Annotated in this window: 45 protein-coding genes (1 of these 45 running past the window's edge); 34 read left to right on the top strand and 11 right to left on the bottom strand. The window is 72.6% G+C overall.

Annotated elements, in window-relative coordinates:
• Positions 1-34 carry the 3' portion of a restriction endonuclease gene (locus P3T35_RS34170; protein ID WP_101380374.1) on the top strand. The gene continues 1583 nt to the left of window position 1, outside the view, so 34 of the gene's 1617 nt are visible here — the last part of the coding sequence; the start codon falls outside the window, past its left edge; its stop codon occupies positions 32-34.
• Positions 35-103: 69 nt separating this feature from the next.
• Here P3T35_RS34170 and P3T35_RS34165 read toward each other — a convergent pair whose 3' ends face one another.
• From P3T35_RS34165 to gabT, 3 genes are all read right to left on the bottom strand, one after another.
• Positions 104-766 (bottom strand): MarR family transcriptional regulator, encoded by a 663-nt coding sequence (locus P3T35_RS34165; protein WP_218976675.1) that lies wholly within the window; start codon positions 764-766, stop codon positions 104-106.
• A gap of 149 nt (positions 767-915) precedes the next feature.
• Positions 916-1770: a phosphatase PAP2 family protein gene (locus P3T35_RS34160; protein WP_180356446.1), complete on the bottom strand. Its 855-nt coding sequence runs from the start codon at positions 1768-1770 to the stop codon at positions 916-918.
• A gap of 218 nt (positions 1771-1988) precedes the next feature.
• Complete coding sequence (gabT, locus tag P3T35_RS34155; protein ID WP_101380372.1) at positions 1989-3329, bottom strand: 4-aminobutyrate--2-oxoglutarate transaminase; 1341 nt, start codon at positions 3327-3329, stop codon at positions 1989-1991.
• Positions 3330-3687: 358 nt separating this feature from the next.
• On the opposite strand from gabT, the gene P3T35_RS34150 reads away from it, so the two are divergent.
• The 10 genes from P3T35_RS34150 to P3T35_RS34105 all read left to right on the top strand — a co-directional run bounded on the left by P3T35_RS34150 (position 3688) and on the right by P3T35_RS34105 (position 16325).
• Positions 3688-5676: an ATP-binding protein gene (locus tag P3T35_RS34150; protein WP_143676798.1), complete on the top strand. Its 1989-nt coding sequence runs from the start codon at positions 3688-3690 to the stop codon at positions 5674-5676.
• A 150-nt stretch (positions 5677-5826) separates the two neighbouring features.
• Entirely contained in the window at positions 5827-7443 is a 1617-nt protein-coding gene (locus tag P3T35_RS34145) for a PucR family transcriptional regulator (RefSeq protein ID WP_101380370.1), read from the top strand.
• Positions 7444-7547: 104 nt separating this feature from the next.
• Entirely contained in the window at positions 7548-8990 is a 1443-nt protein-coding gene (locus tag P3T35_RS34140; protein ID WP_101380369.1) for an aldehyde dehydrogenase family protein, read from the top strand.
• A gap of 317 nt (positions 8991-9307) precedes the next feature.
• Positions 9308-10279 (top strand): hypothetical protein, encoded by a 972-nt coding sequence (locus P3T35_RS34135; RefSeq protein WP_101380368.1) that lies wholly within the window; start codon positions 9308-9310, stop codon positions 10277-10279.
• A gap of 69 nt (positions 10280-10348) precedes the next feature.
• Positions 10349-10804: a hypothetical protein gene (locus P3T35_RS34130; RefSeq protein WP_101380367.1), complete on the top strand. Its 456-nt coding sequence runs from the start codon at positions 10349-10351 to the stop codon at positions 10802-10804.
• Between the two features lie 92 nt (positions 10805-10896).
• Positions 10897-12126 (top strand): 1-deoxy-D-xylulose-5-phosphate reductoisomerase, encoded by a 1230-nt coding sequence (gene dxr, locus P3T35_RS34125; protein ID WP_101385010.1) that lies wholly within the window; start codon positions 10897-10899, stop codon positions 12124-12126.
• 73 nt (positions 12127-12199) lie between these two features.
• Positions 12200-13504 carry a site-2 protease family protein gene (locus P3T35_RS34120; RefSeq protein WP_101380366.1) on the top strand — a complete coding sequence of 435 codons (1305 nt, stop codon included), beginning with the start codon at positions 12200-12202 and terminating at the stop codon, positions 13502-13504.
• 121 nt (positions 13505-13625) lie between these two features.
• Positions 13626-14786, top strand: a complete 1161-nt coding sequence (gene ispG, locus P3T35_RS34115) for a flavodoxin-dependent (E)-4-hydroxy-3-methylbut-2-enyl-diphosphate synthase (RefSeq protein WP_101380365.1) — start codon at positions 13626-13628, stop codon at positions 14784-14786.
• Positions 14787-14835: 49 nt separating this feature from the next.
• Positions 14836-15696 (top strand): GNAT family N-acetyltransferase, encoded by an 861-nt coding sequence (locus P3T35_RS34110; protein ID WP_101385009.1) that lies wholly within the window; start codon positions 14836-14838, stop codon positions 15694-15696.
• Positions 15697-15755: 59 nt separating this feature from the next.
• On the top strand, positions 15756-16325 hold the full coding sequence (locus tag P3T35_RS34105; RefSeq protein WP_101380364.1) for a GNAT family N-acetyltransferase: 570 nt from the start codon (positions 15756-15758) through the stop codon (positions 16323-16325).
• Here P3T35_RS34105 and P3T35_RS34100 read toward each other — a convergent pair.
• Together P3T35_RS34100 and P3T35_RS34095 are read right to left on the bottom strand one after the other, a co-directional pair.
• On the bottom strand, positions 16298-17221 hold the full coding sequence (locus P3T35_RS34100; protein WP_101385008.1) for an aminoglycoside phosphotransferase family protein: 924 nt from the start codon (positions 17219-17221) through the stop codon (positions 16298-16300). The two genes, P3T35_RS34105 and P3T35_RS34100, sit on opposite strands and share 28 nt — an antisense overlap.
• A gap of 221 nt (positions 17222-17442) precedes the next feature.
• Positions 17443-18492 (bottom strand): ferritin-like domain-containing protein, encoded by a 1050-nt coding sequence (locus P3T35_RS34095; protein ID WP_101380363.1) that lies wholly within the window; start codon positions 18490-18492, stop codon positions 17443-17445.
• 256 nt (positions 18493-18748) lie between these two features.
• Here P3T35_RS34095 and rimP point away from each other — a divergent pair, with 256 nt between their 5' ends.
• The 10 genes from rimP to P3T35_RS34045 all read left to right on the top strand — a co-directional run bounded on the left by rimP (position 18749) and on the right by P3T35_RS34045 (position 31146).
• Complete coding sequence (gene rimP, locus P3T35_RS34090; RefSeq protein ID WP_101380362.1) at positions 18749-19297, top strand: ribosome maturation factor RimP; 549 nt, start codon at positions 18749-18751, stop codon at positions 19295-19297.
• Between the two features lie 2 nt (positions 19298-19299).
• Positions 19300-20301, top strand: a complete 1002-nt coding sequence (nusA, locus tag P3T35_RS34085) for a transcription termination factor NusA (protein WP_101380361.1) — start codon at positions 19300-19302, stop codon at positions 20299-20301.
• Between the two features lie 80 nt (positions 20302-20381).
• The gene (locus P3T35_RS34080; protein WP_101380360.1) at positions 20382-20675 is read left to right on the top strand and encodes a YlxR family protein; all 294 of its coding nucleotides are present in this window, start codon (positions 20382-20384) and stop codon (positions 20673-20675) included.
• Positions 20676-20865: 190 nt separating this feature from the next.
• Positions 20866-23973, top strand: coding sequence for a translation initiation factor IF-2 (infB, locus tag P3T35_RS34075; RefSeq protein ID WP_101380359.1), 3108 nt, complete (start codon positions 20866-20868; stop codon positions 23971-23973).
• Positions 23974-24234: 261 nt separating this feature from the next.
• Complete coding sequence (locus P3T35_RS34070) at positions 24235-24531, top strand: DUF503 domain-containing protein (protein ID WP_101380358.1); 297 nt, start codon at positions 24235-24237, stop codon at positions 24529-24531.
• Positions 24532-24693: 162 nt separating this feature from the next.
• The gene (rbfA, locus tag P3T35_RS34065) at positions 24694-25140 is read left to right on the top strand and encodes a 30S ribosome-binding factor RbfA (RefSeq protein WP_101380357.1); all 447 of its coding nucleotides are present in this window, start codon (positions 24694-24696) and stop codon (positions 25138-25140) included.
• A gap of 2 nt (positions 25141-25142) precedes the next feature.
• On the top strand, positions 25143-26234 hold the full coding sequence (locus P3T35_RS34060) for a bifunctional oligoribonuclease/PAP phosphatase NrnA (RefSeq protein ID WP_101380356.1): 1092 nt from the start codon (positions 25143-25145) through the stop codon (positions 26232-26234).
• Positions 26235-26254: 20 nt separating this feature from the next.
• The gene (truB, locus tag P3T35_RS34055; RefSeq protein WP_101380355.1) at positions 26255-27160 is read left to right on the top strand and encodes a tRNA pseudouridine(55) synthase TruB; all 906 of its coding nucleotides are present in this window, start codon (positions 26255-26257) and stop codon (positions 27158-27160) included.
• Between the two features lie 144 nt (positions 27161-27304).
• Positions 27305-30142, top strand: coding sequence for a hypothetical protein (locus P3T35_RS34050; protein WP_101380354.1), 2838 nt, complete (start codon positions 27305-27307; stop codon positions 30140-30142).
• 65 nt (positions 30143-30207) lie between these two features.
• Complete coding sequence (locus P3T35_RS34045) at positions 30208-31146, top strand: bifunctional riboflavin kinase/FAD synthetase (protein WP_101380353.1); 939 nt, start codon at positions 30208-30210, stop codon at positions 31144-31146.
• A 69-nt stretch (positions 31147-31215) separates the two neighbouring features.
• Here P3T35_RS34045 and P3T35_RS34040 read toward each other — a convergent pair whose 3' ends face one another.
• The 4 genes from P3T35_RS34040 to eccE form a co-directional block, all read right to left on the bottom strand.
• The gene (locus P3T35_RS34040; RefSeq protein WP_180356445.1) at positions 31216-33339 is read right to left on the bottom strand and encodes an AAA family ATPase; all 2124 of its coding nucleotides are present in this window, start codon (positions 33337-33339) and stop codon (positions 31216-31218) included.
• Between the two features lie 136 nt (positions 33340-33475).
• On the bottom strand, positions 33476-34174 hold the full coding sequence (locus P3T35_RS34035) for a hypothetical protein (protein ID WP_101380351.1): 699 nt from the start codon (positions 34172-34174) through the stop codon (positions 33476-33478).
• A 38-nt stretch (positions 34175-34212) separates the two neighbouring features.
• Positions 34213-34977 (bottom strand): hypothetical protein, encoded by a 765-nt coding sequence (locus P3T35_RS34030; protein ID WP_101380350.1) that lies wholly within the window; start codon positions 34975-34977, stop codon positions 34213-34215.
• On the bottom strand, positions 34977-36374 hold the full coding sequence (eccE, locus tag P3T35_RS34025; protein ID WP_101380349.1) for a type VII secretion protein EccE: 1398 nt from the start codon (positions 36372-36374) through the stop codon (positions 34977-34979). The genes P3T35_RS34030 and eccE overlap by 1 nt, the downstream gene beginning before the upstream one ends.
• 168 nt (positions 36375-36542) lie before the next feature.
• Between eccE and eccB the strand changes: the two genes are divergently transcribed.
• The 4 genes from eccB to mycP all read left to right on the top strand — a co-directional run bounded on the left by eccB (position 36543) and on the right by mycP (position 40422).
• Positions 36543-38144, top strand: coding sequence for a type VII secretion protein EccB (eccB, locus tag P3T35_RS34020; protein WP_101380348.1), 1602 nt, complete (start codon positions 36543-36545; stop codon positions 38142-38144).
• A gap of 180 nt (positions 38145-38324) precedes the next feature.
• Positions 38325-38630, top strand: a complete 306-nt coding sequence (locus P3T35_RS34015; RefSeq protein ID WP_101380347.1) for a WXG100 family type VII secretion target — start codon at positions 38325-38327, stop codon at positions 38628-38630.
• A gap of 86 nt (positions 38631-38716) precedes the next feature.
• Positions 38717-39007 carry a WXG100 family type VII secretion target gene (locus tag P3T35_RS34010; RefSeq protein WP_101380346.1) on the top strand — a complete coding sequence of 97 codons (291 nt, stop codon included), beginning with the start codon at positions 38717-38719 and terminating at the stop codon, positions 39005-39007.
• A 134-nt stretch (positions 39008-39141) separates the two neighbouring features.
• Complete coding sequence (mycP, locus tag P3T35_RS34005) at positions 39142-40422, top strand: type VII secretion-associated serine protease mycosin (protein ID WP_280709037.1); 1281 nt, start codon at positions 39142-39144, stop codon at positions 40420-40422.
• 84 nt (positions 40423-40506) lie between these two features.
• Here the strand turns inward: mycP and P3T35_RS34000 are convergent, their stop codons facing one another.
• Both P3T35_RS34000 and eccCa read right to left on the bottom strand, forming a co-directional pair.
• Positions 40507-41913 carry an APC family permease gene (locus P3T35_RS34000; RefSeq protein WP_101380345.1) on the bottom strand — a complete coding sequence of 469 codons (1407 nt, stop codon included), beginning with the start codon at positions 41911-41913 and terminating at the stop codon, positions 40507-40509.
• 513 nt (positions 41914-42426) lie between these two features.
• Positions 42427-46371: a type VII secretion protein EccCa gene (gene eccCa, locus P3T35_RS33995; RefSeq protein ID WP_101380344.1), complete on the bottom strand. Its 3945-nt coding sequence runs from the start codon at positions 46369-46371 to the stop codon at positions 42427-42429.
• 212 nt (positions 46372-46583) lie between these two features.
• On the opposite strand from eccCa, the gene eccD reads away from it, so the two are divergent.
• The 9 genes from eccD to P3T35_RS33950 all read left to right on the top strand — a co-directional run bounded on the left by eccD (position 46584) and on the right by P3T35_RS33950 (position 57470).
• Positions 46584-48041 carry a type VII secretion integral membrane protein EccD gene (gene eccD, locus P3T35_RS33990; RefSeq protein ID WP_101380343.1) on the top strand — a complete coding sequence of 486 codons (1458 nt, stop codon included), beginning with the start codon at positions 46584-46586 and terminating at the stop codon, positions 48039-48041.
• Between the two features lie 92 nt (positions 48042-48133).
• The gene (rpsO, locus tag P3T35_RS33985; RefSeq protein WP_101380342.1) at positions 48134-48424 is read left to right on the top strand and encodes a 30S ribosomal protein S15; all 291 of its coding nucleotides are present in this window, start codon (positions 48134-48136) and stop codon (positions 48422-48424) included.
• Positions 48425-48829: 405 nt separating this feature from the next.
• Positions 48830-51043, top strand: a complete 2214-nt coding sequence (locus P3T35_RS33980; RefSeq protein WP_101380341.1) for a polyribonucleotide nucleotidyltransferase — start codon at positions 48830-48832, stop codon at positions 51041-51043.
• Positions 51044-51130: 87 nt separating this feature from the next.
• Complete coding sequence (locus tag P3T35_RS33975; RefSeq protein WP_101380340.1) at positions 51131-52480, top strand: pitrilysin family protein; 1350 nt, start codon at positions 51131-51133, stop codon at positions 52478-52480.
• A gap of 47 nt (positions 52481-52527) precedes the next feature.
• A complete protein-coding gene (gene dapB, locus P3T35_RS33970) occupies positions 52528-53274 on the top strand; it encodes a 4-hydroxy-tetrahydrodipicolinate reductase (protein WP_101380339.1) in 747 nt (248 codons plus the stop codon).
• Positions 53274-53714 carry a tetratricopeptide repeat protein gene (locus P3T35_RS33965; protein WP_101380338.1) on the top strand — a complete coding sequence of 147 codons (441 nt, stop codon included), beginning with the start codon at positions 53274-53276 and terminating at the stop codon, positions 53712-53714. The genes dapB and P3T35_RS33965 overlap by 1 nt, the downstream gene beginning before the upstream one ends.
• The gene (thyX, locus tag P3T35_RS33960; RefSeq protein WP_101380337.1) at positions 53711-54439 is read left to right on the top strand and encodes an FAD-dependent thymidylate synthase; all 729 of its coding nucleotides are present in this window, start codon (positions 53711-53713) and stop codon (positions 54437-54439) included. Before P3T35_RS33965 ends, thyX begins: the two co-directional genes overlap by 4 nt.
• Before the next feature lie 239 nt (positions 54440-54678).
• On the top strand, positions 54679-55578 hold the full coding sequence (gene dapA, locus P3T35_RS33955; RefSeq protein WP_101380336.1) for a 4-hydroxy-tetrahydrodipicolinate synthase: 900 nt from the start codon (positions 54679-54681) through the stop codon (positions 55576-55578).
• Positions 55579-55784: 206 nt separating this feature from the next.
• Positions 55785-57470: a ribonuclease J gene (locus P3T35_RS33950; RefSeq protein ID WP_101380335.1), complete on the top strand. Its 1686-nt coding sequence runs from the start codon at positions 55785-55787 to the stop codon at positions 57468-57470.
• Positions 57471-57671 lie beyond the last annotated feature (201 nt).

The following is a 57671-nucleotide window of genomic DNA, read 5'->3' as shown; positions in this document are numbered from 1 at the left end:
CCTCGGCCTGCCGCTCGCCGTCACCGGGGTGTGAAGCACCGGGAGTGCAGGCCGCGGGTGCGCCGGCCGCAGGAGTGTGGGCCGCTGGTGTGTGGGCCGGTGGTCACTCCGAGGCGGCGGCTGGGCGGCGTGCGGCCTGTGCATACGCTGCCTCGGCCCGCCGGAGGACCTTCAGCATCACGGTGACCTCATCCGGGTCGGCGCCGCTGAAGTACTCCTGCGCCACCTCCTGGCGGACTTGCGCCAGCCGCTCCACGGCGGCCCGTCCGGCCGCGGTCAGCACCAAGCCCACCGCCCGCCGGTCGGCCGGATCGGGCACCCGCTCGACCAGCCCGCCCTGCTCCAGGGCGTCCACCACGGTGGTCGCCGAGCGCGGGGCGATGTTCAACCGGTCGGCCAGCTCACTCAACCGGATCGCCCGGCCGGGAGTCTCGCACCGGTCGGCACGCTCCAGTACCCGCAGCGCCCGGCCCTGTCCCGGGGTGAGGCCGTACGGCTCCAGGCGGTGCACGGTCCGATGGCGGATCCGCTTCATCGCCCGGTTCAGCTCATCGGCCAGCTCGGCGATGTCGGTCGCCGCCGCGCTGCCGTCCGCGTCCGCGCTGCCGTCCGCCTCTGTACTGCCGGCAGCCTCCGCGCCTTCACCCGGCCCCCCGCTGCCGGCCGCGTCCGCGCTGGCGGCTGCCTCGGTAGTGCCAGCCGGCTCAGCGGTGTCAGTGGTCGCAGCGGTTCCGGGCCGGCGGGCGTCGGTGGACGGGCTGGACATGCGGGCTCCTCGGCGTTTCAGGTGCGGTCAGCGTAGTCCTCGGGGCCAGTGCCGAGCCAGCCACATGATGAGCCAGGCTCAGTTCTTCAGATCGACCAGCTCGACCAGCTCCGCCAAATCACCCAGCCCGGCCACCCCGGTCACCCCGGTCACCCCGACCCGTCAGCCCGCTCGTGCCGCGGCAGCCATCGCAGCCATCGGGCCAGGCACCAGAGCACCAGCCCGGACAGGCACCAGCCGGCCAGCACGTCCAGGAACCAGTGGTAGTCGCACCAGATCAACCCGGCACCCACTCCGGCCCAGAGCAGCGCGGCCACGGCGGTGAACGGCCACGAGCGGCGAACGGTACGGCCCAGCAGCAGCGCCGTGACCCCGAAGCTGATGGCGGCCGTGGTGGTGTGCCCGGACGGGTACCAGCCCCACTCGTGCGGCTGCAGCGGCTCGCCGAGCGGCCCGGGACGGGCGAACCAGGCCTTCGCCGGCACCACCAGCAGCGGGATCAGCACCGCGGCGCCCGCGGCCACCGCCGGCGGCAGCCACCGGTGCGGCCGACCGGTACGCCAGAGCCGCCAGGCCGCGATCACGCCCGCGCCGAGCAGCACCGGGATCGCCGGAACCGTCGAACCGAGGTCGGAGAGGAGATGGGCCAGCCCGTCCAGCACCCCGCTGTGCAGGGAGCCGCGCAGCTGAGCGGTGCCGTGCCGGACGGCGCGGTCCAGGCCGAGCAGCGGTCCGTTCACCGCCACCAGCCAGGAGACCGCCGCCAGCAGCAGACCCAGCAGCAGCGGCACGGCCGGCGCGGCGAGCAGCCGCGCGGAGACGGCGAGGAGCCGCCCCGGAGCGGGGGGGAGAGCCCCGGGGCGGCTGGGGTGATCGCCGTTCCGTGCGCCCCGGGGGGTTTGGGCCGGACGGGCGGTCGATCGGTCCTGTGTGGGCGCCGTCGCCGGCGCCTGGTTGTCATCTCGGGCCGGCACGCCGACCGTGGGATGAGGCTCGCTGTCCATCTGCCCTGACACTACGTCAACAGGATTCGGCCCGGGTGGAGCCCGACCGGGTTCGCACAGCATCTTCACCTCGGCGGAGGCAACCTCCACCGGGTGTCGAATGTCTGCGCGCCGCCGCGCCCGGCCGGTGAGGGTGGCCTGGGCGCGACGGCGCGCGGCATGCGACGCGGGATCGGACCGACGGGATCAGCCGCCCGCCGGGTCCGGACCCAGCGGGATCAGACGCCGGCGAAGGCGCTCTCGATGATGTCCAGGCCCTCGGTGAGCAGGTGCTCCGGCATCACCAGCGGCGGCAGGAAGCGCAGCACGTTGCCGTAGGTGCCGGCGGTCAGCACCACCAGGCCCTCGGCGTGGCAGGCCTTCGCCACCGCGGCGGTGACCTCCGCGTTGGGCTCCTTGGTGCCCGGCTTGACCAGCTCGATGGCGATCATCGCGCCACGGCCGCGGACCTCGCCGATCACGTCGTACTTCTCCTGCATGGCGCGGAGCCGGCCGAGCATGACCTCGCCGATCCGCTGCGCCTTGGCGTTGAGGTCGAGCTCCTTCATGGTCTCGATGGCGCCCAGCGCGGCGGCGCAGGCCACCGGGTTGCCGCCGTAGGTGCCGCCCAGGCCGCCCGCGTGCGCGGCGTCCATGATCTCGGCGCGGCCGGTCACGGCGGCCAGCGGCAGACCGCCGGCGATGCCCTTGGCGGTGGTGATCAGGTCCGGGACGATGCCCTCGTCCTCACAGGCGAACCACTGGCCGGTCCGGCAGAAGCCGGTCTGGATCTCGTCGGCGACGAAGACGATGCCGTTGGCCTTGGCGTACTCCGCGATGGCCGGCAGGAAGCCCTTGGCCGGCTCGATGAAGCCGCCCTCGCCCTGGATCGGCTCGATGATGATCGCGGCGACGTTCTCGGCGCCGATCTGCTTGTTGATCATGTCGATCGCCTGCGCGGCGGCCTCGGCGGCGCAGTTCTCCGCGCCGGTCAGCCAGCGGTACGGGTAGGCCACCGGCACCCGGTAGATCTCCGGGGCGAACGGGCCGAAGCCCTGCTTGTACGGCATGTTCTTCGCCGTCAGGCCCATGGTGAGGTTGGTCCGGCCGTGGTAGCCGTGGTCGAACACCACCACGGCGGTGCGCTTGGTGTAGGCGCGGGCGATCTTCACCGCGTTCTCCACCGCCTCGGCACCGGAGTTGAACAGCGCGGTGCGCTTGTCGTGGTCGCCCGGGGTGAGCTCGTTCAGCTGCTCGGCCACCGCCACGTAGCCCTCGTAGGGGGTGACCATGAAGCAGGTGTGGGTGAACGCGGCCAGCTGCTCGGCGGCCTTGGCGACCACGGCCTCGGCGCTGTTGCCGACGTTGACCACGGCGATACCGGCACCGAAGTCGATCAGGCTGTTGCCGTCGACGTCCTCCAGCACACCCCCGCCGGCGCGCGTGATGTAGACCGGGAGGGTAGTGCCGACCCCCGCGGCGACCGCGCTGAGCTTGCGGGCCTGCAGCTCCTGCGACTTCGGGCCGGGGATCGCGGTGACCAGACGGCGCTCCTGCGGGAGCAGCGGTGCGGCGCTCATAGAGGTATCTCCAGGGGGTCGGCTCGGATTGTCTCGGTGCTCGCAGGCTAAGGCCGCCGCCGAGCCCACGGCATGCGCCAGTGGGGAGCACTGAGCCGTCCGACTTGTCCGGCCCGGCCAGCGCCGCCGTGGCACGGCCGATCAGGCCCCGCTCCACTACATTGAGCGCGGGCGTGTCGTCTGCCGGGCGGCGCGGGTATCCAGAATGCCGGGTGCGTCGGGGCGAGGGAGCGGGGCCGCAATGGGACTGGACGGTACACAGGGCCAGCCGGGGCGACTCCTGGAACCGGCAGCCGTGCCACGGCAGGCCGGCGGGGAGGTACGGGGGCTGCGCGGGTGGCTGGCGCAGGAACGGCCGGTGGCAGCACCGGGGGTGTACCGGCTCGGCCCCCAGCCGGACACCACTGCTTATACCGAGTCGGGTGAGCCGCAGACCGCCGCATGGCCGCTGCTGGTACGGGCAGTGCTGAACCTCATAGCGGCGCTTCTGGTGTACCGGTACGGCAACACACCAGTGCTCTATCTGCTGAAGTACACCGTCTGGCCCAGCAATCCGACGGAGGCTCAGGTCGCGTTCGGAGAGTACGGCGTCCGCATCGTGGTAGCGGTGTTCGCGGTGGTCGTGTTTGGGCGCATGGGGCGCTGGCGGGAGGTGTACAGGCGCTTCCTGACACCCACCGAACTGCGGCGCCGGGCTGAACTGGTCCGGTCCCGGGCAGTCACCAGGGAGGACGGCGCGCCTCAGCCTGAGAAGGTCGAGTCGGTACTGGAAGCCACGATGGACCCCTGGGCCGCCCTGCGCACTCCCGCGCTGGCGGGGTCGCTCGCGTTGCTGGACGCGGATACGCAGGCCAACCGGGTGAGTGATGTCGACTATGTGCGGATCCACCGGGTGCACCAGGAGGTCGCGGCGGAGGCGGCGTTGCTGGCGCGGTTCGCGGAGCAGGTGGCGGCGCGGGGGGCGGGGGCCTGTGTGCACCCGTCGGAGCAGCGTGACGTGCCGCAGCCGCGGGTGGTGGAGCACGATCTGCTGGTGGGTCAGGTCCGGTTGGGCCTCGCGCAGGACGTGGTGAAGAACCCGGCCGCGCACCGGGGGGCCGCCTTCGCGCTGGACCGGGAGCTGCTGGCCACCTCGCTGCTGGCGGTCGGGCCGGCCGGGACGGGGAAGACGGCGCGGCTGGCGCGGCCGGTGGCGGAGGCGCTCTGCCTGCAGGCGCTGACCAGGTCGGCGTGTGCGGTGGTGGTCGGCGCGGCCGAGGCGGACCTGGGGCCGGACTCCGGGTACGACGTGGTGATCGCGCCGGGCGATCCGTCGTCGCCGTACGGGTTGGACCTGTACGGCGGGGCGAACGACCCGGACGGCGCGGCGGCCCGGTTGGCGGACGCGCTGCTGCCGGACGAGTTGTCGGCCCGCACCGAGAGCGCCCGGATCGCGTTGCAGCAGGTGGTCGGGCCGTTCCAGGCGGGGTACGGCCGCTATCCGGGACCGCGGGAGCTGCGTGCGCTGCTCGGCGGTGAGGAGGCGGCCTGGGCGGAGCTGGAGGAGCGGTTGCGGGCGGCCGACCGCTGGACGGCGCACGAGTCGGACGTCCAGCACCGCCGGGGCCGGCTGGGGCGGCTGGACGATCCGGGGTCGCTGCTGGCCGATCGGCTGGCGCTGCTGGACCGGCCGGCCTTCGCGGGCTGCTTCGACGGTTCGGCGGCGGACCGGCCGGCCTTCGCGATGCGGGCGCTGGAGCATCCGCTGCGGGTGCGGGTGAAGCTGCCGGAGCGCAGCCACCCGGAGGCGGCCCGGATCCTCTCCCGGCTGGTGGTCGGGCAGTTCCTGCAGGCCGCGGCGGCGCGTTCGGACCGTTCGCTCTTCGCCGGCCTGGTGGTGGACGACGCGGCGGCGGCGCTGGACAACGCTGCGGTGCAGGGGTTGCGCCGGCTGCCGGGGGCGAACGCGGGGGCGGTGCTGCTGCTGCGCAGCCTGGTGGACCTGCCGGAGGCGCTGCGGGTGCCGCTGTTCGGGGCGGTGGGCTGCCGGATGGCATTCCCGGGGATAGCGCCGTGGGACGGCAAGCTGTTCTCGGAGGCCTGGGGGACGGTGCTGGTGCGGGAGCGGGCGGTGACGCTGGCGCCGGACACCTCGGGCGGGATGCTGCGCAAGACCGGCCGGCTGCTGCGCAAGGTGCTGGCCGGGACCACGGCGCAGACCGAGAGCGTGACCACCCGGGAGGTGGAGCGGCAGCGCTGGTCGCCGTCGGACCTGGCGCACGCGCTGCCGACCGGCCATGCGGTGGTGTCGCTGACCGCGGTGACGGGGGAGCAGGTGCCGCCGCTCCTGGTCGATCTGAGGAACTGACGCAGGGTAACCGGCAAACGGGCATTCGGTTAGTTACGCTCCGGTGGATTAGGTCTCACGGCTTGTCCGAAGCGTCCATAATGAAGACGAAAGCCCCCACTGTTCGCTCGGCTGCAACGAGGCCGCCGGGTCGGTCCCACCGAAGGTGCCATGCCCCCCACACTCGCCTCCGTCGTGCGCAACTCCTCGCTCCATCTCACGGTCCTCGCCGGAGCGGACCACCTGGAGCGACCGGTCCGCTGGGTGCACACCAGTGAGCTGGACGACCCCACCCCGTTCCTGGAGGGTGGTGAGCTGCTGCTGACCACCGGGATCAAGCTGGGCACCAGCACCAAGAGCCTGCAGGCCTATGTGCACCGGCTGGCCGACGCGGGGGTGGTGGGCCTGGGCCTGGGGGTCGGCCTGTCGCACACCGAGGTGCCGCAGCCGCTGGTGGAGGCGGCCGCGCAGCGCGGGCTGCCGCTGCTGCGGGTGCCGGAGCCGACCCCGTTCATCGCGATCAGCAAGGCGGTCTCGGCGGCGCTGGCGGCCGAGCAGTACGAGGTGGTGACCACCAGTTTCGAGGCCCAGGAGGAGCTGACCCGGGCCGCGCTGGGCCAGAACGGCACAGCGGCCGTGGTGCGTCGGCTGGCGGCCCGGCTGGGCGGCTGGGCGGCGCTCTACGACAGCTCGGGCGCGCTCTCCGTGGTGGCCCCCGACTGGGCCGCCCGCCGCGCCGCCCGGCTGGCCACCGAGGTGGACCGGCTGCGTCGCCGCCCGGCGCCGGCCAGTGCCGCGCTGCAGGGCCGGGCGCCCGGCTTCGACACCGCGGACGAGGACTTCGTGGTGGTCCAGTCGCTGGGCGCCGACCGGCGGGCCCGCGGCTTCCTGGCGGTCGGCACCGAGGACCGGATCACCCCCACCGAGCGCTATGTGCTGAACGCGGCCGTCGCGCTGCTCACCCTCACCCTGGAGCGTTCGCGCGAGCTGCGGCACGCCGAGGAGCGGATGGGCGCCGCGCTGCTGCGGCTGGTGCTGGCGGGCCAGGTGGGCACCGCCCGCCAGGTGGCCACCGGGCTGTTCGGCGGCCTGCCGGAGGGCACGATACGCATCCTGGTGGCCGGCGCCACCCCGGCCGGTGAGCGGGACGACGCCGGGGTGCCGGTGCACGACCTGACGGAGCTGGCCGAGCGCGCCGAGCAGGCCGGCGGGCGGGCGGGCGAGAAGCTGCTGGTGGCCCGCGAGCCCGCGCGGGACGTCAAGGAGGGCACCCCGCACGGCGAGCGCCTGGTGCTGCTCGCGGTGGACGGCGGCGCGGTGCACCGGGCCTGCCTGGGCGCGGTCGAGGAGCACGAGGGCCTGGCGATCGGGGTGTCCGCGGCGGCCCCGGTGGAGGACGCCGGCAGCGCCTACGCACAGGCCGAGCGGGCCCTGGCGGTGGCGCTGCGCGGTGGCCGCCGGTCGGTGGGGCACGAGGAGGTCGGCGCCGGGTCGCTGCTGCCGCTGCTGGGCGAGGACGCGGTGGCCGCGTTCGCCGAGGGCCTGCTGCGTCCGCTGCGCGAGCACGACCGCACGGCCCGCGGCGATCTGGTGGCGAGCCTGCGGGCCTGGCTCTCCCGGCACGGCCAGTGGGACGCGGCGGCGGCCGACCTCGGGGTGCACCGGCACACCCTGCGCTACCGGATGCGCCGGGTGGAGGAGCTGCTGGGCCGTTCGCTGGACGACACCGATGTGCGGATGGAGCTCTGGCTGGCGCTGCGCTCCGGCGAGGAGTCGGCCACTCTGTAAGGCCTGCGGTGGCGCACTGCGCCACCTTGGCCAATCCGTTTCACCCGGTCGGCCCCCTACCTTTGTCCGGGTAATCCACCGACGATGAGAGGGCCGGTAGCACCGTGACCACGACCCACGCATTCTGGCTGGCCGGGCGTCAGGCGACCGGCGAGTCCAGCTTCGAGGTCCGCCACCCCTGGGACGACAGCCTGGTCGGCACGGTCAGCGTGCCCACCGACGCCCAGGTGGACGAGGCCGTGGCGGCCGCAGAGGCAGCCCTGCCGGTCTTCGCCGCCACCCCCGCGCACGTCCGCGCCACCGCCCTCGACCATGTCGCCCGCCGCCTGGTGGAGCGCACCGAGGAGATCGCCCGGCTGATCACGGCCGAGAACGGCAAGCCGGTCAAGTGGGCCCGCGGCGAGGTCGGCCGGGCCGCCTCGGTGTTCCGCTGGGCCGCCGAGGAGGCCCGCCGGACCAACGGCGAGACCATGCGCCTGGACACCGACCCGGGCGGCGTGGGCCGGTTCGCCGTGGTGCGCCGTTTCCCGCGCGGCGTGGTGCTGGGCATCGCCCCGTTCAACTTCCCGCTGAACCTGGTGGCGCACAAGGTCGCCCCGGCGATCGCGGTGGGCGCCCCGATCATCCTGAAGCCGGCCCCGGCCACCCCGCTGTCCGCGCTGGTGCTGGGCGAGATCCTGGCCGAGACCGAGCTGCCGGCGGGCTCCTGGAGCGTGCTGCCGGTCGAGAACGCCAAGATGCCCGCGCTGGTCCAGGACGACCGCCTGCCGGTGATCTCCTTCACCGGTTCGGACAAGGTCGGCTACCAGATCATGGACTCGGTGCCGCGCAAGCACGTCACCCTGGAGCTCGGCGGCAACGCGGCGGCCGTGGTGCTGGCCGACTACTCCAGCGAGGCCGACCTGGAGTGGGCCGCCACCCGGATCGCGATGTTCGCCAACTACCAGGGCGGTCAGTCCTGCATCTCGGTGCAGCGGGTGATCGCCGACGCCGCCGTCTACGACGCGCTGGTCGAGAAGGTGGTCGCCAAGGTGCAGGCCCAGGTCACCGGCGACCCGTCGGACGACGCCACCGACGTCGGCCCGCTGGTCGACGAGAATGCCGCCAAGCGGGTCGCCGACTGGGTCGGGGACGCCGTGGCCAAGGGCGCCAAGGTGCTCGCCGGCGGCACCCGGGAGGGCGCCAGCTACGCGCCGACCGTGCTCGCCGACCTGCCGGCCGACGCGATCCTGGCCACCGCCGAGGTGTTCGGCCCGGTGCTCTCGCTGCACCGGGTGGACTCCACCGAGGAGGCCTTCGCGGCGGTCAACGACTCCAAGTTCGGCCTGCAGGCCGGTGTCTTCACGCATGACGTGCAGACCGCGTTCCGGGCCCACCGGGAGCTGCAGGTGGGCGGTGTGGTGATCGGTGACGCGCCGTCCTACCGCGCCGACCAGATGCCCTACGGCGGCGTCAAGGACTCCGGTGTCGGCCGCGAGGGTGTGAAGTACGCGATGGACGACTTCACCTACGAGCGGGTGCTGGTGCTGACCGGCCTCGACCTCTGATCCTGGCCGCACCGACCGGCCGTCACTACTGACGCAGAGTCACCGAATCCCGTCGCCGTACTCCGGCGGCGGGGTTCGTTGTTTCCCCGTGTTGCCAGCAAGTTCCAAGATTTCGCTACCTGTTGGTTCTATTGACCGGTCCAGGACAGCTGATTACGCTCAGCGGCGGCTCGGCAGTAACTGAGCCTTCCCCCACAAGTACTCAGGTTCGGCGCCACTCCCACAGGCGCGGCCGCCCCATGCCCGCCCGCACCTCCCCGCGGGCGCCGGCCGCTCCAGAGGGTCCCCATCGACCACCCTCATCGAAGGGCACCACCGTGTTGCGTTCGATCAAGCACTCCGCCGGCGTGGCCGTCGCGCTCACCGCCGCCGCCCTGCTCGTCGCCGCTCCCGCCAACGCCCAGGCTCCGGAGACCGCGGGCCACGCGTTGCACACCAACTCCCACGCCACCACCGCCAGCGGCGGCAACCTCGCCTACGGCGGTGGCAACGTCGTCACCAGCCCGACCGTCTATGTCGTCTACTGGGGCTCTCAGTGGGGCTCCAGCAGCATCACCAACGACCCCGCCGGTGAGGCCGCGCTCCAGCTGAGCTTCTTCCAGCACGCCTACGGCGCCGGCGACACCTGGTCCAACTCGCAGACGCAGTACTGCCAGGGCGTGGCCACCGGCACCACCCAGTGCGGCGGCTCCGGCACCCACGTCGGCCACCCGGCGTCCAACCCGGTCGGCGGCACCTGGCTGGACAGCGGCGTCACCGCCCCCAAGGCCCCGAGCAGCACCCAGATCGCCACCGAGGCGCAGCGGGCCGCCGCGCACTTCGGCGTCTCCGGTGACAACGTGCAGATCATCGTCGACGCCCCGACCGGCGTGGTGCCGAAGGGCTTCAAGACCTCCTACTGCGCCTGGCACGACCACACCACGGTGAACGGCGCCGACCTGCCCTACACCAACATGCCGTACGTCGCGGACGCCGGCTCCGGCTGCGGTGCCAACTTCGTGGCGACCGGCTCCAGCGGGGTCAGCGGCACCAGCGAGGGCGTCACCATCGTCGGCGGCCACGAGTACGCCGAGACCCTCACCGACCCGGCGCCCAGCAGCGGTTGGACGGACAGCACCGGCTCCGAGACCGGCGACAAGTGCGCCTGGGTCTCCAGCGGCCAGGGCGCGTCGTCGATCGCCGACCTGAACGGCGTGAACTACGCCGTGCAGTCGCTGTGGAGCAACAACTTCGGCAACGGCGCGGGTGGCTGCGTGACCTCCTACACCAGTGCCACCAACCAGAACTGACGGATCGTCAGCGGCGGCCCCGGCCGACTCGGCCGGGGCCGCCGCCCCGGATGGAAGGCCGCCCCCGAGGTGCGACGCCCGCTGCTCCTGCTCCCGCTGCTCCTGCTGCCGCTGACCGGCTGCGCCGGCTCCTCCCCGAAGCCGGCCGCCGCCAAGCCGGCGACCCCCGCGCCGGCCGCCACGGCACCGGCGGCCGCGGGGTCCGCGACGGCCTCGCCCGCCTGCCAGGCCCCGCCCGACGCCGTCCTGCCGCACACCGACGGCAGCCTGGCCGAGACCGACCACGGCACCTACTGCCTGGCCCCCGGCGGCCGCCTCACCGTCTTCCTGACCACCGCCGGCCCGACCGGCTGGTCCTCGGTGCACAGCTCCGCCCCGGCGGTGCTGGCCGCCGCCCAGGACCCGGTCACCGCGCCGATCGGCGTCACCGCCGGGCTGTTCGCCGGCGCCACCCCCGGCACGGCCGAGCTGACCAGCCAGGACGGCAGCGGACACAGCTGGCGGGTCACGATCGTCGTCCGCTGACACCCCTCGCGGACCCGGCGTAAGGCCTGGAAGTAAGCCCCGGCTCGGCATCCGGGCCCGGCGGGCGGGCCGGGCAGGCCACAATGGTCCCCATGAACTCGCTCGCCCATCCGCAGCTGCGCTTCACTCCGACCGTCGACGACCCGTCAGGTCCGCGGGAGCTGGTGATCCTCGGATCCACCGGCTCGATCGGCACCCAGGCCATCGACATCGTGCTCCGCAACCCGGACCGGTTCCGGGTGGTCGCGCTCTCGGCCGCGGGTGGACAGGTGGAGCTGCTCGCCGAGCAGGCCTTCCAGCTGGGGGTGCACACCGTGGCGGTGGCCCGCCCCGAGGCCGAGGCACCGCTGCGGGCCGCGCTGGTCGGGCGCGCCGCCGGGCGCCCGCTGCCCGCCGTGCTGGCCGGTCCGGACGCCGCCACCGAGCTGGCCCGGCTGCCCTGCCACTCGGTGCTGAACGGCATCACCGGCTCGATCGGCCTGGCGCCCACGCTGGCCGCGCTGCGGGCCGGCCGGGTGCTGGTGCTGGCCAACAAGGAGTCGCTGATCGTCGGCGGCCCGCTGGTGAAGGCGTTGGCCGCGCCCGGCCAGATCGTGCCGGTCGACTCCGAGCACACCGCGCTGTTCCAGGCGCTGACCGCCGGCACCCCGCGCGAGGTGCGGCGGCTGGTGGTGACGGCCAGCGGCGGCCCGTTCCGCGGCCGCACCCGGGAGCAGCTGGCCGGCATCACCCCGAAGGACGCGCTGGCGCACCCCACCTGGGCGATGGGCCCGGTGATCACGATCAACTCGGCGACCCTGGTGAACAAGGGCCTGGAGGTGATCGAGGCCCATCTGCTCTACGACATCCCGTTCGACCGGATCGACGTGGTGGTCCACCCGCAGTCGGTGGTCCACTCGATGGTCGAGTACACGGACGGCTCCACGTTGGCCCAGGCCAGCCCGCCGGACATGCGGATGCCGATCTCGCTCGGCCTGGGCTGGCCCGACCGGGTCCCGGACGCGGCCCCGGGCTGCGACTGGACCAAGGCCGCCACCTGGGAGTTCTTCCCGCTGGACGACGAGGCCTTCCCGGCGGTGGCGCTGGCCCGCGAGGTGGGTACGCTCGGCGGCACCGCGCCGGCCGTCTTCAACGCCGCCAACGAGGAGTGCGTGGCCGCGTTCCTGGACGGGCGGCTGGCCTTCACCGGCATCGTGGACACGGTCGCCAAGGTGGTCGCAGAGCACGGCACTCCGGTCCGGGGAACTTCTCTGACCATGGAAGACGTCCTCGATGCGGAGGGCTGGGCCCGGGCCAGGGCCCGCGAGCTGGCCGCCGGCTGACCAGGGCGGTGGTACCAGGCGCGGCACCAAGGACGAAGATGGCCAGTGGGAGCGACATGACGGAGGACCAGCGGTGACTACGGCGATGACGGTGCTCGGCATCGTGGTCTTTTTCTTCGGGCTGCTGTTCTCCATCGCCTGGCACGAGCTGGGCCACCTCTCCACGGCCAAGCTCTTCAAGATCCGGGTGCCGCAGTACATGGTCGGTTTCGGCCCGACCGTCTGGTCCCGCAAGAAGGGCGAGACCGAGTACGGCGTCAAGGCGATCCCGCTGGGCGGCTACATCCGCATGATCGGGATGTTCCCGCCCGGCGAGGACGGCCGGATCACCAAGCGCAGCAGCTCGCCCTGGCGCTCGATGATCGAGGACGCCCGGGAGGCCTCCTACGAGGAGCTGCTGCCCGGCGACGAGGACCGGCTGTTCTACACCCGCAAGCCGTGGAAGCGGGTCATCGTCATGTTCGCCGGGCCGTTCATGAACCTGATCCTGGCGTTCGTGCTCTTCCTGGTCAGCATGATGGGCTTCGGCGCGGTGATGAACCTGCCGACCGTCGACTCCGTCGTCCCCTGCGTGCTCCCGGTCAGCCAGGCCAAGGAGACCTGCAAGCCGGACTCGCTGCCGTCCCCGGCCGGGGCCGCCGGGCTGAAGTCGGGTGACACCATCGTCTCCTTCGGCGGCCACCCGATCAGCACCTACAAGCAGTTGTCGGGGGACATCCGGGACTCCGCGGAGAAGACCGTGCCGATCGTGGTCAGGCGCGGTGGTCAGCAGCTGACCCTGAGCGCCACGATCCAGAAGAACACCCTCGCCAAGCTGGACCAGAACGGCGACCCGATCCCGGGCACCGAGACGGTGACCGGTTTCCTCGGCATCGCCCCCACCTCCGGGGTGGTCCGGCTCGGCTTCGGCGACAGCGTCAGCCGGATGACCGACATGGCCGACACCGGTCTGCACTCGCTGATCGCGCTGCCCGGCAAGATCCCGGCGCTGTGGGACTCGGTGGTCAAGGGCACCCCGCGGCAGGCGGACTCGCCGGTGGGCATGGTCGGCGCGGCCCGGGTCGGCGGCCAGGTCTTCGCCCTGCACCTGCCGGCCTCGCAGCGGATCGCGTTCATGATCAACCTGCTGGCCGGGATCAACCTGTCGCTCTTCCTGTTCAACATGCTGCCGCTGCTGCCGCTGGACGGCGGGCACGTGGCCGGTGCGGTGTGGGAGTCGATCCGGCGGCGGGCCGCGGCGCTCTTCAAGCGTCCGGACCCCGGGCCGTTCGATGTGGCCAAGCTGATGCCGCTGGCCTACGTGGTGGCCAGCATCTTCATCGGCTTCACCCTGCTGGTGCTGATCGCCGATGTGATCAACCCGGTCAAGATCAGCTAGCCCGACCGGTCAGGGGGCGTGCAAACGGGGCCTCGCGGGTGCCGTACCGTTGGACGCCGGGTGTGCGATTCCTGCGCACCCGGCGTCGCCCGTCACCTCTACATCGGGGAAACCTGCGCACATGACCGCGATCTCGCTCGGCATTCCGTCTCTGCCGCTCAAGCCGCTCGCCACTCGCCGGGTGTCCCGGCAGATCATGGTGGGCAATGTGCCGGTGGGTGGTGACGCGCCGGTGTCGGTGCAGTCGATGACCACCACGCTGACCGCCGACGTCAATGCGACGCTGCAGCAGATCGCGCAGCTGACCGCGTCGGGCTGCCAGATCGTGCGGGTGGCGGTGCCGTCGCAGGACGACGCGGACGCGCTGCCGATGATCGCGAAGAAGTCGCAGATCCCGGTGATCGCGGACATCCACTTCCAGCCGAAGTACGTGTTCGCCGCGATCGAGGCGGGGTGCGCGGCGGTCCGGGTGAATCCGGGCAACATCAAGGCGTTCGACGACAAGGTCGGTGAGATCGCGAAGGCGGCGTCCGAGGCGGGGGTGCCGATCCGGATCGGGGTGAACGCGGGTTCGCTGGACAAGCGGCTGCTGGAGAAGTACGGCAAGGCCACCCCGGAGGCGCTGGTGGAGTCGGCGCTGTGGGAGTGCTCGCTGTTCGAGGAGCACGGGTTCCGGGACATCAAGATCTCGGTGAAGCACAACGACCCGGTGGTGATGATCAACGCGTACCGCCAGTTGGCCGCGGCGTGCGACTATCCGCTGCACCTGGGCGTGACCGAGGCCGGCCCGGCGTTCCAGGGGACGATCAAGTCGGCGGTGGCGTTCGGCGCGCTGCTGGCGGAGGGGATCGGGGACACCATCCGGGTCTCGCTCTCCGCGCCGCCGGCCGAGGAGGTCAAGGTCGGCATCCAGATCCTGGAGTCGCTGAACCTGCGTCAGCGCGGTCTGGAGATCGTCTCCTGCCCGTCCTGCGGCCGCGCCCAGGTGGACGTCTACAAGCTGGCGGAGGAGGTCACCGCCGGGCTGGAGGGCATGGAGGTGCCGCTCCGGGTCGCCGTGATGGGCTGTGTGGTGAACGGTCCGGGTGAGGCCCGGGAAGCGGACCTGGGTGTGGCGTCGGGCAACGGCAAGGGCCAGATCTTCGTCAAGGGCGAGGTCATCAAGACCGTGCCGGAGTCCAAGATCGTCGAAACCCTGATCGAAGAGGCCCTCAAGCTGGCCGAGGAGATGCAGGCGGACGGCGTCGCCGCCGGCACCCCCACCGTGATCGCCGCCGACTGACGATGAGTGGGACACCGTGCTCGACCGAGGCCTGATCCTCCCGGGCGCACTGCAGGCCGCCCGCTCACTCGCCGCCACCCGGCTGCTGGAGGCCGCCGACCTGGTGGCCGCCCTCGAGGTGCTGCACCGAGACCCGGTGGCCAACGCCTTCGTGGCCACCCGGGTCGAGGCGGTCGGCCTCGACCCGTGGCGGCTCGGCGGCGAGATGTGGGGCTGGTACGACCAGCGGGGCCGGCTGGAGTCGCTCTGCTACGCGGGCGCCAACCTGGTGCCGATCAACGCCGGCCCGCAGGCCGTGCGCGCCTTCGCCGAGCGGGCCCGGCGGCAGGGCCGGCGCTGCTCCTCGATCGTCGGCCCGGCCGGTCCCGTCGCCGAGCTGTGGGCCCTGCTGGAGCGCAGCTGGGGCCCGGCCCGCGAGGTCCGGGCCCACCAGCCGCTGATGGCCACCAGCGAGCCGGCCGCCGAGGTGGCCCCCGACCCGCTGGTCCGCCGGGTCCGCCGCGACGAGCTCGACCTGCTGATGCCGGCCTGCGTGGCGATGTTCACCGAGGAGGTCGGGATCTCCCCGCTGGCCGGTGACGGCGGCCTGCTCTACCAGGCCCGGGTGACCGAACTGGTCACCGGCGGACGGTCGTTCGCGCGGATCTCGGAGCAGGGCGAGGTGATCTTCAAGGCCGAGATCGGCGCCGTCACCAAGGGCGCCTGCCAGGTCCAGGGGGTCTGGGTGGCCCCCGCGCACCGCGGCAAGCGGCTCTCCGAGGCCGGCATGGCCGCGGTGCTGGAGATCGCGCTGCGCGAGGTGGCCCCGGTGGTCAGCCTCTACGTCAACGACTACAACCTGCCGGCCCGGGCCGCCTACCGCCGGCTCGGGTTCCGTGAGGTCGGCGCCTTCATGTCGGTGCTCTTCTAGTCGCCCCTTCTCGCCAATGTCGCTGCTCTTCGGGCCGGTTCAGGAGTAACGTCCCGGGCATGGAGCAGCTCACCGAGGTCACCGTGCAGCCGATCGACCTGGCGGCCTGGGCGCCGTACGCCCTGGAGGTCCAGGCGCAGGCCTTCGGGCTGTCGGCGCAGGAGATCGCGGTGCGGCTGCACATCGTCGGGCGGCACGCCCAACAGCCCGGGGTGCTGGCCTTCGGCGCGCTCAGTGGCGGCCGGCTGGTCGGCTTCGGCTACGGCATGCCCAACCGGCGCGAGCACTGGTGGAGCACGGTGATCGAGCCGCATCTGGAGGCCCGCGGCCACGGTGACTGGCTGGACGACGTGTTCGCCGTCACCGAACTGCACGTGCTGCCCGAGTACCAGGGCCACGGCCTGGGCAGCACCCTGATCCGCACCCTCTGCGAGCGCTCCGGGCTGCGGCGCAGCATCCTCTCCGCGATCGACGCCGAGACCCCGGCCCGGCGGCTCTACCGCTCGCTGGGCTACCGCGACCTGGCCCGCGCCGTGCACTTCCCCAACACCGACCGTCCGTACGCCGTGATGGGTGCTCAACTCCCGTTGCTGGACGGCTTCTACAGCGCCCCGGCGAACTCCAGGTAGCGCTCGGCGCCGGCCCGGTCGCCGGTCGCCAGTGCGGTCAGCCCGGCGGCCACGGCGCGGAACAGCGTCCAGCCGCGCAGCCGGTCCGCATCCACCTCGACCGCCTCGGACAGCTGCTGCAGCCGGCGCCGGACGGCAGCCTGCGGGCTGGGCGCGGCGGCCAGCGTCTCCTTGCGGTCCTGCGCCAGCCAGGCCAGGTCGTAGGCCCGCTCGCCGACCAGCGGCTGCGGGTCGATGGCCAGCCAGGGCGCCCGGTCGGCGGCGAGCACGTTGCCGTGGTGGAAGTCGCCGTGCAGCAGCACCTGCTCGTCACCGGAGTCCAGCAGCCCGGCGGCGACCTCCACCGCCTCGTCCAGCAGCTGCCGGGCGTCCAGCCGGTCGGCCGTGCTCCGCTGCTCGCCCAGCCAGGCACTGCGCTGCGCCACCTGCTCGGACACCGGCGTGAACCGGTGGCCGGCTGGCGGCGCCGTCCAGAGCCGGCGCAGCAGGCTGGTCGCCTCCAGCATCGCCTTGGCCTCGGTCAGCGAGCGCAGCGGGATGTCGCCGTGCAGCCGCTCCAGCAGCAGGAAGCCCTCGGCCGGGTCGGCGTCCAGCAGCAGGACGGCGCCGCGGCCGGCCCAGTGCGCCAGCGCGGCGTGTTCCTGGGCGGTCTCCGGGGTGACCAGGCCGGCCTTGAGCACGGCGGGGGAGGTGTCGTCGCGGCGGACCAGGCAGATCAGGCTGAGCCGGCCGCCCGGATCGGCCACCCGGTCCAGGGTCAGCCGCCGCTGCTCCAGCTGCCGGGCCACCCGGTCGGGCAGCGCGGCGAGCCACCGCTCGCCGGCCGCGCCCTGGCGGGCGGTGACGCCCTGGCGCAGGCGGTCCGGAATGGTGAGCTGTCCTGCTGCTGGCGCCATGCCGGCCTTCCATGTGGTGCTTCCCCCGCTGCTTGCTGCCCATTGTCGGCCATCACCGCCGCCCGGCCGGGTAATGCGAGTGAGCTTGAAGGGCGCGCCGGTGTCGCTGTGCTCGATCAGCGGCTCCGCCGCGGAGAGGAGGGCCGAGCGAGTGCAGTGCCCGACGACCGTCGGCGCCGGGTCGGAGCGCCCGGAGGCGAACCGAGCGACAGGCCGGCAGGTCAGCGCGGCGAACCGGACGGCGCGGCGGCGGCCGGCATGCCCGGCAGCGGACCGGCGGTGCCACCCCAGTGGGCGCACTGCAGCACCGCGGTGGACAGCGCGGCGGCGGCCCGGGCCCGCAGGTCGCCGGTGGCGGCCGCGACCAGATCGCCGTAGACCGCGGTGAGCCGCTTCTCCACCTCGGCGGCCAGCTGCCCGGCCGCGGTGGCGTCCGGCACCGGGAACGGCAGCCGGTAGCCGGGGGCGGCGGCGGTCGGGGTGGCACCGGTGCCGTTCAGCAGCCGGTCCCAGGCGTCCCGGCGGGCCTGGTGGGCGGCGTAGCAGGCGCGGGCGTCGTCCCGCTTGGGGCCGGGCGGCAGCTTGGCGCCCACCACGCCGAATGCGTAGACGGCCGCGTGCTCGGCGGCCAGCGCGGCCTGCAGGGCGGCCGTGGCGTCGGCCGACGGCGGATCGGCGGCGCCCGGCGAGCCGGAGGCCGACGGTGTGGCGGACGACGGCTGGTCGGTGGGCGCGGGCAGCGGGCTCTGGTCGCCGAGCCGGACGGCTCGCAGCGCGCCGGCGGCCGCCACCGCGGCGAGCAGCCGGGCGAGCTCGGGGGAGGCGGTGGGCAGGTCGGCGAGCCGGGCCAGGGCGGTGCTCTTCTCGGCGGCGGCCAGCCCGGCGGCCCCGGCGGGGGAGCCGCTCGGCGAGTGGCCGGCGCTGGGCGCCGCACTGCTCGGCGAACCGCTGGCGCTGGCCGCCCCGCCGCCCGGCAGCCCGGTGGCCAGCGCGCCCCGCTCGGCGGTCACCTCGGTCTGCAGCTGGGCCAGCGGTGCCCCGCCGGCGGCCGCCACCGGCACCGCCGCGTACTGGGCGAGCAGCGCGTTCGCGCCGGCCACCGCCCGGGTGCGCAGCGGCAGGTCCGGATCGGCCTTCGGTGCGCCGGCCCGGTCGTGCGCCCCGCCGCCGGAGCCGGAGCTTCTTCGCGAGCCGGTGGTGCAGGCGGCCAGCAGACCGGCGGCGGTCAGCGCCCCGGTGGCCAGAAACGTCCGCCGGCTGGGCGACTGCATCGACGCGCTCCCCGTGGTCAGGCGGGAGCCCCCGGACCCCCGCTGCCGAGACATGACTGTGGGGCGGGCCGCAACGCGAACGACACATGGTGAAAATGTTGTGCCCACCCGGACGGACGCTACCGTTCGAATGCTCTTGCGCCTAGGCGGGGCTCGCCGCCGGGGCACCGGAATCGGCGGTTGGGGGGTCGACCCGATAGGCTTTGCCCGAGTTACGACCTCTGACAACAGCAGACGCGGCCGAGGAGTCACCCGGATGAGCACCACCCCCACCGATCGGTTGCGTGCCTTGTTGGAGCCGCTGGCCGAGCAGGCGGGCCTGGACCTTGAGGACGTCAAGGTGACCCAGGCAGGCAGCCGCCGCCAGCTGCAGATCGACGTGGACGCCGACGGCGGCGTGGATCTGGACGCGATCGCCGAGTTCAGCCGCGAGGTCGGCCAGGCGCTGGACGCCAGCGACCTGATGGGCAGCTCGGCCTATCTGCTGGAGGTCGGTTCCCCGGGCGTGGACCGCCCGCTCACCGCGCCCCGCCACTGGCGCCGCAACTCCGGCCGGCTGGTCAAGATCCAGCTGGCCGACGGCGGCGAGATCGTCGCGCGCATCCTGGAGAGCGACGAGGACGGCGCCCTGGTGGAGGTGCAGCCGGTGAAGGGCCGCGGCCGCCCCAAGGAGCGCAGGCTGGAGTTCGCCGAGGTGGCCAAGGCGCGGATCCAGGTCGAGTTCAACCGCAAGGAGGACGAGCAGCTGCTGTCCGACGAAGAGACGGACGAGCAGCCGCTCGCCGAGGAAGAAGAGGAGGCGTAGCCGTGGACATCGACATGAGTGCCCTTCGTGGGCTGGTCACCGAGAAGAACATCCCGTTCGACCTGCTGGTCGAGTCGATCGAGTCGGCGCTCCTCATCGCCTACCACCGGACCGAGGGCTCGCGCCGCCGCGCCCGCGTCGAGCTGAACCGCAAGACCGGCCATGTGACCGTGTGGGCGCTTGAGGACGCGAGCGAGCTGGAGGAGGGCGCGGAGCCCAAGGAGTTCGACGACACCCCGAGCGGGTTCGGCCGGATCGCCGCCACCACCGCCAAGCAGGTGATCCTGCAGCGCCTGCGGGACGCCGCCGACGACCAGACCTTCGGCGAGTACGCGGGCAAGGAGGGCGACATCGTCACCGGTGTCGTCCAGCAGGGCAACGACCCGAAGAACGTGCTGGTGGACATCGGCAAGCTGGAGGCGATCCTGCCCCCGCAGGAGCAGGTCCCCGGCGAGGAGTACAAGCACGGCACCCGGCTGCGCAGCTATGTGGTGGCGGTGCGGCGCGGTGTCCGCGGCGCCTCGGTGACCCTGTCGCGCACCCACCCCAACCTGGTGAAGAAGCTCTTCGCCCTGGAGGTGCCGGAGATCGCCGACGGCTCGGTGGAGATCGCCGCGATCGCCCGCGAGGCCGGCCACCGCACCAAGATCGCCGTGGTGTCGCGCCGCCCGGGCCTGAACGCCAAGGGCGCCTGCATCGGCCCGATGGGCGGCCGGGTGCGCAACGTGATGGCCGAGCTGCACGGCGAGAAGATCGACATCGTCGACTGGTCGGAGGACCCGGCCGAGATGGTGGCGAGCGCGCTGTCCCCCGCCCGGGTGACCAAGGTCGAGATCGTCGACTTCCAGCAGCGTTCCGCCCGGGTGATCGTGCCCGACTACCAGCTCTCGCTGGCGATCGGCAAGGAGGGCCAGAACGCCCGACTGGCCGCTCGGCTGACCGGTTGGCGGATCGACATCCGACCGGACACCGAGGGTGCGGACGGGGAATCCACCGCGCGCTAGTCGTGTTGTCGTAACAGAGTCGCGGCCCTGCCTTGATCGGTGGGGCCGCGTTCAGTCCCGGTTGAGGGGTAGACTTGAAGATGTCCGGCCGGACGCGTGTCCGCGCATGCCCTGAACGCACTTGCGTGGGCTGCCGCAAGCGAGCGGCCAAGCACGAGCTGTTGCGTGTCACGGCGGTCGAGGGCGTCTGCGTCCCCGATCCCCGGGCCACGTTGCCCGGTCGGGGCGCGTACCTGCACCTCGACCTGGCCTGCCTCGACCTGGCAGTCCGTCGCCGGGCGCTGCCGAGGGCCTTCAAGGCCCACGGTGCGCTTGACACGGATCCGCTGCGTGAGCACGTCGCGGCCAGGGCAGACAGTACCCCGGCGTCCTGAGGACCCTGGGGAGAACCACCGTACGGAGCACGGCACGGGCACCCAGGTGCGCCGCGCCACCAGTCAGGTACCTCGCGAGTTGGAAGTAGGTCGAGATTGCGATGAGCACTCGATGAGTACGCGATGAGTACGCCCATGAAGTAGCGACGGTCCGGCGGACGACTACCCCGGACTTATAGACAGGAGCGAAGTGGCTAAGGTCCGGGTTTACGAACTCGCCAAGGAACTCGGCTTGGAGAGCAAGGCCGTCATGGCCAAGCTGACCGAGCTGGGTGAGTTCGTCCGTTCGGCGTCCTCGACGATCGAGGCGCCGGTCGTGCGCAAGTTGACTGACGCTTTGGGAGCTACCCCGCCGTCCGGCGGTGGCTCGGCTGCCAAGCCTGGCCCGCGGAAGCCCGCGGCGCCCACGCCCGCCGGCGGTGCCGGCGCGGCGGCCCCCAAGCCGGGGGCACCCACCCCGACCCCTGGTCCGCGGCCCGCCGCGACCCCGGGTCCCCGTCCGACTCCGGCTGCGGCTCCCGCTGCGGCTGCGGCCCCGGCCGCCTCCGGCCCGCGCCCGGGTGCTCCGGCCCCGGCTCCGCGCCCGGCGCGTCCGGCGGCCCCGGCTGCCCCGGCGGCCGAGTTCTCCTCTCCGGCGCCCGCCGGCGAGGCCCCCGCGCGTCCGGCTCCGGCGCCGCGCCCGTCCGGCTCCGCGGCCGGCGGCGCCCGCCCGGGTCCGCGCCAGCCCGGCCCGCGTCCGGGCAACAACCCCTTCACCTCCGGCAGCGCCACCGGCATGGCCCGCCCCGGCGACCGCCGTCCGGCGGGGCCGGGTGACCGTCCCCGTCCGGGTGGCGACCGTCCGCGTCCGGCGGGTGCGCCGGGTGCCGGTGCGCCGCGTCCGGGTGGCCAGGGTGAGCGTCCCCGTCCGGGTGGCCAGGGCGACCGTCCCCGTCCGGGTGGCGACCGTCCGCGTCCGGGTGGTCCGGGTGCCGGTGCGCCGCGTCCGGGTGGCCCGGGTGCCGGTGCCCCGCGTTCCGACATGCCGCGTCCGGCCGGCCCGCGTCCGGGTGCGCCCAGCCCGTCCGGCATGCCGCGCCCGAACCCGGGCATGATGCCGCAGCGTCCCGGCCCGGGTACCGGTCCGCGTCCGGGCCCCGGTGGCCGTGGTCCGGGTGGCCCCGGCGGTCGTCCGGGCGGTCCGGGTGCCGGTGGCGGCGCCCGTCCCGGCTTCGCCGGTCGTCCGGCCGGTCCGGGCTCGCGTCCGGCCGGTGGCGGCGGCTTCGGCGGCCCCCGTCCGGGTGGCGGTGCCGGTGGCGGTGGCGGCTTCGGCGGCCCCCGTCCGGGTGGCTTCGGCGGTCGTCCCGGCGGCCCGGGTGCCCGTGGTGGCACGCAGGGTGCCTTCGGTCGTGGCCCGGGCGGTCGCCCGGCGCGCGGTCGCAAGTCGAAGCGGGCGAAGCGCCAGGAGTACGAGGCCATGCAGGCCCCGTCCGTCGGCGGTGTGATGCTGCCGCGCGGCAACGGCCAGACGGTCCGGCTGTCGCGTGGTGCCTCGCTGATGGACTTCGCGGAGAAGATCAACGCCAACCCGGCCGCGCTCGTCTCGGTGATGTTCAACCTCGGTGAGATGGTCACCGCGACCCAGTCGGTCGCCGACGCGACCCTGGAGCTGCTGGCCGGCGAGATGGGCTTCGTGCTCGAGATCGTCAGCCGCGACGACGAGGACCGCGAGCTGCTGGAGTCGTTCGACATCGACTTCGGTGCCGACGAGGGCGGCGAGGAAGAGCTGCTGCCGCGTCCGCCGGTGGTGACCGTCATGGGTCACGTCGACCACGGTAAGACCCGCCTGCTGGACGCCATCCGCAAGTCCAACGTGGTGGCCGGCGAGGCCGGTGGCATCACCCAGCACATCGGTGCCTACCAGGTCGCCGCGGAGGTCAACGGCGAGGAGCGCCGGATCACCTTCCTGGACACCCCGGGTCACGAGGCGTTCTCCGCCATGCGTGCCCGTGGTGCCAAGTCCACCGACATCGCGATCCTGGTGGTCGCGGCCAACGACGGTGTCATGCCGCAGACGGTCGAGGCGCTCAACCACGCCAAGGCCGCGGGTGTGCCGATCGTGGTCGCCGTCAACAAGATCGACGTCGAGGGCGCCGACCCGGTCAAGGTCCGCGGTCAGCTGACCGAGTTCGGCCTGGTGGCCGAGGAGTACGGCGGCGACACCATGTTCGTCGACATCTCCGCCCGCCAGGGCCTGCACATCGACCAGCTGCTGGAGGCCGTGGTCCTGACCGCGGACGCCTCGCTGGACCTGCGGGCCAACCCCGAGCAGGACGCGCAGGGTATCGCCATCGAGGCCCACCTCGACAAGGGCCGCGGCGCCATGGCGACCGTGCTGGTCCAGCGCGGTACCCTCCGCGTCGGTGACTCGATCGCGGTGGGTGACGCGCACGGCCGCGTCCGCGCCATGCTCGACGAGAACGGCAAGAACGTCGAGGAGGCCGGTCCGTCCCGTCCGGTCCTGCTGCTCGGTCTGACCTCGGTGCCGCGCGCCGGCGACAGCTTCATCGTCGTCGACGACGACCGCACCGCGCGCCAGATCGCCGAGAAGCGCTCGGCCCGCGACCGCAACGCCATGTTCGCCAAGCGTCCGATGCGGATCTCCCTGGAGAACCTGGACCAGGCGATCGCGGCCGGCGGTATCCAGCAGCTCAACCTGATCATCAAGGGTGACGTCTCCGGTTCGGTCGAGGCCCTTGAGGACGCCCTGGTCAAGCTGGACGTGGGCGAGGAGGTCGAGCTCCGGATCCTGCACCGCGGTGTGGGTGCCATCACCGAGTCCGACGTGGACCTGGCGATGGGCTCGGAAGCGATCATCATCGGCTTCAACGTCCGCGCCGAGGGCCGTGCCCGCACGGCCGCCGAGCGCGAGGGCGTCGACGTCCGGTACTACTCGGTCATCTACCAGGCGATCGAGGAGATCGAGGCCGCGCTCAAGGGCCTGCTCAAGCCGGAGTACGAGGAGGTGCGCCTCGGCTCCGCGGAGATCCGCGAGGTGTTCCGCAGCTCCAAGTTCGGCAACATCGCCGGTGTCCTGGTCCGCGAGGGCCTGCTGCGCCGCAACGCGAAGGCCCGCCTCATCCGCGACGGCAAGGTGGTCGCCGACAACCTCACCATCGAGGGTCTGCGCCGCTTCAAGGACGACGCGACCGAGGTCCGCGAGGGCTTCGAGGCCGGTGTCACCCTGGGGTCGTACAACGACATCAAGGTGGACGACGTCATCGAGACCTTCGAGATGCGCGAGAAGCCGCGCGTGTAAGCGTGCGGTGGCCCGCTGAGCGACTGGGCTGCGACGCAGCGAAGGTGGGGCTCGCCGCCCCCCAGCCAATGGCTGAGGGGGTCGGCGGGGCCCGCCCGCGGCGGAGGAGCAGCCCATAAAGCGGCATGAAAAGCGGTCGGGGCCGGTCGGCGGGAATTCCCGTCGACCGGCCCCGGTCTGGCTGTGTAGGGTCCTCGACAGCGGCCCCCGCCGCGGGGCGGGGGAACTACGAGGCCCTCAGGTCGGCGAGACCTGTCACACATGTTCGTGGGAACACTCACCTTCGACCTGCTGCTGGGCGATGTGCATTCGCTCAAGGAGAAGCGTTCGATCGTGCGGCCCATCGTGGCCGAACTGCAGCGCAAGTACAGCGTGTGCGCTGCCGAAGTCGGGAACCAGGATCTGCACCGGCGGGCCGAGATCGGCCTGGCGGTGGTCTCGGGCGAGCACCGGTTCGTCACCGAGATCCTGGACAGCTGTGAGCGGCTGGTCGCCGGCCGCCCCGAGGTGCAGTTGCTCTCCGCCAGGAGGCGCTACTACGGCGATGACGATGAATGAGTTCGGGCACGGCGGTGGAACGTCACCACCGTCACACCGACGAGGACGAAGAGCGCTCACACCACTGGGCGCGGGCCGGTACTTTGGGGCGTGGGCCCCGAAGACCGCGAGTCGATCGTGTCAGTCGACCGCAGTACCGTGCCCACTGCACGAGGAGGCAATGTGACCGACACCGCAAGGGCGCGCAAGCTCGCCGACCGCATCCAGGTGGTCGTCGCCCAGACCCTGGAGCGGCGGATCAAGGATCCGCGGCTGGGCTTCGTGACCATCACCGACACCCGCGTCACCGGCGACCTGCGGGAGGCCACGGTCTTCTACACGGTCTACGGCGACGACACCGAGCGGGAGGCCACCGCGGCCGCGCTGGAGAGCGCCAAGGGTGTGCTCCGCTCCGAGGTCGGCAAGCAGACCGGGGTGCGCTTCACCCCGTCGCTGACCTTCGTCGCGGACGCGCTGCCGGACAACGCGCGGAACATCGACGACCTGCTCCACAAGGTCCGGGAGTCCGACGCGGCGGTGCGCACTGCCGCCGCCGGGGCCCAGTACGCCGGCGAAGCCGACCCGTACAAGGCGCCCGCCGGCGAGCGCGACGCGGACGAGGACGAGTAGTCATGGCCGCTGAGCCGGCGGCGGCCGGTTCGACGAGGGCGTCCGTCACTTCGGTGACGGACGCCCTCGCGGTGCTTCCGGGGCAGCGCGAGCCGGCGCGGGGAGGTAGCGGACCGGACGGCTTCGAGCTGGAGTGGCAGCGGATCCTGGCGGCCATCGGCCAGGCCCTGACCATCGACTTGATCTGCCACATCGCCCCCGACGGCGACGCGCTCGGTTCGTCGCTGGCGGCGGGCCTGGCGCTGCGCTCCCTCGGGCACGAGGTGCGGGTCTCGTTCGGCGACGACCCGCAGGTGATCCCGGAGTCGCTGGCGTTCCTGCCCGGCCAGGAGCTGATCGTGCCGGCCGCCGCCGTGCCGGACCGGCCCGAGCTCGTGCTCTGCTTCGACGTCGCCTCCGAGGGGCGGCTCGGGCTGCTGCAGGACAAGGCCTTCGCGGCCCGGGCCCTGGTGGTCTTCGACCACCACGCCTCCAATCCGGGCTTCGGCACCCACCGGATCATCGACCCGACCGCGCCGGCCACCGCGGTGCTGGTGGACGAGCTGCTGCGGCGGCTGCGGGTGCCGCTCGACCAGCAGCTGGCCACCTGCCTCTACACCGGCATCGCCACCGACACCGGCTCCTTCAAGTACGCCGCCACCACCCCGGCCACCCATGAGCTGGCCGGCCGGCTGCTGGCCACCGGGATCCGGCACGACCTGATCTCCCGCCGGCTCTGGGACACCGCCTCGTTCGGCTACCTCAAGGTGCTGGCCGCGGCGCTGGACCGGGCCGTCTTCGAGCCCGACGCCGCCGGCGGGCACGGCCTGGTGTGGACCTGGGTGCCGTACCAGGACCTGGCGCTGTTCGGCGTCACGGTGGAGGAGATCGAGGGCCTGATCGACATCCTGCGCAAGCCGGCCGAGGCCGAGGTGGCGCTGGTGCTCAAGCAGGACCCGGACGGCACGCTGCGCGGCTCCTGCCGTTCCAAGGGCGCGGTGGACGTGGCCGCGGCCTGCACCGCGCTGGGCGGTGGCGGGCACACCTTCGCGGCCGGGTTCTCGGTCCGCGCTGCCGTGCCGGAGACGGTGGCACGGTTCAAGGCCGCTCTCTGAGCACGACGTAGAAAGATCTGATGAAGCGCAAAGGCACTGGGCCCGACGGCCTGGTCATCGTGGACAAGCCCGAAGGCATCACCTCGCACGGCGTGGTGGCCAGGATCCGGCGGCTGGCCGGGACCAGGAAGGTCGGCCATGCCGGCACCCTGGACCCGATGGCCACCGGCGTGCTGGTGATCGGGGTCGAGCGGGCCACCCGGCTGCTTGGCCACCTGATGCTCACCGACAAGACGTACGAGGCGACCATCCGGCTCGGCCAGACCACCATCACCGACGACCGGGAGGGCGAGGTCACCGCCTCCGTCCCGGCGGGCGGGGTGGGCCGGGCGGCGATCGACGCCGAGATCGCCAAGCTGACCGGCCGGATCATGCAGGTGCCGTCCAAGGTCAGCGCGATCAAGATCGACGGCAAGCGCTCGTACCACCGGGTCCGCGAGGGCGAGGACTTCGAGCTGCCGGCCAGGCCCACCACGGTGCACTCCTTCACGGTGCACGAGCTGCGCGAGACGGTGGCCGAGGACGGCACCGCGGTGCTCGACCTGGACGTCACCGTGGACTGCTCCTCCGGCACCTACATCCGCGCGCTCGCCCGCGACCTGGGCGCGGCCCTCGGCGTCGGCGGCCACCTGACGGCGCTGCGGCGCACCAAGGTCGGCCCGTACGACGTGGCGTCCGCGCAGACCCTGGAGCAGCTGGAGGAGCAGTTCTCGGTGCTGCCGATCGGCGCCGCCGCGGCTGCCGCCTTCCCGCGCTGGGACATCGGCGAGGAGGACGCCCGCCGGCTCTCCACCGGAGCCCGGCTCAAGTCCGCCGGGCTGGACACGGGCGGGCCGATCGCCGTGTTCGGACCGGACGAGACCTTCCTGGCGCTGGTCGAGGAGCAGGGCGGCCAGGCCAAGCCGGTGGCGGTCTTCGTGGGCTGACCTGCCCTGACTGCCCCTCACCTCGCCTCACTCGAACGGACGAGCGCGGGGTGTGAACGGGCGTGGTGAAGGGCGCGGGCAGGATGGCCCGCGCCCCGCGCCGGGCAGGCTCCCCGCCGTGAGCACGTGCGGGGAGGCAGCGCTATGACGGATGGCCGGCAGCCGGCAGGGACCGGCTCAGCCCTCGACCTGGGCGCAGTACTGCGACTGACCGCCCGCCAACTGGCCGGTGCGGCCGCCGGACCGGGCCGGATCGCCGAACTGGCCGCCGACCGGGTGGACCGCCCCGACGGGCTGGCCGGCGAGGAACCGGGCACCGCCCTGACCGTGCTGGTCGGCGAACCGGGCAGCGGCCGCACCACCGAGCTGGCCGCCCTGGCGGTGCGCCGGGCCGGCGGCGCCCGGGCCCTGCCCACCCTCTGGCTGCGCGGGGCCGACCTGAGCCCCGGCGACGCCACCCTGCTACCGGCCGTGCGGCGGGCGCTCGGCGGCGAGGTGCCGCCGTCCGCCGCGGCCGCCGTCTGCACCGCCGCCGGGCGCCCGCTGCTGGTGCTGCTGGACGCTCCGGAGGAGGCCCCGGCGGTGCTGGGCGCCGCCTGGTGGAGCGCCGCCGTGCGCGAGCTGGCCGAGTCGGGCGTGCGGCTGCTGGTGGCCTGCCGTCCGGAGAGCTGGGAGCCGCACCCCGGCGTCGGGCCGGTCCGGCTGCACCGCCTCGGCCCGCTGCACGGCGAGGCGCTGGAGCGGGCGGCGCACCGCTACGGCGTGCCGGTGCCGCCCGGTCCGGCCGACCCGCTGCGGCTGCGGCTGGCCGGCGACCTGCGCGCCGCCGGCGTCACCCACCAGCCGTGCGACCAGGCGGAGTTGGTCGGCGGCTGGTTCGACCTGCGGTGCCTGCGCGCCGCCCAGCGGCTCGCCGAGGAGGCGGCCCGCCCCGCCTCGCACCGCAAGGGCGTGCCCGCCCCGGTGACCCCCGGCCAGGTGCGCCGCCTGGCCGCCGCGGTCGCCGGGCGGCTGCACACCGCGGCCCGCCGGATGCTCGGCCTCGGGCAGAGCATCCTCGGGCGGTCCGACTTCGCGGAGCTCTTCCCGGCGGGTGGCGGCTGGGCCCGGGCGGTGCTCGCCGAGCGGCTGCTGGTGCCCGCCGGTGACGGCTACCGGCCGGCCCATGAGGCGGTCGCCGACTGGCTGCAGGGCCGGCAGCTGGGCCTGGACGCCGCCGTCGGCCGGGTGCTCGCCGCCCGGCAGCGGCCCGGGATGCCGCGCCACCGGATCCACCTGGTGGCGGCGGCCCTGCGGGCGGTCGGCGACCGGGGCGGCGCCCCCGCCCTGGAACCCTGGCTGCGCCGCCTCTGGCAGGCCCTCACCGACCCCGCCGCAGGGCCCGAGGCGCACTGGTGGGCGGCCCGGCTGCTGCGCGCCGCGCTGGCCGGCAGCCCGGCGCCGGCCACCCACCGCGCCCTGCTCACCGAGCTGGCCGGGCGGCTCGCCGCCGACGGCCCGCGCACCGCCCTGACCGGCTTCGGGCCCGCCTTCTGGGCGGGCCTGGCGCTGCCCGACCCGCTCCGCTGGGAGCTGCTCGGCCTCCTGATCAGGGCCGACGGCCCCGAGCAGGCCCACCTGCAGCACGCCGCGGCCCGGCTGCGCGCCGACGGCCCGGCCGCGCTGCCCCACCTGTGCCGCCGGCTCGCCGACGGGCGCGGCCTGCCGGCCCGCCCCGGCGTCACCGTCGCCGACCTGGTGCAGGACCTGCTCTACGCCCACCGGGCGCTCGCCGTCGACGAGTTGACGGAGGCCCTGGTGGCGGCGGCGCACCCGCGGGCGGACGCGCTGCTGACCGTGCTCGCCGCCGAGGAGCCCTCGGCGCTCTGCCGCGCGGTGGACCGGTGGAGCCATGACCCGCGCCCGGAACGCCATGTGGCGGCCGCGGCGTACGGGCTGCGCACCGCGCCGTACGCCGGCCGCTCCGGGCGGGAGCTGCTGCGGTTCACCGCGCTCACCCTGCTGGCCCGCGAGGGTGAACCCCAACTGCACGGCGCGGCACTGGCTTTGCTGGTCCGCGACCCGCTCACCCGCTCCGCCCACCTGACGGCGGCCCTGGCCGCCTACGCGGCTGACGACCCGTTCGTCACCCCCGAGATCCTCGGCCTGGCGCTGGCCAGTCACCCGGCCGCCGTGCTGACCGCCTTCGAGACCCGGCTGACCCGGCCCGGCGGCGTGCCCGGCCCGGTGCTGCGGGTGCTCGCCGAGGCGGCGCCGCTGGTGGGCGGCGGCAACGCGGCGAGCGCGCTGCCCGACCCGGCGACCCGGCTGGCCGGGCGGCTGCTGCACGGGCACCCCGAGTGGGCCGAGCCGGTCGCCGAGTACCTCGGTCGCCGACTGGCCCGGCAGTGCGCGGGGCCCGGCGATCTGACCGCCCTGCTCGGCGCCGCCCCGGGCGGGCGGCCGCCGGCGGTGCGCCGGGCGTTCGCCCTGATGCTGGCGCAGCAGCCCCAGCCATGGGGGTCCCCCCGGCCGGAGGCCGGGGGAGGCCGTGAGGTGCCCTCAGCCGCCGACCAGCCGCTGCGCCGGGAGTTCCTGGACCGGCTGCTGGCCACCGAACGCGACCCCGCCGTGCTCGGCCCGCTGCTGCGGCGGGTGGCGCAGCATGCGGACCGGCAGCCGCCGGAGCGCAGCCGGGCCGTGGTGCGCCGGCTCGCCGACGCCTGGCCGCAGGGCGACGGCGGCGCGCTCGGGCTGGACGCGCTGCTGGTGCGGTGCGCAGGGCACAGCGCCGCGTTCGCCCGGCTGCTCGCCGAGTGGCCGGACGATGCCCGACCGCCGGCCGGCGGGCCGGGCCTGCGGCGGATGCGGGCCCTGCTGGCCCGCGGCCGGGACCCGCAGTACGCGGCCGCCGAGGCCGAGCACGCCCCGGTCCTCGCCCTGCCGGTCGGCTCAGGGGGCGTTCCGGTGCCGGGCCGGCGGCGGGCGCATGGCACGCTATAGGGGTTCGAGTCGGAGCGTGCGAGCCCCCCAAGCGAGCGGGGCGGTCTGGTAGAGGAGCGGTCAGGGTGCAGCGCTGGCGTGGCCTGGAGGAGATTCCCGGCGACTGGGGACGCAGCGTCGTCACCATCGGTTCCTTCGACGGTGTGCACCTCGGGCACCAGCTGATCATCGACCGGGCGGTCGCCCGGGCCCGCGAACTGGACGCCAGAGCCGTGGTGGTGACCTTCGACCCGCACCCCAGCGAGGTGGTCCGCCCCGGCAGCCACCCGCCGCTGCTGGCCCCGCAGCCGTTCCGGGCCGAGCTGATCGCGGCGCGCGGTGCCGACGCGGTGCTGGTGCTGCCGTTCACCGTGGCGTTCTCCCAGGAGTCGCCGCAGGAGTTCGTGCGGCGGGTGCTGGTGGACGCGCTGCACGCCAAGCTGGTGATCGAAGGCCCCAACTTCCGGTTCGGCCACCGGGCGGCCGGCAATGTCGGGCTGCTCGCCGAGCTGGGCCGGGCGGCCGACTTCGAGGTGGAGGTGCTCGACCTGAAGGTGCGCGGCACGGCGGGCGGCGGCGAGCCGTTCTCGTCCACCCTGGTGCGCCGCCTGATCGCCGAGGGCGACATGGCCGGCGCCGCCGAGGTGCTCGGCCGGCCGCACCGGGTCGAGGGGCTGGTGGTGCGCGGTGCGCAGCGCGGCCGCGACCTGGGCTACCCGACCGCCAACGTGGACACCGTGCCGCACAGCGCGGTCCCGGCCGACGGGGTCTACGCGGGCTGGCTCAGCGCGCTGGGCGAGCGGATGCCGGCCGCCATCTCGGTCGGCACCAACCCGACCTTCGACGGCACCGTCCGCACCGTCGAGGCCTATGCGATCGACCGGGTCGGCCTGGACCTCTACGGGGAGCAGGTGGCGGTGGAGTTCCTCACCTACCTGCGCGGGATGGAGAAGTTCGACACCATCGAGGCGCTCCTCGACCGGATGGCCGACGACGTCAAGCAGGCCCGGGAGCTGACTGTCTGACGGAGCGTCAGAGCACGGCGAGGGCCGCGTCCGGACGAACCGGATGCGGGCCCTCGCCGGTCGCGGCGCCTACTGCGGCTGGGGCGGGTAGCCGTAGCCGCCCTGGGGCGGCTGCTGGGCCCACGGCTGGCCGGTCTGCGGGGCGCCCTGCTGCGGGTAGCCGTAGCCGCCCTGCTGCGGAGCGGCCGGCCACGGCCCGCCGGGCGCGGCCGGGTGCTGGCCCCACTGCTGCGGTGCGGCCTGCGCCTGCGCCTGCTGCTGCGGTGCGCCGGCCGCCTGCTGCTGCTGCCAGGCGGCCTGCTGCGCCTGCTGGACCCGCACGATGTCCTCGCCGACCAGGGTGGCCAGGTCGAAGTAGGACTCGCGGACCTTGGGCCGCATCATGTCCAGGTTGACCTCGGCGCCGGCCGCCAGGCTCTCGTCGAACGGCACCACCACGACGCCGCGGCAGCGGGTCTGGAAGTGCGCCACGATGTCCTCGATCCGGATCATCTTGCTGGTCTCGCGGACCCCGGAGACCACCGTGATGCTGCGCTGCACCAGATCGGCGTAGCCGTGCGCGGAGAGCCAGTCCAGCGTGGTGCTGGCACTGCTGGCGCCGTCGACGCTGGGGGTGGCCACGATGATCAGCTGGTCGGCCAGGTCCAGCACCCCGCGCATCGCGCTGTACAGCAGGCCGGTGCCGGAGTCGGTCAGGATGATCGGGTACTGGCGGCCCAGCACGTCGATCACCGCGCGGTAGTCCGAGTCGTTGAACGTGGTGGAGACCGCCGGGTCGACGTCGTTGGCGATGATCTCCAGGCCGGAGTTCATGTCCTGCGAGGTGTACTGGCGGATGTCCATGTAGCTGTGCAGGTGCGGGATGGCCGTCACCAGGTCGCGGATGGTGGCGCCGGTCTGCCGCTTGATCCGGCGGCCCAGGGTGCCGGCGTCCGGGTTGGCGTCGATCGCGATCACCTTGTCCTGGCGCTCGCTGGCCAGGGTCGCGCCCAGGGCGGTGGTGGTCGTGGTCTTGCCGACGCCGCCCTTGAGGCTGATCACCGCGATCCGGTAGCAGCTGAGCACCGGTGTGCGGATGATCCCGAGCCGGCGCTCGCGCTCCGCGGCCGCCGCCTTGCCGCCGAACTTCAGCCGCGGCGTCTGGCGCTGCTGCTTGGGCTGGCTGCGCAGCAGGCGGTCCGAGTTGAGCTCGACGGCGGCGGTGAAGCCGAGCGGCGCACCCTGCGCCACCGGCTGCTGCTGGCCGGGCTGCTGGAACGCGGCCGGGGCCTGCGGCATCGCCTGCTGCTGGCCCTGGTGCGGCTGACCTTGGTACGGCTGGGCCGGGGCGGGCTGCTGGGGGGCGGGCTGCGGTGCCTGCGGCGCCTGCGGACCGGTCGGGTAGCCGGGGTTGGGCTGCGGCCAGCCGGCCTGGCGCGGGTCCATGGGGGGCTGCGGGGCCGCGGGCTGCGCCTGGTTGTGCTGGGCCGGGCCGGGCTGGGCCGGAGCCGACTGGAGGGTCTGCGGTGCGGGCGGCGGACCCGGCTGCGCCGGGCCGGGGTGGGCCGGGCCGGGCTGCCCCTGCCACGGACCGGGCGCCTGAGCCGGGCCCGGCTGCCAGCCGGCGGAGGGGTCGGCCGGCGCCATGGGGACGCTGTCGGCGACCGGTGGCTGCGGGAGCGGTTGGCCGGACTGCGGCACCCCCGGCTGCTGCAGGTGCGCCGGGTAGGCGCTGGGCGGGTAGGCGCTGTCGGGCTGGCCCGGATAGCCCGGCTGACCGGGCTGCCCCTGGCCGGTGGGCGACTGCGGCGGGGCCACCCAGAACGACGTCGCCTCGGGTGCGCTCGGAGCACCCGTCGCACCCGGCCACCCGGGCGTCCCGCCGTGCGGCGCCGCCGGCGGGGCGTCGACCGGGTGCGGCTGCGGCTGGGGCTCGCCCGGCGGCGGCGCGGTGGCCGGCGCAGCTGCGGGCGGTGCCGGATCAGCCGGTGCGGGCACGGCGGCGGGGGTCGGCTGCGGCGCGGTCGGAGCGGGTACCGGTGCCGGTGCGGGCGCGGCGGTGGCGGGCGTCGCCGAGGGCGTCACGGCAGGCGTGGGCGGCGCCTCGCCCTGGGTGTACCAGGAGGGTGGGGTGTAGTCGGGCGCGTCCGACCAGTCGTCGTCGTCCTCCGCCGGGTTGTCGCCGACGTAGACGCCGTCCCGATCGCTGCTCACCTTGGGCTCCCTCGTGTTCGCCGCCGCTCTTCGCGGTGCCGTAGGCACAAGACTAGAACCTGTACCTTGCCAGGTTGACCGTGTGTTTGCTCCTACCTGACCGTACGGCGGCTGGATCGGGTCGCCCGACGCCGGGTCAGGGCTTCGCGTACAGCTGGTCCCGCAGGGCCAAGGTGTCCTGGGCGAGACCGGCCAGGTCGTCATCGCTCGGGCCGCCGCTCTTGTAGCTGGCCAGTTGGACGGTGCCCACGGTGCTGCGGTTGGCCCAGGTGCACCAGCCGAACTGGATGATCTGGCCGTTGTCGAGCCGCATGCCACCGCACTTGACCGGGATGTCGCCGGAACCGGCCGGGCCGGCCGAGTAGCTGTGCATCGGTGTGATCTGCTGGATCTTTGCCGCCTTGAGGTCGTCGATCGCCAACTGCATCCGGTGGGCCGGGTTGTCGACCTGTCCGTAGGCGGCGGAGACCTGGTAGTCGGGGTTGGTGCCCAAGGTGCCGTCCGGGCTGTAGGAGAGTTTGACTCGGGCCAGGCCGACGAACTGCTTTTCGCGGCCGCTCTGCTCGCTCTCGGCGTCGCTGCGCGGGCGGTCCGCGGCGGTCGGCAGGAGTAGCTTGAGCGGCTGGCTGCGGATCGTGACCGTGTTCGGCGAAACCAGCGTGTGCATGGTCGGCGGCGGGTTGAACTGCTTGGTGATCGTCGACCAGGTCAGCGCCACGACCAGCCCGACCGACAGCAGGGTGATCGGGATGGAGATCCGGACCACCCGCCAGTTGACGGGACCGAACCTGGACTGCCGGGGCGCGGTGGCGTACGGCGGTTGGTAGTTGCTCATGGTGGAGTTGACGACGCCTTCGTTGCGCTTCCGGTTGCTCAGTCGACCCGGCGGGCCGGGCCGAGCAGTTGCTGCTCCGGCTGCACCGGGTCGAGGCGCACGTACTGGCGGCGGATCCGGGTGGCCCACAGGGTGTACTCGTCGCCCAGGGTGGGCAGGGCGGTGACGTCCTCGGTGCTCACGGTCAGCAGCCGGCCGAGCAGCTCGGCCTCCGGCGGGGAGACCCGCTGGATGCCCACCAGGTCGGCGGAGTTGAGCACCCGGGCGGCGTTCGGCCCCAGGAACGGCAGCAGCGTCAGGGTGGACTGCCACGGGGTGGCGGAGAGCCGGCTGCGCGGCGGCTTCGGACCCAGGTCGCGCACCACCAGCACCGGAGCCGCCACCGAGGCGCCCTGCGCGCCGAGCCGCCCGATCTGATGCACCGTCACGCACGGCTGCCCGCCACCCGCCGCCTGCGCCAGCGGTGCCCAGAGCTGCGGGCGGGCCGTCTCCACCGCCACCCGGGCGCCGGTGGCGGCGGCCCGCAGCGCCAGGATCTGCGCTGTCCACACGCCGCCGACCAGCACCACGTCATAGGCGGTGGGCCGGAACAGGCCGAGCACCGAGGGCCGTTGCTCCGGGTAGTCCTCGCCGATCAGCACCCCGTCGTCGCCGACCGGGAAGGAGAGCGCGGCCAGGTCGGCGGGGGCCAGCACATGCTGTTCGCGGCGCGGGCCGCGCAGGCCGAAACCGGCCCGGATCCGGGTGGTGACCTTGCCGCGCTCCTGGGTGGGCGGGGTGGTCGGGTAGGTCTGGTAAGCCATCAGGAAGTCCCCCCGAGCGGCAGCGTGGCGAGCAGGCCGGGCACCTGCTCCTGGTCCAGTCGGGACAGGCCCAGGCCCGCGCTCTGGGCGCGCTGCTCCAGCAGCCGGCCGAACTTGGCGACGTCCTGCTCGCTGCGCGCGACCACCCGGACGTGCCCGCTGAGCGCCACCGAGCCGCCGGTGCCCGGGCGGGCGGTCAGGCTGAACGCGCTGGCCAGCGCCGGGATGCTGGTGACCAGGTTGACCAGGTCGGGCGAGGAGATCCGGCCCGGGCCGCCGGGGCGGCTGAGCTGCGGCCAGCGGGAGATCCAGTAGCTGGTGTGGAAGCGGTCGTCGACCCGCCAGAACCGCCGGTTCTCCTGGGTGCGGCGGGCCACCTGGCCGCCGCTGCCGGAGCCCTGCCGGCCGGTGGTGGCCAGCGGGTTGGCGCAGGTGGCGATGGAGAGCGCGGCGATCAGCTCCCGCTCGTCCAGCACGGTGGCGTTGAAACCGGCCCCGTTGAGCCGCCCGGCCAGCTGGTCGGTGACCCGCTGCAGCGCCTTGCGGGCGCCCTCCTCACCGCCGCCGCGGGCCAGCACCGCGGCGGCCGCGCGCTCCGGGTCGAGCTTGAGGGCGACCCAAGTGAGCCGCAGCGCGGGCGTGTTGGCGCCGTCCGGCAGCGCCTGGTAGGCGCGGGTGGCCAGCGCCTGCTCGGGCAGGTGCGGCGCCGGGGCGGGCTGGGTGTGCTGGACCAGCTGCACCGACTCCAGGGTGATGTCGTCCACCGTCAGCGCCGAGCAGACCACGTCGAGCGGCAGCGGCATCGCGTTCCGCGCCGGCCGCAGCGGCTGGTCCTTGGCCTGCACCAGCAGCACCGAGGTGAGGAAGGTGCCGTCGCCGACGATGCCGGTCTCGCGGCGCACCGGACGGCCGCCGCCGAGGTCGGCCTCGGTGGCGTGGGTGGTGGTGTGCAGCGCCGGGTCGAGTTCGAGCACCGGGGCCAGCGCCGGGTCGGTGCCGGGCGGCACATTGGTCGGGGCGTCCTTGCGGCGGGCCCGCTGGAGCGATCGGATCCGCAGCGCCTCACCCAGGGGGCGTCCGTGCAGCGGCACCAGGGCGAAGACCAGCAGGGCCACGGCGGGCACCGCGAACCCGATGGCGGTGGCGCGGTTGACCGTCAAGCCGATGGCGACCAGTGCCACCGCGACTTCGATCAGCACCAGTTGCTGCAGCCGCAGCCGCCGGCTGAGCAGCCCCGGCTTGGGGTGCAGCTTGACCGGTACCGCCGCCGGGCCGGTTCCCGCGGCCCTGTCGTCGGCCCTGGCCGGCCGCTGCTGCGGCACCGGCGCGGTGTCGGCGGGCGGCTTGGCCCGGCCTCGTGCCGTCCTGCGTCGCCCTGGAGCGGTCTTGCTCGGCATCCCCCGCGTGACCCTCTCTGATTCGCTGTCACGGTCCGGTTGGCAGCGTACGGAACCGTACCCGTACCGTACTCACCGTCTGCCGCATCGTAGAGGGTTGGGCCGTCGGCCGGAGCCGCCGGGCGGCAGAATGGCGGGCTGGAAGCTCGAACAGGGGAGACGGAGCAGATGGCATCACGGCGGGACGAGCTCAACGCCTACACCTTCGCGCGCAAGCGGATGGTGGGCGCGTTCCTGCAGCCGGGCAACGGCGGAAGCGACGAGGACGCGCCGCGTCCGATCCGGGCGGTGGTGCCCTCCATCGTGGTCGGAGCGCTGGTGATGGCCGGCTTCGGCCTGTGGGGGATGATCAAGCCCAGTGCGCCGCTGGACTGGGACAGCGGCAAGAACGTGATCGTCGGCAAGGACTCGACGACCCGTTACGTGGTGCTGCAGAACCCGGACGGCACCAAGATGCTGCACCCGGTGGTCAACATGGCCTCGGCGAAGCTGGTGCTGCCGGCCGACTCCAAGGTGGTCTTCGTCGCCGACTCGGTGCTGGACCACTACAAGTCGCACGGTGCGACCATCGGGATCCCGTACGCGCCGGACAAGTTGCCGAGCGCGACGGATGCCGGGCAGGCGAAGAAGTGGTCGGTCTGCGACCGGCCGGGGTCCGACGACAACCACCCGGTCCAGGGGGTCTTCGTGGCGGCCGACCAGGACGCGAACACCCTGGAGAGCCGGGACCGGAAGCTGGCCGGCGGTGACGCGCTGCTGGTCCAGGGGCCGAAGCAGCCGAACGGCGCGGTGGTGGAGTACCTGGTCAGCCCGCAGGGGATTGCCTACCAGCTGGGCAGCGACCCGGCGAGCGTGCCCGCGCTGCAGACCGCGCTGTTCGGCAGCCAGGCCAAGGCCCAGCCCGTCACCCAGCAGTGGCTGGACACCCTGGGGAAGGGCCCCGTGATCGACTTCCCCACGGTGCCCGGCCTCGACCCGACCGGCCGCAACCAGGTGCCGTCCAGTGTGCGGCTCACCGACCCCGGCCAGGATTTCGTCGGTCGGCTGGTCAGCACCCCGGACCAGGCCGACAAGGGCCTCTACGTGGTCGGCAAGGACCAGCTCTTCCAGGTGTCCTCGCTGGCTGCTCAGTTGATCAAGATGAACCCGCTCACCCAGGGCGCCTACGGGAGCGCCGCCCCGGGCTTCGCCACGCTCACCGCGGCCGACGTCTCCAAGTACAAGGCGGAAATCGACTGGACCGGGCCGCTGCACCTGAACAGCCTGTGGCCGCGGTCGGCCCCGTCCGGCCAGATCAACGTCGGCGACCCGACCACCGCCCGCCCGGTGATCTGCTCGACCTTCGAGGGCGGTTACTACGCCAACGACCCGCAGTTCGGCAACGACCCGAAGCGCTCCGTCTGGGCCGGCACCGAGTTCCCCGCGCTGGTCACCAGCGGCTCGACCACCGCCCATGTCAGTCCGGGCCACGGCCTGTTGTACCGGGCGATGGACAACGGCCAGCAGGGCTCCGGCAGCACCTTCCTGCTCACCGAGACCGGGCTGCGCTACCCGGTGCCGGTCACCAGCCAGGGCACCCCGGGCAACTCCAGTCCCAGCCCGACCCCGTCGCCGGGGCAGCAGCAGGCTCAGCCGCAGGTCAACGAGGCGCAGGCGCGCCTGGGGTACAAGGACGTCGTGCCGGTGACGGTCCCCAGGGCGTGGTCCGACCTGCTCACGACCGGCCCGACCCTGAGCACCATGACTGCCACTCAGGAGCAGAACTCCTGAACCGACCGGGCCAGTTGCTCGTGGGCGTACGTCATAACTCGGTAACCAAGGCCCATATGGTGTTGGGACTGTCGGGACGGGGGACTACAGTCTTCCGCAGACGTCACACCGTGACGTCCTTCGGGTGGGCTGAGTAACCGAGCTCCCGAAGTAAGTCTGTCTCATGGGGGACGGTGGAACATGGCTGGTCAGTTCACGACGACCGCTGAGGAGATGCGGGCTCTCTCGGCTCGGATCACCCAGGTCAACGATCAGATCACGGCCGAGGTCGGCAAGCTCAACCAGCTCATCGACGAGGTTGCCGGCGGCTGGCAGGGTCAGGCGGCGACGGCATACCACGCGCTGCAGACCAAGTGGAACGACGACGTGAAGGCGCTCAACCAGGTGTTGAACGACATTCGCGGGGCCATTGACGCCACCACCAAGAACTACTCCACGACCGAAGACGACCAGCGCGGCGCGCTGTCCAGTGTGCCGGGAGCCTGATCCGTTTCGGATCGGCACGGCAAAGCACATCCGGGGCGGCCTTGATCGGGGTCGCCCAGCTCACCTCTTTCGGTAAGGAGTTCACCATGTCCGACGGACACATCAAGGTTACGTTCGAGACCATCGCCAATGCCGGCCAGACGGTCCGGACCACCGCCGGCACCATCGACACGCAGCTGAGCGACCTCAAGACCGCCGTGGCCAAGGTCGCCAACTCGTGGACCGGCGCGGCGCAGGAGGGTTACAACCAGCGTCAGGCCGTCTGGGACCAGAAGGCCTCCGACCTGCACAGCACGCTGCTCCAGATCGCGACGGCGCTGGACAAGGCCCACGAGAGCTACACCACGACCGAGAGCAACAACGTCAAGATGTGGTAAGGGCGCCTGATCGCCGCTCCCGGCACGGGGGAGCATCGAGGTAACGGAGCGGGCGTCCGAAGTCGGGCGCCCGCTCCGCTCTGTCGTTTCTCCGCAGGACACCGTTTCGCAGTAGGGCAAGGGGAGTTGGAGTCGTGGTGAGGCGAGGGCTCGGCCGGTCGGCGGCGATCGCGGCGGTGCTCGCGCTGCTGGGGACCACCCCGGCGGCAGCGGCCGGTTCAACCGGGGTGGGCGTCGCCGCGGCGGGCAACTGCACGTTCCCGGCCCAGGACGTGGCGGAGCAGCCGTGGTCGCTGCAGCGGGTGGTGCTGGACCAGCTCTGGCCCAAGAACCCGAATTACAACGCCGGCGACCCGAAAAACAACAATCCGTTGCTCGACGGTACCGGTGTGACGGTCGCCGTGATCGACACCGGAGTGGACCCCGGCAATCCGCAGCTGGGCGGCGGCAAGGTCGTGCAGGGCCCCAGCTACCTGATGGACAAGAGCAAGAACCCGCCGGCGCCGGCCGACGGCAACTCCCTGACCGACACGGTGGGGCACGGCACCAAGGTGGCCGGGATCATCGCCGCCGGCCATCGGGACAAGGTGGGCTTCATCGGCCTGGCGCCCGGGGCGACGATCCTGTCGATCCGTCAGAACGATGACGCCGGCGATGGCGATGTGCCGTCCCTGGCCAGGTCGATCAGCGACGCGGTCGACCTGGGTGCCAGGGTGATCAACATTTCGCAGGACGTCCGGGATGCCGACGGCAATCCCAACTTCGGCGGCAGCGACCAGTTGAAGCAGGCGATCGACAAGGCGGAGAGCCACAAGGCGGTGGTGGTCGCGGCCTCCGGCAACGACAGCGTGGAGGAGACGACCTACCCGGCCGCCTACCCGACGGTGCTGTCGGTCGGCGCCTCGGACCGCAACAACGAGCGGGCCACCTTCTCCAGCTACGGCGACTGGCTCAAGGTGGCCGCGCCCGGTGTCGACATGCTCTCCACCGTGCCCAAGGGCGGGCAGTGCGTGGACAACGGCACCAGCTTCGCCACCCCCTACGTCGCCGGGGTCGCCGCCCTGCTCGTCGGGGCCCACCCCGACTGGTCCGCCGCGCAGGTCCGCACCCGGATCGAGCAGACCGCGCAGCGCACCGACCACGGCCCGAACAAGTACATCGGCTGGGGTGTGGTCGACCCGGTGAAGGCGGTCACCGACTCCACCGTGCCGGCCGACGCCCCGACCCCCGACCCGCAGGTCAGGCTGGACACCGCCCCGATCCTGCCGCAGCCGCTCGGCCTCGGCGAGACCCAGGCCGACCGGAACCGGCGCACCGCCACCTACGTGCTGGGCACCGCCGTGCTGTCGGTGGCGCTGCTGTTCGGCGGCTCGGTGGTGCTGCGCGACCTGCGCCGCCGCCGTGCCGGCCGCTGACAGCCTCCCGGCATCGCCGACGAACGCCAAGCGGCCCGGACACCCCCCCAGCGGGGCGTCCGGGCCGCTTCGCGGCAGCAGGGCTCAGACCTGCTCGTCCTCGGGCAGCGTGATCACCCAGCGGGTCTCCTGCCGCGGGCGCAGGTAGAAGACCCAGTAGAGCGAGGAGACCGCGGTGATGATGCCGGTCCACATCAGCGCCTTGTGGTCCTGCTGGGTGATCACGTAGCCGAGCGCCACGATCAGCAGGATCGGCAGCACCGGCCAGAGCGGCTGGCGCCAGGCCGGCACGTCCTTGTGCGCACCGCGCCGGGAGAGCAGCGCACCGACCGCGACCAGCAGGTAGAGCGCGGCGACCGCGACACCGGTGATGTTGCTCAGCAGGGTGTTCGGCACGAAGCAGAAGACCGCACCGGGGATGCCGACCGCCAGCGTGGAGACCCACGGGGCGCCGAACCGGTTCAGGGTGCCGAAGGCCTTGTTGACCGGCTCCGGCCAGGCCCGGTCGCGCCCGGAGGCGAACAGCACCCGGGAGTTCTGGATCACCATCACGATGCCGGCGTTGATGATGGCCAGCGCGATGCACAGGCTGATGAAGGTGCCGAGCGCCGAGTTGCTCCAGCCGGCCACCATGCCGGACAGGTCGCCGCCGGTCAGGGTGGCCAGGTCGGGCGCGCCCAGCGTGATGGCGATCACCGGGAGCATGATGACCACGCAGGACAGGCCGAGCGTCCACAGCACGGTGCGGGCCACGTTGCGGCGCGGGTTCTCCAGCTCCTCGGAGAGGTAGATGGCGGTGGAGAAGCCCTGGGTGACGAACAGCGCCACGCCCATCGCGCCCATGACGGCGGAGAGGCCGACGCCGCTGGTGTGGCCCTGGCCGTCGGCCACGACGCCGTGGAACATGCTGGAGATGCCGCGCTGCTGGTGGGCGAAGCCGAGGACGGAGACCACGCCCGCCGCGATCACCTCGAGCACCAGGAAGATGCCGGTGATCCAGGCGTTGGCCCGCAGGTCGAGCAGGCCGGCCACCGTGGAGGCGAGCATCACCGCGGCACCCGCGACGGGGCCGCTGACGTGCACGATCGGCGCCAGGTAGGCGGCGGTGCCGACGGCGATGACGGACGGGACGATCATCACCACGATCAGCGACTGGATGAATGACAGCCAGCCGGCGAACCGCCCGGCCAGGGTGCCGACCATCGCGTACTCACCGCCGGCGCTGGGGATCAGGGTGCCCAGCTCCGAGTAGGCGAACGCCACGGCCACGCAGATGATCGCGCCGATCCCGATGGTCATCGCGGTCGCGGTGCCGAGCGAGCTGAACAGGCCCGGCACCAGCACGAAGAGCGAGGAGGCGGGGGTCACGCAGGAGAGCGTGAGCAGTGTGCCGCCGACGACGCCGAGTGAGCGGGTGAGCTTTCGCGGGGCCTCGGCGGTACCGACCGTCACCGTGGGGGAGGTGGTGGGCGGTCGAAGCGTGTCGGTCATGGGGGAGAGTCCGATCGGCTCGGCGCGGCATTGCGCGGTCCTGTGCGGTGCTGGGGTGGGGAGCGTTATCGCCTCCGAAGGGGGTCGCTTGGGGGTTGAGATGGGCCGCTCCCGAGTCGCCAATGCTGCGGGGGCGTATTGATTGCGTCAATGCCGGTTGGCCTTCGGAATCCGTTGCGTCGGAGCGCATAGTCATCCGGAACTGTGGCCGATCGGCACCGTTGGGATTGATGTCCGACTTGTTAACTTTGACTAACGGGGCATGAATCCAAGGTGAAGTGGCATTGCGGCACTTGAATCAAAGGTCGAGTCCGGGGCGTGGGCATTGCCGACCAGGGCGTTCGAAACGGCTTCGCCGGGTCCGGTTGCCGCTTCGGACGGCGACGACATCCGCAGCTCGGCGTTGGAAACAGCTAGATAACATTCCGGAACGGTCCGGCTGGTGGACGCCGCAACGTCGAAGGGGTCGGCTGTGGTACCCCACAGCCGACCCCTTCTAGTCACGCTCGGTGACTAACTCACGGGCAGCCAGCCCGTCTGCACCATCTGGCCGGCCGTCACCCGGCGCGAGACGTACAGGCCGCGGCCCGGCGGCAGCGCCTGCGGCTTGGCGGTGCCGAGCAGCGCGCCCTCGTCCTTGTTGCCGGAGAGCAGCACACCCTGCCCGCCCAGCTCGCGCATCCGCTGCATCAGCGGCTCGTAGAGCGAGCGGCCGGCACCGCCGGCGCTGCGGGCGATGATCACCCGCAGGCCGATGTCGCGGGCGAACGGCAGGAACTCCGCCAGCGGCGCCATCGGGTTGCCCGAGGCGGTGGCGACCAGCTCGTAGTCGTCCACGATCACGAACATGTCCTTGCCGCTGTACCAGCTGCGGTTGCGCAGCTGCTCGGCGGTCACGTCCGGGCCGGGCAGGCGGCGGGCGCAGGCGCCGCGCAGCATCTCCACGATCGCGGTCATCGCCGGCTGGGCCGCCGCGTACTCCACCAGGTACTCCGGCGGCACCGTGCCGAGCAGCGCGCGCCGGTAGTCGCCGATCACGATGCCGGCCTGGTCCGCGGTGTACCGCTCGGTGATCTGCTTGATCAGCATCCGCAGCACCGCCGACTTCCCGGACTCGCTCTCACCGAAAACGATGAACAGCGGGTCGGACTCGAAGTTGACGAAGGCCGGGGCCATCTCGACCTCGTCCAGCGCGAACGCGACACCGCGCTCCGGCTGCTCGAAGCCCTTGGGCAGCGAGTAGCCGTCCAGCACCGCCGGCAGCATCCGCACCTGCGGCGCCCGCGGGCCGGACCAGGCCGCGTTCACCGCGTCCACCAGGCCGGCCACCCCGGTCACCAGGTCGGCGGTGTCCGAGGAGCCGTCGATCCGCGGCAGGCCGGTCAGGAAGTGCAGCTTGCCGGCGGTCACGCCGCGTCCGGGCGCGCCCTTCGGCACGTTCTGCGCCACCCGGCGGTCGATCTCGGACTCCAGCGGGTCGCCGAGCCGCAGCTCGGTGCGGTTCTGCAGGGCGTCCTTCAGGGCCGGCCGGACCTCCGCGTAGCGGCCCGCGGTGAGCACCAGGTGGACGCCGTAGCCCAGACCGCGCTGGGCGATGTCGTTGATCACCGGCTCCAGCGGCTCGAACTCCTGCTTGAAGGTCAGCCAGCCGTCGATCATCAGGAAGACGTCGCCGAACTGCTCGTCGGGCAGCTGCCCGGCGGCCCGGCGGGTGCGGTAGGTGGAGATCGAGTCGATGCCGGTGGCCCGGAACAGCTCCTCGCGCCGGTTCAGCACCCCGTGCACCTCGCTGACCATCCGGCGCACCTTGTCGCCGTCCAGTCGCCCGGCCACCCCGCCGACGTGCGGCAGGTCCTGCAGCGACTGGAAGCCGCCGCCGCCGAAGTCCATCAGGTAGAACTGCGCCTCGACGGGGGTGTGGGTGAGCGCGAAGCCCGTGACCATGGAGCGGATCATGGTCGACTTGCCGGACCGCGGGCCGCCGACCACCATGCCGTGGCCGGCCGCGCCCGAGTAGTCCTGGTAGAGCACGTCCCGGCGCTGGTCGCGCGGCCGGTCCACGATGCCCACCGGCACCACCAGGCGGCCCAGCGCGCCGAACTCCGGCGAGGTGAGCCCGCGTTCCGGGGTGGCCTGGAGCGGCGGCATCAGCTGGTCCATGCTGGGCGCCTCGTCCAGCGGCGCCAGCCACACCTGGTGCGCCGCCGGGCCCTGGCCGACCATCCGGTGCACGATCACGTCGAGCACGGTGTCCACCAGCGAGTCGTCCAGCTGCGGCTCCGGCTCCTCCTCCTGGACCTGCGGCTCCTGCACCGCCACCTCGGCCGCGGTGAACAGCACCGGCTGCGCCCCCGACACCCGGCCGGCCACCCGCTGCTGCCCCGGCGCCCGGTAGGGGCCGGAGACGTAGGCGGCCTTGAAGCGGTCCAGCACGTCGTTGCCGAACTTCAGGTACCCGACACCGGGCACCGGCGGCAGGTGGTAGGCGTCCGGCACGCCGATCGCGACCCGCGACTCGGCGGCCGAGAAGGTGCGCAGACCGATCCGGTAGGACAGGAAGGTGTCCAGACCGCGCAGCTTGCCCTCCTCCAGACGCTGCGAGGCCAGCAGCAGGTGCACACCCAGCGAACGGCCGATCCGGCCGATCTGGATGAACATGTCGATGAAGTCCGGCTTGGCGGTGAGGAGTTCGGAGAACTCGTCGATGATCAGCACCAGCGAGGGCAGCGGATCCAGCGCCGCGCCCGCCGCCCGGGCCCGCTCGTACTCGTTGATGTTGGCGTAGTTGCCGGCCGAACGCAGCAGCTCCTGACGGCGGTTCAGCTCACCCTCGATGGCGTCCCGCATGCGGTCCACCAGGGTCAGCTCGCCCTCCAGGTTGGTGATCACCGCGGAGGTGTGCGGCATGTCCGCCATGCCGGCGAAGGTGGCACCACCCTTGAAGTCGGCGAGCACGAAGTTGAGGGTCTCCGAGGAGTGGGTCAGCGCCAGACCCAGCACCAGGGTGCGCAGCAGCTCCGACTTGCCGGAACCGGTCGCGCCGACGCACAGGCCGTGCGGGCCCATGCCCTCCAGCGCGGCCTCCTTGATGTCCAGGTGCACCAGCTCGCCGTTGGCCCCGACGCCGATCGGCACCCGCAGCTTCTCGTGCTGGGCGCGCGGGCGCCAGGTGCGTGAGACGTCCACCGAGCCGGCATCGCCGACGCCCATCAGATCGGTGAAGTCCAGGTTGGAGAGCAGCGGTTCGTCGTCGCCGCCGGCCGAGATCCGGTACGGCGCCAACTGCCGGGCCAGCGCCTCGGACTGCCAGGCGGTCAGGGTGTCGGGGGCGCCCGAGTAGGAGGCACCGGAGGCCGACTGCAGCAGCAGCTCCTCGGGAGAGACGGTGATCAGCAGGTGCCCGGTCGGCTCGTCCAGCTCGCCCGGCACCACCTCGATCACGGTGACCCCCTGCACGCCCTCGGCACCGGCCAGCACCGAGTCCGCCGGGATCGGGGCACCGTCCAGGATCACCACCAGGTGCGGCTGGTCAGAGGTCGGCTGGGAGTCCCGGGTGAAGCGCTGACGGCCCGACAGCTCATCGGCCAGCAGCTCCTCCAGGGTGCCCATGTGGTCGGCGATCAGGCGCCGGGCGCCGGCGCCGTCGCTCTCCTTGCGGTGCTGGGTGTGCGGCAGCCACTTGGTCCACTCCCACTCCTCCAGCGCGCCGGGCGCGGCGGCCACCGCGACCACCAGGTCGTCGGGGGAGTGCAGGGTGGTGAGCTGGGCGATCATCGACCGGACGCTGCCGTAGACGCTGTCCGGGTCACCGCAGACCGTGATGTGGTAGAACGCCCGCAGTGCCACCGCCAGCGGCAGGTCCTGCAAAGTGCCGTGCGCCTGAAGGAAGTTGCGCATCGCATCCGCCGCGAGCGGCTCAAGCTCGTTCATCGGGGCGGTCTGCGGTGCCACCAGCGGGGTGCTCAACTGCTGCGGGCCGCGCCCGATCCGGATCTGCGCGAAGTCCGGGTCGCTCGGGCGGCGCTCCCAGAGGCGGCGGCCCTCGGCCACGATCGCCCACAACTGGTCCGGCTCCGGGTGCAGGTAGAGCTGGGCACCGCGCTGCTGCTCCGCGGTGCGGCGCACCTTGCGGCGCATCTGCTGAAGGTACTTCAGGTAGTCGCGGCGCTCCTCCGCCAGCCCCGCGCCCCCGCCCTTGCGGGTCCTGACCAGCTGGGCCACCGCCATACCGGCGGTGGAGGCCAGCATCAGCACGCCCATGATCCGCATCATCGGCTGGGCGCCCGGCGTGAAGAAGAACGCCGCCGAACCGCCCATCCCGAGCATCGGCAGCAGGCTCATCATCCAGTCGTCGCCGCCCCCGCGGGCCAGTTCGGGCGGTGCGACCAGCTCCACCGGCTCGTCCGGCACTGCCGGGGGGTAGGCCCTGGTCGGCCGTTTGACCGTTACGACACTCATCTACCGCCCTCACGCGACTCAACAGGTCTTCGGCGAGGCTCCCCTGTCGTCAACTGCCTGCCCCCGCCTGCGCAGGGGCCGATCCTACCGACCCCGTCCCGCGCACGAAGCAGGCCCTGCACAGCCCGCGACGACACGAGACGGTAGGGTGACGCATCGCCGACTGAGGCACCGTCGGTTGAGGCACCGAAAGATCACCAAGGGGGATACGGGTGAGTTCGAACGCAGCGACCGGTTTCTGCCGGGTCACCGTGGTGGCGCCGGACAGCCGGATCGACGTCGCGTTGCCGGAGGACGTGCCGCTGGCAGACGTCTATCCCGAGGTGCTGCGGCTGTCCGGGCAGACCCAGGGCGACGGCGAGCCGACCGGGTTCCACCTGGTCCGCCGGGACGGCACCGTGCTGGACAGCGGACTGCCGCTGGCCGCCCAGCAGGTGCGCGACGGCGACCTGCTCAGCCTGCGCCCGTTCGCGGAGTCGCTGCCGCCGGCCGTCTACGACGACGTGGCCGACGCGATCGCCAGCGCCGTGGAGGCCGACCGCCGGTTCTGGAGCCCGGACCTGATGCGGGCCTTCGGGCTGATCGGCGCCACCCTGCTGATCGTGCTGCTCGGCTTCGCGCTCTGGTTCGCCAGCCTGACGCACGACATGCACGGCCTGCCCGGGGTGCTCTCCGGTGTGTCCGCCGTGGTGCTGGTCGCCTTCGCCGGCGTGCGGGCCCGGGTCTACGACGACTCCGGCGCCGCGCTGGCGCTGGGCATCGGCGCCCTGCCGCACGCGCTGATCGCCGGCACCGGGGTGATCGGGCTGACCCACAGGTTCGACGGTCCGGGCCGCCTCCAGTTCCTGGTCGGCTGCGTGGCCGTGCTGCTGGTCTCGGTCCTGCTGGTCGGCCTGCTGCCGGAGAAGGACTCGGTCTTCGTCGCCGCGGCCTTCCTGGCCGCCGCCGGCACCCTGGCCACCTTCGCCGCGGTGCTGATGCCCACCACCCCGGTCAGCCACATCGCCGGCGCCTCCGGCGTCATCGCGGTGGCCGCGGTCGGGTTCCTGCCCGCGCTGTCGGCCCGGTTCGCCCGGCTCCCGGTCGGCTTCAGCGCCCCCGGCCAGACCCGCACCCGGGGCAGCCGGCTCGGCGAGGAGACCAGCCGGGCCGAGGCCGTGCAGTACGAGCGGATCGCCCACCAGGCCCGCCGCGGCCACGAGGTGCTGGTCGGCCTGGTCGGCGGCTCGGCCGCGGTGGTGGTCGGCGCCTGCGCCGTGCTGGGCTTCAGCGACCAGGTGTTCCCCGAGGTGCTGGCGCTGGCGCTGGGCATCTCCACCATGCTGCGCGCCCGGCTGTTCCGCTACACCGCGCAGGTCTTCAGCCTCACCATCGCCGGCCTGGTCAGCCTGGGCCTGCTGATCGTGGGCCTGGCGCTGCACACCCCGCTGTTCATCCTCAAGGGCGCCAGCGGCACCGACCTCGACCTGCGCACCCTGTGGCTGGGCGGCTCGATCGCGATCGGCGCGGCGCTGCTGATCGCGATCGCCCTGGTGGTGCCGCGGCTCGGCGTCTCGCCGTTCTGGGGCCGCATCCTCGATCTGGTGGACAGCATGCTGCTGATGTCGCTGGTGCCGCTGGCCCTGGCCGTGCTGAACATCTACGCCCTGGTCAGGGGCGCGACCAGCTAGCCCGCCGCCGACTGATACCCTGGGGCTTCCGAGTCCCAGAAGTTCCTGTGCGGTAGACCAGGAGCACTCGGTCAGACCAAGAAGGAGTCGCCGTGGCTCTCGCCGCCGACGTCAAGAAGCAGCTCATCGCCGAGTTCGGTCAGAAGGAGGGCGACACCGGCTCCCCCGAGGTGCAGGTGGCCATGCTGTCCCGCCGCATCTCGGACCTGACCGAGCACCTCAAGTTCCACAAGCACGACCACCACAGCCGCCGTGGCCTGCTGATCCTGGTCGGCCAGCGCCGCCGCCTGCTGCAGTACCTGGCCAAGAAGGACATCGAGCGCTTCCGTGCGCTCGTCGACCGCCTGGGCATCCGCCGCGGTGCCGCCGGCGGCGCCCGCTAAGTACGCCCCCTGGGGCGGCTCCCCACTCGGGGGGCCGCCCCTCGCGCGTACCCAGCACCGAGAATTTCGGGTCCGCCTCCCGGGGCGGCCGAGATTCGCACCGTAGGGTTGTGGGCATGCCGGGTGATGGCGCGAGCACCGCGCCCACACCAGCCGCATGACAACCCGACGCGGGCCGCAGGCTTCAAATGGAAGCCGCCCGCATCCAGGAGAGCGTCCAGACGCCGACCGCCGCAGCCCGGCAGCCGAGAGGCGCCGGTCCTCGGTAGTGGCCGCCGGAGTCCCGCCGATCGAGCGGGAGCCCCGGAGGCTTCGATCGAAGACCGGCCCGGCAGTAAGGGCCAACCCCGGCAGGCAAGCGCGGGGGCGCTCTCCCGGAGACGTACGAAAGAGGAGATCTTCCAGGTGGAAGAGAACGTGTTCTACGCCGAGGCCGTGATCGACAACGGTTCCTTCGGCACCCGTACCATCCGCTTCGAGACCGGCCGCCTGGCCCGTCAGGCCGCCGGCTCCGCCGTGGCCTACCTGGACGACGACACCATGGTGCTGTCGGCCACCAGCGCCTCCAAGCAGCCGAAGGAGCACTTCGACTTCTTCCCGCTGACGGTGGACGTCGAGGAGCGGATGTACGCCGCGGGCCGGATCCCCGGCTCGTTCTTCCGTCGTGAGGGCCGCCCCTCCGAGGACGCCATCCTGACCTGCCGCCTGATCGACCGCCCGCTGCGCCCGTCCTTCGTCAAGGGCCTGCGCAACGAGGTCCAGGTCGTCGTCACCGTCATGGCGCTCAACCCCGACCACCTGTACGACGTGGTCGCGATCAACGCCGCCTCCGCCTCCACCCAGCTGGCCGGCCTGCCGTTCTCCGGCCCGATCGGCGGCGTCCGCGTCGCGCTGATCAAGGGCCAGTGGGTGGCCTTCCCGACCCACTCCGAGCTGGAGGAGGCCGTCTTCGACATGGTCGTCGCCGGCCGGGTGCTCGCCGACGGTGACGTCGCGATCATGATGGTCGAGGCCGAGGCCACCGACAAGACCATCAAGCTGGTCGCCGGCGGTGCCGAGGCGCCGAACGAGGAGATCGTCGCCTCCGGCCTGGAGGCCGCCAAGCCGTTCATCAAGGTGCTCTGCGAGGCGCAGGCCCGCCTGGCCGCCCAGGCCGCCAAGCCGACCGGCGAGTTCCCGGTCTTCCTGGACTACCAGGACGACGTGCTGGCCGCGCTGACCGCCGCCGTCAAGGACGAGCTGGCCAAGGCGCTGACCATCGCCGGCAAGCAGGAGCGCCAGAACGAGCTGGACCGCGTCAAGGCGGTCGCCGCCGAGAAGCTGCTCCCGGAGTTCGAGGGCCGCGAGAAGGAGATCAGCGCCGCCTACAACGCGCTGACCAAGAAGATCGTGCGCGAGCGCGTCATCAAGGACAAGGTCCGCATCGACGGCCGCGGTGTCACCGACATCCGCACCCTGGCCGCCGAGGTCGAGGCGATCCCGCGGGTGCACGGCTCGGCGCTGTTCGAGCGCGGCGAGACCCAGATCCTGGGTGTCACCACGCTGAACATGCTCCGGATGGAGCAGCAGCTCGACACGCTCTCCCCGGAGACGCGTCGCCGCTACATGCACAACTACAACTTCCCGCCGTACTCGGTCGGCGAGACCGGCCGCGTGGGTTCGCCCAAGCGTCGCGAGATCGGCCACGGCGCCCTCGCCGAGCGCGCGCTGATCCCGGTCCTGCCGACCCGCGAGGAGTTCCCCTACGCGATCCGCCAGGTCTCCGAGGCGCTGGGCTCCAACGGCTCCACCTCGATGGGCTCGGTCTGCGCCTCCACCATGTCGCTGCTGAACGCCGGTGTGCCGCTGAAGGCCGCCGTCGCCGGTATCGCCATGGGCCTGATCTCGCAGGAGATCGACGGCGAGACCCACTACGTCGCGCTGACCGACATCCTGGGTGCCGAGGACGCGTACGGCGACATGGACTTCAAGGTCGCCGGTACCCGCAACTTCATCACCGCGCTGCAGCTGGACACCAAGCTCAACGGCATCCCGGCCTCGGTGCTGGCCGCCGCGCTGAAGCAGGCCAAGGACGCCCGCCTGCACATCCTGGACGTGATGAACGAGGCGATCGACACGCCCGACGAGATGTCGCCGAACGCGCCGCGCATCATCACCATCAAGATCCCGGTGGACAAGATCGGTGAGGTCATCGGCCCCAAGGGCAAGATGATCAACCAGATCCAGGAGGACACCGGCGCGGACATCACCATCGAGGACGACGGCACCATCTACATCGGTGCGGTCGACGGCCCCTCGGCAGAGGCTGCCCGTACGACGATCAACCAGATCGCCAACCCGACCATGCCGGAGGTCGGCGAGCGCTACCTGGGCACCGTGGTGAAGACCACGACGTTCGGCGCGTTCGTGTCGCTGATGCCGGGCAAGGACGGCCTGCTGCACATCTCGCAGATCCGCAAGCTGGCCGGTGGCAAGCGGGTGGAGAACGTCGAGGACGTGCTCGGCGTCGGCAGCAAGGTGCAGGTCGAGATCGCCGAGATCGACCCGCGCGGCAAGCTCTCGCTGATCCCCGTCATCGAGGGCGAAGAGGGCGCCGAGGCGGCCCCCGCGTCCGAGTGACGCACCGTTAGGCACCGCGGCCCGTACGCCCGCTCGGCGTACGGGCCGCACCCTGTTGTCCCCGAAGATCGAAAGAAGGAATGGCCCGTGGCCCAGGCCTCGGCAGTGCAGCAGCGCCCCGGTAGCACCCGCACCCTGCTCAAGGGTGTCGACGGTGCCGGGACGGTCCGCCGCACCGTGCTTCCCGGCGGCCTGCGGGTCGTCACCGAGACCCTGCCGACGGTCCGCTCGGCGACCTTCGGGATCTGGGTCGGCGTCGGCTCCAGGGACGAGACCCCGCAGCTCAACGGGGCCACCCACTACCTGGAGCACCTGCTCTTCAAGGGCACCGCCCGGCGCTCGGCGCTGGATATCTCGGCCGCGCTGGACGCGGTCGGCGGCGAGATGAACGCCTTCACCGCCAAGGAGAACACCTGCTACTACGCGCGGGTGCTGGACACCGACCTGCCGCTGGCCATCGACGTGGTCTGCGACATGGTCACCGGATCGCTGATCCGCCCCGAGGACGTGGAGGCCGAGCGCGGCGTCATCCTCGAGGAGATGGCGATGGCCGAGGACGACCCGGGCGACGTGGTGCACGACCTGTTCGCCAAGGTGCTCTACGGCTCCGCCCCGCTCGGCCGGCCCATCCTGGGCACCCAGGAGACCGTCAAGGCGCTCAGCCGGGAGCAGATCGCCGGCTTCTACAAGCGCCGCTACCGGCCCGAGCACCTGGTGGTCGCGGCCGCCGGCAACCTGGACCACAAGGCGGTGGTCCGCCAGGTCGAGGCAGCCTTCGCCCCGCTCCTCGCCAAGTCCGATGCGGCGCCCGCCGAGGCCCGCCGCGGTGAGCGGGAGCTGCGCACCGCGGGCCGCCTGGAACTCCTCAACCGGCCCACCGAGCAGGCCCACCTGGTGCTCGGCGGGCCCGGCCTGCCCCGGCACGACGAGCGGCGCTGGGCGATGGGCGTGCTCAACTCGGCGCTCGGCGGCGGCATGAGCTCGCGGCTCTTCCAGGAGGTGCGGGAGAAGCGCGGCCTGGCCTACTCGGTCTACTCGTACTCCTCGTCCTACGCCGACAGCGGGCTGTTCGGCATCTACGCCGGCTGCCAGCCGAAGCGGGTGGAGGAGGTGCTGCGGATCTGCCGCGCCGAGCTGGACCGGGTGATCGCCGAGGGCATCACCGAGGAGGAGCTGCAGCGCGCGATCGGCCAGATCTCCGGCTCCACGGTGCTCGGCATGGAGGACACCGGCTCGCTGATGAACCGGATCGGCAAGGCCGAGCTGGCCTACGGCGAGCACCTGTCGGTGGACGACATACTGGCGAAGATCGCCGGAGTCACCCTGGACGACGTCCACCAGGTCGCCCGTGATGTGCTGGGCGCGCGACGCCCCTCGCTCGCGGTGATCGGCCCGATCAGCGACAAGCGGGCGGCCGGGCTCGCCGCCCTCCTGTGAACGCACCGCCCCCTTGCAGAAGCACCGCCCGAAGTGAGGACCAACAGATGACCCTGCGCGTAGCCGTCATCGGCGCCACCGGCCGAATCGGCTCCGAGGCGGTCAAGGCGGTCGAGGCCGCCCCCGACCTGGAGCTGGTCGCCGCCCTCGGGCGGGACTCCGCGCTGGAGGAGCTGGTCACCAGCGGCGCCCAGGTGGCCGTCGAGTTGACCCACCCCGACGCCGTGATGCGGAACCTGGAGTACTGCACCGCCAACGGCATCCACGCCGTGGTCGGCACCACCGGCTGGACCCCGGAGCGGCTGGAGCTGCTGACCGGCTGGCTGGCCGCCGCCCCCGGCACCGGCTGCCTGATCGCGCCCAACTTCTCCATCGGCGCCGTGCTGACCATGCAGTTCGCCCAGCAGGCCGCCAAGTACTTCGAGTCGGTCGAGGTGGTGGAGCTGCACCACAACCGCAAGGCCGACGCCCCCAGCGGCACCGCGACGCGCACCGCCCAGCTGATCGCGGCGGCCCGCGACGCCGCCGGCCTGCCCAAGCAGTCCGACCCGACCACCCACGCGCTGCCCGGTGCCCGCGGCGCCGACGTGGACGGGGTGCCGGTGCACGCGGTGCGGCTGCGCGGCCTGCTGGCCCACCAGGAGGTGCTCTTCGGTGACGCCGGCGAGACCCTGACGATCCGTCATGACTCGCTGCACCACAGCTGCTTCATGCCGGGCATCCTGCTCGGGGTGCGGCGCGTGGTGGAGACCCCGGGCCTGACCTTCGGCCTCGAACACTTCTTGGACCTCTGATGACCTCGCGCACGGGCTTCTTCATCCTGGCCGCCGCCCTCCTCCTGGTCTCCCTGGTCTGCATGGGGGAGGGCGTGCAGCTGATCGCCACCGGCAAGCCCGCCGGCATCGGCATCGGGATCTGCGCCTTCATCATCCCGGGGATCGGGATCTGGTTCCTGCGCCAGACCATCCGGTTCGGGCGCACCACCGAGCAGATGTCCCGGGAGCTGGCGGCCGAGGGCGGCCTGCCGGTCGACGAGCTCAAGCGAACCGGCGGCGGCCGGATCGACCGCGCGTCCGCCGACGAGGTCTTCGCCAAGCGCCGGGCCGAGGCGGAGGCCGACCCGCGGAACTGGCGCGTCTGGTTCCGCCTGGCCGTCGCCTACGCCGACGCCGGCGACACCCCGCGCGCCCGCAAGACCATGCACCACGCAATCAAGCTGAGGAGTAACCCGTGACCGACGACGCCTCCCCGATCTTCCGCAGCGACGTCACGGTGGAGCTGGTCCGCAGCGCGGCCACCGACACCGACGTGCTCTGGGCGGCCCGGGTCTCCACCAAGGGCGAGCAGTCGCTGGAGGCCGTCGGGCAGGACCCGGAGAAGTCCAAGGGCCTGATCAACTTCCTGATGCGGGACCGGCACGGCACGCCCTTCGAGCACAACTCGATGACCTTCTTCATCAGCGCGCCGATCTTCGTCTTCCGCGAGTTCCACCGGCACCGCACCGGCTGGTCCTACAACGAGGAGAGCGGCCGCTACCGCGAGCTGCAGCCGGTCTTCTACGTGCCCGCCGAGGACCGCAAGCTGGTCCAGGTCGGCCGGCCGGGCAAGTACGAGTTCCACCAGGGCACCCCCGAGCAGCACCAGACCGCCACCGCCTCGATGGAGCGCGCCTACACCGCCGCCTACACCGAGTACCAGGAGATGCTGGCCGCGGGCGTGGCTCGCGAGGTGGCCCGGGCGGTGCTCCCGGTGGGCCTGTTCTCCTCGATGTACGCCACCTGCAACGCCCGCTCGCTGATGCACTTCCTGTCGCTGCGCAAGAAGGACGAGCGCGGCAAGATGCCGACCTTCCCGCAGCGCGAGATCGAGATGGTGGCCGAGAAGATGGAGGAGCTGTGGGCGGGTCTGATGCCGCTCACCCATGCGGCCTTCAACGAGCACGGCCGGCTCGCGCCCTGACCTGGCTCGATAGGCATACGGGCCCCGTGGCCCTGCATGTCCGGATTGCGGCGGATTGGGGTGCTCCCTAGGCTCGGGGCACGGATTCCGGTGCTACCTGAACCCCCGAGCAGGTAGCACCGGAATCCTATGGATTGTCCGCTTTCCGGCCCCTCGGCCGTGCCTTTTCAGGGTGCTTCTTCGTCCTAACCCTGGACCGGACTGTCGGCCTCCTCATCGGCTACGAGTATTTTTGGACCATGGCTCCGACCTCCACACCGCACGCTCCCTTCGGCCGGGTCCTGACGGCGATGGTGACTCCCTTCACCCCCGACGGCGGACTCGACCTCGATGGCGCCCAGCGCCTGGCCGCCCACCTGGTGGACCTGGGCAACGACGGCCTGGTGCTGAACGGCACCACCGGCGAGTCGCCCACCACCAGTGACGCCGAAAAGGCGCAGCTGGTCCACGCCGTGGTGGAGGCGGTCGGAGACCGCGCCCATGTGGTGGCCGGCGTCGGCACCAACGACACCGCGCACAGCGCCGAGCTGGCCCGGCAGGCCGAGGCCGCCGGCGCCCACGGCCTGCTGGTGGTCACCCCCTACTACAGCAAGCCGCCGCAGGAGGGCATCTACCGGCACAACGTCGCCGTGGCCGACGCCACCGGCCTGCCGGTGATGCTCTACGACATCCCGGGCCGCGCCGGTGTGGCGCTGAGCCACGAGACGCTGGTCCGGCTCGCCGAGCACCCGCGGATCGTCGCCAACAAGGACGCCAAGGGCGACCTGGCCGCCGCCTCCTGGGCGATCGCCCGCTCCGGGCTCGCCTGGTACTCCGGCGACGACATCCTCAACCTGCCGCTGCTCTCGGTCGGAGCCGTCGGCATGGTCAGCGTGGTCGGCCACCTGGTCGCCGACCGGCTGCGCGAGCTGGTCCACGCCTACGAGGCCGGCGAGAACGCCCGCGCCACCGCGATCCACCAGGCCCTGCTGCCGATCTACACCGGCATGTTCCGCACCCAGGGCCTGATCCTCAGCAAGGCCGCGCTGGCGCTGGCCGGGCAACCCGGCGGCCCGGTCCGGCTGCCGCTGGTCGAGGCCACGCCCGAGGAGATCGCCCGATTGAAGGAGGATCTCGCCGCCGGCGGGGTACACCTGTAGCAAAAGACGTGCGCGCCCCCGGCTCGCCGGGCCCCATCGCCGCCATGGGACCCGCCGCTGGACCGGAGACGACAGGCGCGGGGCACAACAGCGAGCCGCTCGATCACGAGCGGACCGAACTGACAGGAACGAGCGATGCCGCGCGCCATATGCCGGCGGGGGAAGTCCTCCGCGGCATATGGCGCGCTGCGTGAATGGAGAGTCTTTTGAGCCACCCCCACCCCGAACTCGGCGCGCCCCCCGCACTCGCGCCGAACGCGATCCGGATCACCCCGCTCGGCGGCCTCGGGGAGATCGGTCGCAACATGACGCTGCTGGAGTACGCGGGCCGGCTGCTGATCATCGACTGCGGCGTGCTCTTCCCCGAGGACGAGCAGCCCGGCATCGACCTGATCCTGCCGGACTTCTCCGCCATCCGGGACCGCCTCGACAAGGTCGACGGGATCGTCCTGACCCACGGCCACGAGGACCACATCGGTGCCGTCCCGTACCTGCTCCGGGAGAACCCGGACATCCCCCTGATCGGCTCGAAGCTGACCCTGGCGCTGATCGAGGCCAAGCTCGCCGAGCACCGGATCCGGCCCTACGTACTGGAGGTCGCGGAGGGGCAGCGCGAGCAGATCGGCCCCTTCAACTGCGAGTTCATCGCGGTCAACCACTCCATCCCGGACGCCCTGGCGGTCGCGGTGCGCACCCCCGCCGGCATGGTGGTGGCCACCGGCGACTTCAAGATGGACCAGCTCCCGCTGGACGGCCGCCTCACCGACCTCCCGGCCTTCGCCAAGCTGGCCGAGGAGGGCATGGACCTGCTGCTGGTGGACTCCACCAACGCCGAGGTCCCCGGCTTCATCCCGCACGAGCGGGACATCTCCGCGGCGCTGCGCAACGTCTTCGCCAACGCGGAGCGGCGGATCATCGTGGCCTCGTTCGCGAGTCACGTGCACCGCATCCAGCAGGTGCTGGACGCCGCGCACGAGTACAAGAGGAAGGTCGCCTTCGTCGGGCGTTCGATGGTCCGGAACATGGGCATCGCCCGTGACCTGGGCTACCTGAAGGTCCCCGGCAACCTGATCGTGGACGTGAAGCAGCTGGACGACCTCCCGGACAAGGAGGTCGTGCTGGTCTGCACCGGCTCGCAGGGCGAGCCGATGGCCGCGCTCTCCCGGATGGCCAACCGCGACCACCAGATCCGGATCGTCGAGGGCGACACGGTGATCCTGGCCTCGTCGCTGATCCCCGGCAACGAGACCGCGATCTACCGGGTGATCAACGGCCTGACCCGCTGGGGCGCCAACGTCGTCCACAAGGGCAACGCCAAGGTGCACGTCTCCGGACACGCCTCGGCCGGCGAGCTGCTGTACTTCTTCAACATCTGCCGTCCGAAGAACCTGATGCCGGTCCACGGCGAGTGGCGCCACCTGCGGGCCTGCGCCGACCTCGGCATCAAGACCGGCATTCCGAAGAACCGCACCGTGATCGCCGAGGACGGCGTCGTGGTCGACCTGGTCGACGGCGTCGCGAAGATCGTCGGCAAGGTGCAGGCCGGGTACGTGTACGTCGACGGCTCCTCGGTCGGCGACATCACCGAGTCCTCGCTGAAGGACCGCCGGATCCTCGGTGAGGAGGGCTTCATCTCGGCCTTCGTGGTGGTGGACTCCACCAGCGGGAAGATCGTCAGCGGTCCGACCATCCAGGAGCGCGGTTCCGGCATCGACGACACGGCCTTCGCGCCGGTCGCGCAGAAGCTGGAGGAGGCGCTGCGCAAGTCCGCCGACAACGGCGTGCTGGAGGTCCGCCAGGTGCAGCAGTTGGTCCGCCGCACCATCGGCAAGTGGGTGGCCGACAACTACCGCCGCCGGCCGATGATCCTGCCGGTCGTGGTCGAGGTCTGACCCGGTTCGGGCGCTGACCGCCCGGATTTGACGCGGGGCAGCTCGGTGCGTAATGTTCTCCGAGTTGCCCCGCTGGCCGCGCGGCTCCGCTTCGAATTCAGTTCGAGCGGGGAAAACGGGCCGGAAAGCTCTGATAGAGTTCGGGAGCGCCGAAAGGCGAAAGCGAATCGGAATGGAATCCGAAGCCGGAAACGGCGCGGA

The sequence above is a fragment of the Kitasatospora sp. GP30 genome, assembly GCF_029892145.1.
Lineage (GTDB): Bacteria > Actinomycetota > Actinomycetes > Streptomycetales > Streptomycetaceae > Kitasatospora > Kitasatospora acidiphila.
The sequence above is the reverse complement of the archived record's forward strand: the minus strand, read 5'-3'. Positions and strand labels throughout refer to the sequence as shown.

What these genes read in the sequence shown, in the direction of transcription:
- P3T35_RS34165 (WP_218976675.1), bottom strand. Translation starts at nt 766, where the DNA reads ATGTCCAGCCCGTCCACCGACGCCCGCCGGCCCGGAACCGCTGCGACC.
- P3T35_RS34160 (WP_180356446.1), bottom strand. Translation starts at nt 1,770, where the DNA reads ATGGACAGCGAGCCTCATCCCACGGTCGGCGTGCCGGCCCGAGATGAC.
- gabT (WP_101380372.1), bottom strand. Translation starts at nt 3,329, where the DNA reads ATGAGCGCCGCACCGCTGCTCCCGCAGGAGCGCCGTCTGGTCACCGCG.
- P3T35_RS34145 (WP_101380370.1), top strand. Translation starts at nt 5,827, where the DNA reads ATGCCCCCCACACTCGCCTCCGTCGTGCGCAACTCCTCGCTCCATCTC.
- dxr (WP_101385010.1), top strand. Translation starts at nt 10,897, where the DNA reads ATGAACTCGCTCGCCCATCCGCAGCTGCGCTTCACTCCGACCGTCGAC.
- ispG (WP_101380365.1), top strand. Translation starts at nt 13,626, where the DNA reads ATGACCGCGATCTCGCTCGGCATTCCGTCTCTGCCGCTCAAGCCGCTC.
- P3T35_RS34105 (WP_101380364.1), top strand. Translation starts at nt 15,756, where the DNA reads ATGGAGCAGCTCACCGAGGTCACCGTGCAGCCGATCGACCTGGCGGCC.
- P3T35_RS34100 (WP_101385008.1), bottom strand. Translation starts at nt 17,221, where the DNA reads ATGGCGCCAGCAGCAGGACAGCTCACCATTCCGGACCGCCTGCGCCAG.
- P3T35_RS34095 (WP_101380363.1), bottom strand. Translation starts at nt 18,492, where the DNA reads ATGCAGTCGCCCAGCCGGCGGACGTTTCTGGCCACCGGGGCGCTGACC.
- rimP (WP_101380362.1), top strand. Translation starts at nt 18,749, where the DNA reads ATGAGCACCACCCCCACCGATCGGTTGCGTGCCTTGTTGGAGCCGCTG.
- P3T35_RS34080 (WP_101380360.1), top strand. Translation starts at nt 20,382, where the DNA reads ATGTCCGGCCGGACGCGTGTCCGCGCATGCCCTGAACGCACTTGCGTG.
- P3T35_RS34070 (WP_101380358.1), top strand. Translation starts at nt 24,235, where the DNA reads ATGTTCGTGGGAACACTCACCTTCGACCTGCTGCTGGGCGATGTGCAT.
- P3T35_RS34060 (WP_101380356.1), top strand. Translation starts at nt 25,143, where the DNA reads ATGGCCGCTGAGCCGGCGGCGGCCGGTTCGACGAGGGCGTCCGTCACT.
- truB (WP_101380355.1), top strand. Translation starts at nt 26,255, where the DNA reads ATGAAGCGCAAAGGCACTGGGCCCGACGGCCTGGTCATCGTGGACAAG.
- P3T35_RS34050 (WP_101380354.1), top strand. Translation starts at nt 27,305, where the DNA reads ATGACGGATGGCCGGCAGCCGGCAGGGACCGGCTCAGCCCTCGACCTG.
- P3T35_RS34035 (WP_101380351.1), bottom strand. Translation starts at nt 34,174, where the DNA reads ATGAGCAACTACCAACCGCCGTACGCCACCGCGCCCCGGCAGTCCAGG.
- P3T35_RS34030 (WP_101380350.1), bottom strand. Translation starts at nt 34,977, where the DNA reads ATGGCTTACCAGACCTACCCGACCACCCCGCCCACCCAGGAGCGCGGC.
- eccE (WP_101380349.1), bottom strand. Translation starts at nt 36,374, where the DNA reads ATGCCGAGCAAGACCGCTCCAGGGCGACGCAGGACGGCACGAGGCCGG.
- eccB (WP_101380348.1), top strand. Translation starts at nt 36,543, where the DNA reads ATGGCATCACGGCGGGACGAGCTCAACGCCTACACCTTCGCGCGCAAG.
- P3T35_RS34015 (WP_101380347.1), top strand. Translation starts at nt 38,325, where the DNA reads ATGGCTGGTCAGTTCACGACGACCGCTGAGGAGATGCGGGCTCTCTCG.
- P3T35_RS34010 (WP_101380346.1), top strand. Translation starts at nt 38,717, where the DNA reads ATGTCCGACGGACACATCAAGGTTACGTTCGAGACCATCGCCAATGCC.
- P3T35_RS34000 (WP_101380345.1), bottom strand. Translation starts at nt 41,913, where the DNA reads ATGACCGACACGCTTCGACCGCCCACCACCTCCCCCACGGTGACGGTC.
- eccCa (WP_101380344.1), bottom strand. Translation starts at nt 46,371, where the DNA reads ATGAGTGTCGTAACGGTCAAACGGCCGACCAGGGCCTACCCCCCGGCA.
- dapB (WP_101380339.1), top strand. Translation starts at nt 52,528, where the DNA reads ATGACCCTGCGCGTAGCCGTCATCGGCGCCACCGGCCGAATCGGCTCC.
- P3T35_RS33965 (WP_101380338.1), top strand. Translation starts at nt 53,274, where the DNA reads ATGACCTCGCGCACGGGCTTCTTCATCCTGGCCGCCGCCCTCCTCCTG.
- dapA (WP_101380336.1), top strand. Translation starts at nt 54,679, where the DNA reads ATGGCTCCGACCTCCACACCGCACGCTCCCTTCGGCCGGGTCCTGACG.